Source organism: Sinorhizobium numidicum (assembly GCF_029892045.1).
Taxonomy (GTDB): domain Bacteria; phylum Pseudomonadota; class Alphaproteobacteria; order Rhizobiales; family Rhizobiaceae; genus Sinorhizobium; species Sinorhizobium numidicum.
This window is the reverse complement of record NZ_CP120367.1, coordinates 628109-685109: the sequence shown is the minus strand read 5'-3', so window position 1 is coordinate 685109 and position 57001 is coordinate 628109. Positions and strand designations below refer to the sequence as shown.

Genomic DNA, 57001 nt, shown 5'->3' with positions numbered 1-57001 from the left:
CGAGGCGCAGGAATTCGCCCAAATGAGGAGGTTTCAAAAGCCATGACCACATCAGTTGAGAACGGACGGAAAGGCGGACAGCCTGCCATGCACACCCCACCGATCGTGCCAGCTGAAGAGTGGGAGGCGGCCCGCAAGCAGCTGCTCGTGAAGGAAAAGGCCCAAACTCGCGCTCGTGACGCCCTGGCCGCCGAGCGCCGGCGAATGCCGTGGATGGCTGTGACGAAGGACTACATGTTCGAAGGGCCGGCGGGCAAAGTGAGCCTGCTCGGCCTGTTCGACGGCCGGCGTCAGCTGATCGTCTACCGCGCCTTCTTCGAGCCGGGGGTGTTCGGTTGGCCCGACCACGCCTGCCGAGGCTGCTCCATGGTGGCCGATCAGGTCGCCCACCTCGCCCATCTGAACGCTCGAGACACCACCCTCGTCTTCGTCTCGCGTGCGCCTCAGGCGGATATCGCGCGGCTGAAGGCGCGGATGGGCTGGGAGATGCCGTGGTTCACCATCACGGACAGTTTTGACGCCGACTTCGGGGTGGACGAGTGGCACGGCACGAATGTGTTCTACCGCGACGGCGACCGCGTGTTCCGCACCTACTTCATCAACAATCGCGGCGACGAGCAGATGGGGAGCACCTGGAACTACCTCGACATCACGCCGCTGGGGCGGCAGGAGGTCTGGGAGGACTCGCCCGAGGGCTATCCTCAGACCCCGACCTACAAGTGGTGGAACTGGCACGACAGCTACGTCGCAGAGGCAGCGCCCGACAAAAAGTGGGTCGAGGTGTCGGACGCCGGAGAGGCGGCGATGCGGAACCAGGGCGCGAGCACGAAGCCATGAGCTAGGCCTGTCGCGCCGATAGCGTTCTTCGGCGGATTTTGGCCGACGCAGGGCTTCTCGGTAGCCACAGCCTAGTCAAGGAACGGAGGTGGATACCATCAAAGGATCCTCGCTGACTGCGTCGGCGAGGAAGTCGAGGACCGTTCTGACGCGCAGCGGCATATTCCGCCGGGATGCATAGACGACGCTGATCGGCAGGCGGGTCGGCGGAAAATCCGGCATCACGTTCACCAGTCTGCCCGCCTCAATGTCGGGGCAAGCGAGGATATGGGAGAGCACCGCAAGACCGCTCCCGGCCAGCGCCGCGCGATGGACGGCCACTGCATTGTCGGCGATCAGGCGAGGCGCAATCCGTACGGCAACCTCGTCCGCCCCGTTGGAAAATGACCACGACCGACCGTTGCCAGCACGGCGGTAACAGATGCATTCATGGCCACTGAGATCGTTCGGCGTTTCCGGTGCAATTCGCCCTTCCAGGTAGGATGGCGCCGCGACGAGAAAGGCAGTCGTCCAGCCGATCCGACGACATATCAGGCTGCTGTCTGCAACCGGCCCAAGCCGCACCTCGAGATCAATTCCTTCTCCGACCACATCTGACGGTTCTTCGCGGAAGATCAATTCGACATGAAGCCCCGGATGGCGTTCGAGCAGCCCCGTGAGGCGGTCGCTCATGTAAAGCCCGAGCGGCGCGGGCAGCGTGAGCCGTACTTTCCCCGAAGCCATTGCTCCCTCGGCACAGGTGGTCTCGCCGAGAGCGTCAACCGCTTCGACGACCCTGAGCGCCATCGGAATGATCCGCTCGCCTTCGGCCGTCAATGCCAGTGCGGTTGTCGTGCGATGCAGAAGCCGCGTGTTCAGATGCGCTTCCAGTGCCGACACCTGCCGGGACACGGCCGGCTGGGTCAAGTTGAGGTCGGCCGCCGCTGCGGAAAACGAACCGGTCTCAGCCACCCTCAGGAAGGTTCGCAGTGCAGATACGATGTCCATCGTCACTCCCAATACTTTTTGGCATAAGCCTTATGTCGGCAGCTTAGGCAGGAAGGGCTTTACTGCCCCGATATTACGGATATCATTTGTCCATAATGATATCAAATATTGAGGAGAAAAGAATGACACAGCGCCTGAACTACGCCCAGCAATCGCCCGAGCTCTTCAAGAAGCTCTCAGACCTCAGCATGACCGTGAAAGACAGCGTCATCGAACAGAAGATCCACGATCTCGTTCAGATCCGGGCATCGCAGATAAACGGCTGCGGCTTTTGCCTCGATATGCATGTGAAGGAAGCCAAGATTCACGGTGAGAGCGAGTTGCGTCTCTACCACGTCGCCATCTGGCGGGAGTCGAACCTCTTCATCCCACGCGAACGCGCTGCACTTGCGTGGACCGAAGCGGTAACAAAGCTGCCCGAAGGCGGCATTCCCGACGAACTCTACGAACGCGTCCGTGGCCAGCTTTCGGAGAAGGAAATTTCCGACCTGACATTTTCGATCATGGTCATCAATGCCTGGAACCGCGTCAGCATCGCCTTCAAGACCGTGCCGGGTTCCGCTGACAAGCTTTATGGCCTCGACAAGGCCGGCCTGAACTAGGTCCTCACACCTTCGCTTGCCCATAAAACAGCGCAGCGCAAGCTGCCGTGAACGGAGAAGTGTCATGAAGATTGTCATCATTGGCGGAACCGGTCTCATCGGTTCCAAGACAGTCGACCGCCTGCGCAAGCAGGGTCATGAGGTGATCGCCGCCTCTCCAAACACCGGCGTCAATACCATCACCGGCGAAGGATTGACCGAAGCGCTCGGCGGCGCTGAGGTCGTAATCGACCTCGCCAACTCACCGTCTTTCGAGGACAAGGCAGTGTTGGAATTCTTCGAGACCTCGGGCCGCAATCTGCTTGCGGCGGAAAAGGTTGCTGGCGTCAAACACCATATAGCGCTCTCGGTCGTCGGCACCGAACGCCTGCAGGAAAGTGGTTACTTCCGTGCCAAGCTTGCTCAGGAAAGGCTGATCAAGGCCTCCGGCATTCCCTACACGATCGTTCACTCGACGCAGTTCATGGAGTTCCTCGGCGGTATCGCGCAATCCGGAACTGCCGGCAACACGGTGCGTCTGTCGCCCGCCTATGTACAGCCGATAGCCTCCGATGACGTCGCCGACATCATGGCCGACGTTGCACTTGCTCGGCCGCTCAACAGCACGATCGAGATTGCCGGCCCGGAACGCTCCCGGCTCAGCGATCTCGTCGGTCGCTACCTCAAAGCCATCGGCGACGACCGCAAGGTCGAACCCGATCCGGAGGCACGCTATTTCGGTGCCCGGCTGGAGGATGGCTCGCTCGTCTCCGACAACAATCCCCGCCTTGGCCGGATCACTTTCGAGCAGTGGTTCGCAAGCGCTGCACGGAAATGACCAAGCACCGGTGCACCGCAGCCTGCGGCGCACCGCCCAGCCATGAAAGGATTCCCGAAATGATCAAGTCAATCGTCTCCGCCCTCGCGGTCACGTCAGTATTGTTCGGCACAGCCAACGCCGACACTGCCGCCGGCGAGGCTTCCAAGGTCACGCTCGTCTATGAGCACGAACTGCCGAACGTTCCGGGCAAGAGCATCAAGGGCGTTCTGGTCGAATATGGCCCGGGTGGATTTTCCGAGGCCCATACCCATCCAGAATCCGCCTTCATCTATGCAACGGTTCTGGAAGGCTCCATCCGCAGCCAGGTCAATGAAGGCCCGGTGAAGGTTTATCATGCAGGAGAGAGTTTTTCTGAGATGCCCGGCGACCGTCATGGCGTCAGCGAAAACGACAGCAACACAAAACCTGCTAAACTGCTGGCGGTCTTCGTGGTCGATACCAATCAGAAGGGTCTGACCTTCCCGATCGAGAAGTAGGCCAGAGAGGGGCGGGATGCCGTCCGTCGCATCCGGCCCTGCCGCTGAATGCGCACATCATTGCGGGTGAGCCTTGCCATGTCCGATGATCATCTTTCGCTGCCGCTCGTGCTGATCAACCTTCTCGGGGTTGCAGGCATTGTCGTATGGCATCTACAGGGTCGTGATCGGCCGACTGCCCGATTGATCGTCCAGATCCTGTTCTTTACCGGCATGACGGCTGTCCTCGGCTTTAGTGGAATCCTGCCGCACCGGGTTGATGAAACGCATCTGAAAGGCATCGTTGCATTTCTTGCCACGTCTGCAAGGGTTCTCTGGTGGACGCACCTCGCATGGGCTGCCATTGGATTTGTGCGCATCTACATCGTTCTGGAGCGGAGGCCGCGGGAAGCGCGTCTGCTCCAGGATCTCATCGTTGCCGTCGTATATCTCGGCGTGGCGCTGTCGATCATGGGCTTCGTCTTCGATGCTCCCATCGGTACGCTCGTCGCCACCTCGGGCGTGGTCGCGATCATCTTCGGCCTTGCGCTGCAAAATACGCTCGGCGACGTGTTTTCGGGTATCGCGCTGACGCTCGGGCGGCCCTTCGTCATCGGCGACTGGATTCAGCTCAGCGACGGCACCGAAGGACGTGTCGTCGAAAACAACTGGCGCTCCACCTATCTGCTCACGGCCGCACACAATGTCGTTGTCCTGCCAAACAGCGCACTGGCCAAGGTTGGACTGACCAACCTCAGTCGTCCTGACGAGACGCATCAGATCACCTTGACCGTACGTATCGCGGCAACGCACATGCCGCACTTCGTTGAGGACGTCATGCGAGCTGCGCTGCGAGGCTGCGAGCAGATCGTCAAGGAACCACCGCCGGTCGTCGCCCTCAAAGCCATCGACGCCGTGGCAATCGAGGCAGAGCTCCAGTTTCGCGTGGCTGGTCCGGCCAACCGCACGCCGGCGAGAAATGAAGTGATCGATCTGGTCCATCGCCATTGCAAGGAGAGTGGCCTTTCTCTCGCAATGCCGCCCCAGAGTTATCTCTATGCCATCCCTGCTCCCAGCGAGGAGCCGCGTTCACGTTTATCCGGCACGTTCTAAAACCCATTCGAAGCTGCTTTTCCAAAGCTCCGCCGGAATCTCCTTCGACAAGGTCTCCGCGAGATCCGACAGCCTGACGCTGCGCAGCTTTTCGCGCCAGGCTTCGTCGGCTTCCCACATTATGCGCGCCACGGCGCAAGGACTACTCTCGCAATAGCCTTGCGGGCGACAGGGATTGTTGGCGCGGATATTGTTGCAGACAAAAGTGCGTGCCCTGCCTTCTACCGCCTCAACGATATCGAGGAAGGTCAGCTCGGCTGGTGTCCTAGCCAGGCGGTAGCCGCCCGACGGGCCAAGCGTCGTGTGGACAAGGCCCGCCTGGGACAGGCTCTGCAGCGCCTTGGACAGGTATTCCTTGGGAAGACCGTGAAACTCGGCAAGCGCTTTGGTCGACAGATAGCGGCCCTCGGGCAGGCCGGCGAGAATGGCGCAGCAATGCAGTGCCCATTCCACTTGGCTTTTCAGGATCATCTATTAATTCCGGGGTCGATGCTGATCGACAGCCATTACGGATAACGAATATCCCTATTTCTTCGATGTGTAAACAATACAGTTGTCGGTTCGTATGAAGCGGAGATCGTGGCAGAGCACCAGACGCCTTCTCGCGGTAGACGCGGACGGGTCATCGCTCTTCATGACCATTACGCGACGTCCGTTTCTCTGCGCTTCCGCTCTTCGGGAGAATTCAGTAGCCTGTTGAGGATGAGAGGCAGGATACCTTCAGGCTTCTGATTTCGACATTCGTCTCTATCGCCGCCGTGGTTTCGACGTTGAAGCTGTTGCCGTTTGTCCTTCGGATCGTCACCGCCGTGATGACAAGCCGCGGGTCGGATGTGTTGGTACAGCTCGTGATCGCAGCGATCGCCACCGCGCCGTGCTCCGGTTTCAGTATTTGCTGACAAATGACGTCAGCGTTGCATCTCCGCCGATCAGCCGCTGATCAGTGGGACATCAGCACCGGCATCGCAACGTTACTCAGCAGATCCTTGGTAGCTCCACCGAAGACAGCTTCGGAACGGGGCGAGTGGCTGTAGGCGCCGCACACGATGAGGTCCGCATCTTCGCGGTCAAGGCCTGCAAACAAAGCACTGATCATGTCCGTTTCGCCATGGTCGCGCCAGCCCGCCAAAGCGACCGTGACGCCGTGATGTTCAAGGTGTGCTTTGATGTCCTGAACGTCCTTGTTTTGATCACTGTAGTTGGAAGCGAAGATGAAGAGGAAGACCTTGTGCGCCAATTCCAGGACTGGCATGGCGTCGTGAACAGCGCGGGTTGCCTCGCGACTAAAATTCCAAGCGACAACAACGTTGTTCCCGATTGAGTTTTCACCTGTCCAACCGGAGGGAAGCACCAGCATTGGGACACCGGCATTCAGAAGAACGTCCTCTGGAACAGCCGAATTGGAGAGATGCCGGTCGTCGGCGCTCGTTTGTGTGGCGATCAGGAGATCGGCGCAATGAGAAAACAGCTGCTGCGCTGTCCGCGCATCCGGCGAGGCCAATCGATACTCGAAATCGATATCCATTCCCCGCAGTTTTGTCAGGAACTCCTGTTCAATGGCGGGTGCAGCATCGTGGTTCTCTGCTGCCATATTCGTGCTGATGTCGACGCCGATGAGCCTCGCCTGGTATTTTGTGGCGAGATCGACCGCAGTACGGACGCGGCCGGCGGTGTCCACACCCCCATCCAAATACACAACAATGTCTCGAAAGGCCATGATCTTCTCCCCTTGGAGACTTGGGTGCCGAAATGTAAGTCCAGAGATTATCGGCCCAAAGACGGTCAACGCTGAACCCCATCACGACTTTGAGTGTCAACGCTGGTCAGCCGTTGACGGTTCCCGAGCTATAACGGCGGGATCTCCGCTTGCAAATGCTATCTACGTGATCCCGCCTGGCAACGGGCGAGCCGCCCGGGCTCCCATCCCTTCGCGTTCGGGTAAAAGGCAGGCGACTTATGCGATCGATCTTCGCGCCAATCACGACCTCCCCGGGCTGAAGGTCCGCGATCAGGCGCAGCAGCTTGGGTCGATCGGCTCGAGCGCCGGATGCCTTTTCGCGGTAGAACGCCAGCGTGTAGTAGCCGGCTTCCTTGCTTGAGTGATGATCGACTCTTGTCGATCGAGGCCCTGCCCTTGCTTACGGACCCGAAGATAGACACGCACAACGCGCATTACGCCCCTGATTGGCCAAATAGGATTATACCGTAGGGAGCCCTAGTTCTGTCAGGCCGGCGACGACCATTCACTTGCGCAGCATTTCGCGCGACACCCACAGCCCATGCTGCCGTGAGGGCGGAAACGGCTACGCATGTTCGAGATGAGCCTGCGCGAGAAGCAATGCCCCTGACGCTCACCCGCCGACGCTCCGTAGTGTTGTCTCGCAGCATGGAGCGCCGCCCGTTTAACTCGGGTGCCCAAGCTTCCTTCTGCCAGTTCCCCGCAGCACGAGGTATCCTGCTAGGCCGGCGATCATGGAACCAGCCAAGACGCCGATCTTCGCGTGATCCTGCATGGCCGGATCATCAAAGGCAAGAACGCCAATGAACAGACTCATCGTGAAGCCTATGCCGCAGAGCAACGACACACCTAACAGTTGATCCCACCCGACATCAGACGGCAGATCGGCAAAACCCAGCTTGACTATCAGAGCAACTGCTCCGAAGACACCAATGAGTTTGCCGATGATAAGGCCACTTCCCACACCAAGCATAAGCGGTTCGATTAGCGCCGATGGCGTGACGCCAGCAAGCGGGACACCTGCATTGGCAAATCCAAAGATCGGCACGATCAAAAAGGCGACCGGCTTTTGAAGCACGTGCTCCAGTTTGTGCAGGAGTGAGGCATTGGGGGACGCCTCCGGGTTCCCCGGAGTGAGGCGGATGGGGATGGCAAGGGAAAGGATGACGCCAGCCAGCGTGGTATGGACACCTGACTTCAGCACAAGAGCCCAGAGGATCACCCCGAAAATCAGATACGGCCAAAGACGCATTCCGCCGAGCCTATTGAAGGCGACCAGACTGGCGAAAACGAAGGCAGCCCCTCCAAGCGCCAACAAGTTCAGATCGGCTGTATAGAACAAGGCGATGACAATGACCGCGCCAAGGTCATCAATGATTGCCAGAGCAGTGAGAAAAACTTTCAGGGACACTGGCACGCGTGGCCCGAGCAGTGACAACACACCCAGAGCAAACGCGATATCTGTAGCTGTGGGGATCGCCCAACCCTGAAGCGCCGCCGGGTTGCTGTGATTAAAGGCAACATAGATCAGAGCGGGCACCAGCATACCGCCAGCCGCAGCCGCTCCCGGCAGAATTCGACTGCTCCAGCTCGACAATTGCCCATCCAGCATTTCTCGTTTGATCTCCAGACCCACAAGCAGGAAAAAGACAGCCATCAAGGCGTCGTTGATCCAATGCTGAATGCTCAAAGGTCCCACGTAAATCTGCAGCAAGGCGAAGTAGCTGCTCGCAACGGGCGAATTGGCCGCTATCAATGCCAGCAGGGCGACTGCCATGAGAACAAGTCCGCCGGATGCTTCATTGTCGAGAAACTGGCGGACGGTGGAATCGACACGTCCTTTTGCCGCATGTTCATGAAACTGGTGCTGGGACATGGGTGCCCTGCTCCAAACAAGGTTGCCAAATGTTCTCCGTAAGTTTGGGGAAGCCCAGGCGCACGCAGCACACGCCATGCAGTCTATATAGTCCTTAGTAATGGCGGGACTAGATATGTTGGGAAACTTGACGGGAAAGCAGGCGTTACAGGCCTTGGGCGAAGCTCCGTGCCGTTTTCCTCATTCTCGCGTAGGGGTGGGAATAGCTTAGTTTCTCCGGCGCGCTAGCAATATGGCTCGATTGTTGACCATGGCGCAGACCGCAGCAGAACCTCGCTGCCATGGGTGGCTCGAACTGAGAGAAGGGAGAAGGCAAGACGGAGAAAGGGCCAGCGCACGAAGGAACAGCGCTTCGGCGGATAGTGACGTCAGCGCCGCCAGAACCATGGCTGCAAAACAATGAAGAAATTTACAAGCTCGAGCCTGCCGAGGATCATCGCGAGCACGATCAGCCATTTGGCTGCGTCCGGGATCGACGAGAAATTTGTCGCCGGGCCGACGATCGGACCCAAGCCGGGGCCGGCATTGGCCATGCCTTGTGCCACGGAAGAGATGGCCGAGAGAAAATCGAGCCCTGTCGCCATCACCATGAGAGACAAGAGCAACAAGGTGATGATGTAGAGAAAGAAGAAGTTTCGCACATTGCTTATGACTGCGTCGTCGACGGATTTGCCCTGAAACCGCACCGGCACAATGGCGTTCGGGTAGAGCATGAGTTGCAAAACCCTGCCGACCCCCGCAAACAGAAGCTGCCAGCGGAAAATCTTGATTGCCCCGGCCGTGGACCCTGCGCACCCTCCGACGAGGTAAAGCATGAAAAACAGTCCGACCGCAAAACTGCCCCAGGTCGAGAAGTCTGCGGTTGCAAAACCCGTGTCCGTCATGATCGACGTGACGTTGAAGGCGGACAGGCGCAGCGCCGTTGGCGGGGCCGTGCCCTGGGAAATATTCCAAACCGTGCACGTCAGAATCGCGGCCGCCAGGATAAGCAGAAAAGGCCTGATCTGTCCTTCGACGAGGCGGCGCTTACCGCGGGTCAACAGGAAGACGGCATAAAAGGCCAGCGGCAGCGCGCCGGAGATCATGAAGACTTGCGTCACCACCTCGATCGGCACCGAGTTGTAGTAGCCGATTGAGGCATCCTTTGTGGAGAGACCACCTGTCGCGATTGTCGTCATCGCATGATTGACGGCATCAAAAGTAGGCATTCCGGCAATAGCGAGCGACACGGCGCACGCCAAGGTGAGTGTAGAATAAACGATCAGGATATTTCGAGCGATTTGACGTACTTTGGGAAAAGGCTTCTCGGAAACGTCAGAGGACTCGGATCGGAAAAGCTGCATTCCGCCGACGCGAAGCCCCGGAAGCACGCTTAGCGCCATGACGATTATGCCTATCCCGCCCAGCCATTGTAGCAGCGAACGCCAGATCAGCAGCCCTTCGGGCATTTGATCCAGCCCGACGAGAATGGTCGAGCCGGTTGTGGTCAAGGCCGACGCCGCCTCGAAGACCGCGTCCGTCCAACTGAGGCCCAAGGAGGATGCATAGAGCGGAACGGCGCCAACGATAGAGACCGATAGCCATGCGCTGACGGTAATAAGAAAGCCGGTCCTGCGGTCGGTGAGATTGACCTCGCCTTGGCGAAACGCCGCCATCAATAACACTCCGAACCCGCCTGCGACTGCCGAACAGGTGACAAAATTCGCTGCCTCCTGCGGATTGTCGAACGAGACATCGACAATCGCCGGAAGCAGCATCGCGAGTGCCACGGCCAGAATAAATACGCCGTTCAGGAAAAGGACAAAGCGAAGACGATCGGCTGTCATGGCAGGCTAGGCAACGCGGTTTCTGCGGTTCTCAAGAAGGCCGCCACTCTTCTAAGGCCATCGTCCTGCCGTTCGCTCATATGCCGGGACCTCGAGAGCGAGCGCTCGCAAGCGCTGCCCAATTTCGAAAGCTATGTGGCGATCCTCGCTCGCGCCGGCATCAAATTTCTATTCGTAAGATCGAGAGCGGTTATAAGGAAACTATAAAAACATGCTGCAATGGAAGTCGGAGTAGCGCCTGGTGCGGTCACCGTTCTCAGGGCATCCACATTGGCCGTTCTAAAACACGATCTCCTGCCCGCGGCCACAGCGGAAGAAATAGCAACAATCGGCGCTTGGTGGCAGGCGACGATAGATATTGCCCGAGAGAAAGAATGTTCTAGAGCGACACCATGGTCGGTCTCTGAGGTTTGCACCGGTGGCATGAGGAGCGGCCTCGACTAGAAGGGCTTTGCGCATCCTGGATGGGTTACCCAAATGTTTGCGGGAAAAACTCCAAAACGTCAGATCATTGAATCACCCAGCAGATTGGTATGGGACGCCGCACCTGTTCTCAGATTGGATTGAGAGCTCAAAGGGCAAGACGCTCGATGCTCGCGACGGCAGCGTGACGCAGTTGCCGAAAACAGTCCAATTGCGAGGAACTGGCCCTGCGGCATAGCGTTGAAGTATGATAGGCGTTGAACGGGCTGATACAGGCGGTGGTGGCGGCAAATCCGATTGCCCGCAGTTTGGAGCCTAACTCATGGTAAGCCGAAGCATACCCTTTTGAATATTTTATCTTGGACAATGTTCAGTTTGACGGCGCGGTCATTGGTTGTATTGCCGGCCAAGCAATTCGAGAGGCTGTGGTCGACGTTGAGGGCCGTCGGTATCGATTTGTCGGCCTTGCGCGTCGAGACTCTAGTGGCCGCCTTGACGTCGAAGCACTACTTGCGGGTGAGTGGATCGTACAATGCGCACTTGTGTACGTCAGAGATGACGGGCCCTCCACTAATTTAAGGGAAAATAACACCACTTCGATGTTAGAACGGGTGTCAAGTCTATGCCGCCGGCTCTTGGCGAGGAAGCGGCACGACCTCACCCGATGGCAATCGCCACTCCTTGGATGAATCGTGACCGAATGCTTTCCCGTGATGCCCTCATAGTCTTGCATATAGACCCGCGACATCCGTTCGATAAGGCTGCGTCCTGCACGATGAGCTGCACAGGCTACAGGGTTCCCGCACCGTATATATAAAACGCTAGATTCCGGGAGGCTTCTCGAGATGGTATTAAAATAGCCGGATTTTCACCCTCGGAGTGCGTTAGGTGTTCACAGTCGCGGGCGTTGAAACCTCTGAAAATATCGGCACTGGTCTCCCATTGCTATCACTTGATCAGAGTCTAGATCTGGAAAATACAGCTGCCAACAGGCTGTATTCGCAACACCTCAACAAATACATGCTTCAAATATTCGATATCCTCGGTCTGAAGGACATGGATATCAAGGGAGCCCAAGGGCTCGAGATCTGGCTGAGTGATGGCCGCACTCTGTTGGATTTTTCCGCTGGGCTTGGGGTGGTGGGGCTTGGCCATAACCACCCACGCATCATAGAAGCCGAGCGAAAGTGTCATGAGCGCAAGGTCATCGACTGTATCAAGATCGCTCCGCACAAACTGCAGGGCGCGCTTGCCTACAATCTGTCGCTGTTCCTGCCACCGCCGCTGACGGTCTCATTTCTCGCAGTCTCCGGAGCGGAAGCGAACGAGGCGGCGATGAAACTCAGCGAGCGCGTGCAGACACCGAAAGGCAAGAACAAGTTCCTATGTATGCGGGGCGCATTTCACGGCAAGACGCACGGGCCATTGTCCCTGACCACGGCCACGGATGTCCAGTCCGGCTTCTTGCTGGGGGTGCCGAAGGAAAACGTAGTCTACGTTTCCTACGGTGATATCGAAACGATGCGGCAGGCAATCAATGCGGAAACCGACAGCAGCGGCCGAAACTCGATCATTGCCGCCATCGTCGAGACTATCCATGGCACGACGTGCGAACTCCCGCCAGCGGGATACCTCAGCCAATTCGCAGAGCTCTGCAGGAAGAACGATATTCTCTCCATTTTCGACGAAGTGAAGGTCGGAATGGGACGCAGCGGCAGGTTCTGTGCCTTTCAATACGAGGATGCCACCCCCGATATCGTCACGCTCGCCAAGACTTTGGGCGGTGGCAAACGCGAAGTCGCGGTGATGGTCACGTCGCAAGCCTTGTTCGATCGGGCCTACGGCAACAAACAGGACTGCAACCTTCATAGTTCTAGCTTCAGCGGCCTCGGCGAAAGCTGCGCCGTGGCAATCGAGACGCTCAACATCATTCAAGACGAAGGATTGATCGAGAACGCCGAAAAAAATGGTCAATACCTCTCGAAGCGCCTCCACGAGCTGAAATCAAAGTATCCGAAGCAGATCCTCGATGTACGCGGACGCGGGCTGTTTCAAGCGATCCGCCTCAATTTTCACCAGGAGCTGGTATCGAAACTCGTTGACATTTCAAAGAACCCTTTGTTTCAGACCTATCAGACCGTGTTAATTGGTGCAGTCACCCGGCAACTATTTGAGCGGCACAATATACTTGTGCACTTCCAGCCCGGCGCGCGCGACATACTGCACTTCATGCCGCCTTTTGTCGCGCAGCAGCACCATATCGATAAACTCATCGCCGCGCTGGATGACACATTGTCAAGCGGAATAGCGGACGCGACGCTTCGTTTTGTGACGCAGAATATCGCACGGGTCTTCCGCGACATGACGTAATTATTTTATGTATTATCGGGTCATGCGGATCGAATCATGTACTATGATGCTTCTGTAAATTCCGATGGACGATCGAATCGAGTAGGTTTTGATCGCCAATACTTGATCTTTGCGACTTTGGCGTCTCTGTTGTCCGTCGCCCTCTTCTTATTCAATACAAGGCACGGAATTGGTATTTACCCCGACACTGCCCGATATATGGGGATCACGGAACAGCCTTACGACGCGCCGCTCTACGCGTGGCTGCTGCAGTTTCCAGCATCGCTTGGCTTTGAGATGGCGAAGGCGGCAAAGGCCTTTGGCTTGTCCGTCGCCTGCGCAAACACGCTGCTGATCTGGCATCTGTTGACTAGCGCTACTCGCAAGCAACATTATGCTGTCTTCGGCACTACCGTTATTATCCTCGCGCCTCAGTTCGTCACACAGCATTCCCTCGCCATGTCGGAACCGCTGTTCCTGTTTTTGCTTCTGCTCGTATTGCTGTGCGTACTGCGCTATTTCCGTAACGCCAGACGGGTGTGGCTGATTGCGAGTGCAGTCGCCTTGGGATCTGCTGCTCTCACGCGATTTACAGCGCCCCCGATGGGTGCGGCGATTGTAGCGTCCATTCTTCTCAACCCACGGCACGGCGTGGCGCGGAGAATTACGGATGCCGCCATTTATGGAATTGTGAGTGCAAGCATCTTTCTGACTTGGTCGGTCATCAGTCATCTTCAGAAAGGCCATTCCATCGGCCGGGAGCTCTGGTTCTACGGTAATATGGGAACCAGTGAATGGCTGAGCAGCCTGGGAGCCCTGGCGGCATGGTTGCTACCGGACGATTTCCCTTTCGCCGTTCGTGTGCTCGCCCTATGTGCCTTCGCCATCGCTTCGACGGGCCTAATTCTTGTCCATGCATATCGAACGCTCCATAGCGCCCGCACGATGAACGTCGCCTACGGTTTTCTTCCGATAATCCTTGGCCTGTTTTTCCTCTTTTACATGGGATTCATGGTCCTGGCGACGTCGATCGAGGCGAATCTATCCTTGAACGGGAGATATGCCTTCCCAGCCTACGTCATGACAGTCATTGCGATCACGATTACTCTGGCCGAGTTCAGGGACTCCGGAGGTCTTCTTAAAACCGCGCATCATGGCCTCGTGGTTCTGGCGGTTGTCGTATTGTGCAGCCATACCGTGCGCACAGTCGTGAGATCCGCCGACGCCTATCGCTCCGGAATTGGCTATGCCAGCCTCGAATGGACCAACTCTCCGACGATGGCGGCAGTGAACGATCTTCCCGCAAATGCCTTGATCTACAGCAATGGCCCGGATGCAATTGCCTACGTGCTGAGACGCCCTGCCCGGTACATTCCAGAGCACTTCAAACTGCGGACCGGCAACGAAGACCCGTCAAATCCATTCGAGAAACAGATAGGCGACCTGCTGCGCGCGTCTACCGGGCAACCCGCATACCTCGTCATGTTCGACAGGATCACATGGCGCTTCTATCGCGCGTCGGAAGCCGAACTAAAGCAGCTTCTTTCTCTCGCTACCGTAGCAACGGCGCCTGACGGCCGCGTCTACCGCATACTGCCGACATCGAGCCCGGGTTGATCCTGTGTCTGAACATCCAAAAGAGCTGGAAGGGGAACACATGGAAAGCGGTGCATTACCGATCGCCCCCATTGTGAACCCAAATAGGGCGTCGTTCAGACATTATCTTGCGCTCGCCAGGCTTGACCACGCCACGAAGCATGTCTTCATCATACCGGGCATTATTCTCGCCTATGCCCTGCGCGAGCCCTCACTGGACAATGCCGTAGCATCGATGATCGTCGGGTTTTTGAGCGCAATTGCCATTGCGTCGGCGAACTACGTCATCAATGAATGGCTTGATCGCGAGTTCGACGCATATCATCCGCTGAAGCAGGCCCGCGCGGCTGTTCAGCGGGGGCTTTCGCCATCCCTTGTCTACATGGAATATGTGACCTTTGCCGCAGTCGGTCTGTTGCTCGCGTTACAGGTCGGGACGTTGTTCTTCTTGACCTCAGCCCTGTTTCTGGTCTCTGGCCTTGTTTACAACGTCCGACCGATCCGATCAAAAGACCTGCCCTATATCGATGTCATCTCCGAATCGATAAATAATCCAATCCGACTGACACTCGGTTGGACGATGATCGACGCAGCGACCCTGCCGCCCAGCAGTCTTCTCCTGGCGTATTGGACCGCAGGGGCGTTTCTTATGGGAGCCAAGAGGTTGTCCGAGTACAGAGACATCTGCTCCGCCTCGGATCGTGATCTGCTTCAGCGTTACCGCCGGTCTTTTCGCTTTTACACCGCCGAGAGCTTGACCGTTTCGTGCTTTCTTTACGCCATGGTCTCGGCATTCTTCATTGCAGCCTTCCTGGTCAAATATCGGTTGGAATACATCGTGGCGATGCCGTTTATCGCTGTGCTGTTTTCATCTTATCTCTGGCTGTCATTGTTGAGGAACTCGATCGCTCAACGACCGGAGAGGTTGTTTCGGTCGCGCCGTCTGGTCGCTGCGCTCTGCCTTGCGGTTTTCGCTTTGCTCGTCACTTCATTCGTCGACATACCCTCTTTCTACGATCTTTCGAAAGAGGACTTTACTCCGGTTGATAGATTGAAATGAAACTTTTCGCCCGAACGATATGGGATAGCCGCGATCTCGTGGTTTTTGATCTTGATGGAACGCTCTATGACCAAGCGCGCCTTAGAATTCGCATTGCCCTCAGCTTGCTCTCTGAAGCGGTGCGTTCGCGTACTTTCGACACGGTGAGGGTGTTACAGCAATTTCGCCACTGCAGGGAGATTTTGGCGCGCACGTCTCCGGATGACTTCATCGAACGCCAGTTCACAGACACGGCGGCACTCTGCCGCTGTTCAAGGGGGGATGTCGAAAAGGTAGTCCGCGAATGGATCGATCGACGACCGCTCACCTTCCTTGCCGCCTGCCGTTACCAAGGCGTCGAGGAACTCTTCGACGGACTGCGGCAATCGGGGCGGATCATCGCCGTCCTTTCCGACTATCCTGCCCGTGAGAAGCTTGATGCCTTGGGGTTAAAGGCGGATTTGGTCGTCAGCGCGACTGACGATGACCTGCAAAGGCTGAAGCCGGACCCAACCGGGCTTATCAAGATACTCTGCACGACCGGCGTCCCAGCCGACAGAGCGCTGATGATAGGCGACCGCTTCGATCGTGATTGGGCGGTTGCAGACAGCGTTGGCATGGATGCGATCATCCGCTGCGGCCGTCGAGATCTGCGATGCACCACATTTCGGTCCTATCGGGATCCGCTGTTCGAGCCGATACTTCAGCGACGGCGGATCGCCGCCGCGGGATTAACACCATGAGGTTGGCGTCGATCCACTTATTTCCAAGTGTCGAAAAATGCGTCGAGGCACTTGCGGATACGCTGGTCAGCCTTGAACGGCCGGACTCGGACGAGCAGGAAAATCTTGAGGCGATTGCAGCCTTCCTCCAGACAATTCTAACGAAAATGCCAGACCACCTTGGTATCCCTTTCCGTATTCTGACACTGATTTTTGACGCCTGGCCCTTGGCGGCAACTGGAAAACCGTTTCATGCCCTCGATCTGGCGCGTCGTATCGATCAGGTGGATCGTTGGGAGCATTCGCGGCTTGCCTTTCGGCGGACACTAATCGCCTTCTATCGGCCATTCACCATCTTCGCTTTCTATTCAGAACTCTGCAAACAGGACGTTCTAGTTGGCGCACACACGAAACAGAACTGAGGGCGTCACCCGGCAAATGGCAGCCGAGGTGGTGGTGATAGGGTCCGGCCCCGGAGGCGCCGTCACCGCGATGCTTTGCGCCGAGGCGGGTAAGTCCGTGCTGCTCGTCGAAGAAGGAAAAAATTTACCGCTCCAATGGCCGGCACATTTTTCGAGTGACGAGATCCTGCACAAATACCGGAATGCCGGCGTGAGTATTGCCGTTGGCTCTCCACACATTGCTTATGTCGAGGGTCGCTGCGTCGGCGGTGGTAGCGAGATAAACCGCGGGCTCTATCACCGTACACCTGCGTACGTTCTTGACCAATGGCGCACCGAGTTCAATGTGCGGGATCTATCGCTTGACATTCTGGTGCCCCATTTCACCGCGTGCGAGGAAATCGCTCGCGTCGAGTATCTTCCGGGCGAGGCATCGCTTCTGTCAATGCGTTTGTATGAGGGGGCGAGCAATCTTGGCTGGCGTGTTGTCGAGGCTCCGCGTCTCTACCGTTACGCTGGTGGAGGCAGCAAGCAGTCCATGTCCGAGACTTTCGTCCCGCGATTTCTCGAAGCAGGAGGACGGCTGATCGCTGACACCTCCGTGAGGCGGCTTTCACGAACTGGTGGTAAGTGGCGGATGGAAGCGAAGCATGCGTCGCCGGAGGCCAGTTCCCAGGCTATCGAGATTTTCGCCGACAAGGTTTTCTTAGCCTGCGGAGCGGTTCAGACGCCCGCCCTCCTGCGGAGAAGTGGGCTGCGCAAGAACATAGGCAATTCCCTGCGTTTCCACCCGATGTTGAAAGTCGTCGCAGAATTCGACGACGACATCAATGTTCCCGGCGATTTCGATCCCGTCCACCAGGTCAAGGAGTTCGAGCCTCATTTCGGTATGGGATGTTCCATAAGTAACCGTCCCATGCTCGCCTTGGCCATGGCCACCCGCGCCGACTCTTTTGCTTTGGTTGAGCATCGGTGGCGCCGCATGGGCATATACTACGTTCAGACGACTGGCGGCTGCGCGTTGGTACGCAATGCTGCTCCTTTTCGCGATCCCTTTGTGCGCGTCTGGCACAGTGATTATCAGCTGCGGGAATACGCTGACGGGATGAAGCGGCTTGCGGAGGTGCTTCTCGCCGCCGGCGCCACTGCAATCTATCCCACAGCACCGGGCTATCCGGTCCTTCGCTCCATGGCTGATGTTCGCAAGCTCCCAGAGACCTTGCCAAGGGGGTCCGGCAATCTGACGTCGGTTCATATCTTTTCGTCGTGCCCGATGGGCGAGAACGAAGCTTTGTGCGCGACCGACTCCTTCGGACGCGTGCATGGGGCAGATGGACTCTATATTTCCGACGCGTCCCTGCTTTGCGGCCCGACGGCGGTGAATCCCCAGGGCACGGTGATGGCGATTGCGCACCGCAATGCGACCAGAGCTATCGAAAATGGCTTCCACTGAGCGTTATTTATTTCCGGTACAGGGATAAAAATGAGGCATCTGATCACCGGTGGTTCCGGCTTCATCGGCCACCTTCTCGCCCGCCGCCTGCGCGAACGCGGAGACTCCGTGCGCCTCCTTGACGTCTGGTCAGACCCGGCACGGCCTACGGATATCGAGTTTATCGAGTGTAGTATCCTCAACCGCGAGGGTGTTGCTGCCGCTATGCGGCATGTTGACATCGTTCATCACTGTGCTGCGCTCGTCGCGCAGACAGGTGCTGGTCGTCGTCATTGGGACGTGAACCTCGACGGAACGCGCATCGTTGCCGAGGAGGCGGAGAAGTCTGATGTGAAGGCGATATTCCACCTCAGCACGACCGCAGTATATGGCATCCCTCCCGCGGGAGCGATCGACGCGTCGACGCCGCTGCGGCCGGTGGAGGCCTACGGTCGATCAAAACTGGCCGGTGAACTGCTGATGAAGGAAATCTGCGGACGCAGCGGTATTCCGCTGACGACAATACGTCCGCGTGTAGCGCTCGGCCCTGGCCGCCTAGGTATCTTTCAGGTGCTGTTTGAATGGATTCGAGAAGGCAGAAATGTTTATGTCATCGGAACTGGCGACAATCGCGTTCAGTTCGTACACGCCGAGGATCTCATAGACTTCTATGTGCTGGCGCTGGATACAGGTCGGCCGGGCACCTATAACGTCGGTACGGATCGCTTCCAAACCCTTCGGGAAGACCTCGAGCGCCTGATCGTCCATGCGAATAGTGCCTCGAAAGTGCGCCTTCTGCCTGAGTTCCTCGCGATCAACACGCTTCGACTGCTTTACTGCGCGCGCCTATCTCCGCTCGTTCCCTGGCATTATCTTACCTATCACAGGGACTGCCATTTCGATGTTGCGCCTCTACTGAGGATGGGATGGCGGCCCAGATATTCAAACGCGGAGATGTTGCACGAGACATATGATTGGTACCGTGCGAACCGCATTACCAGTGTTGCTCCAACGTCGCCGCACCGCTCGCCGCTCCGCCAGGGAGCACTGAAGCTTTTGAAACGGCTGTCTTGATGCGTGTTCTTAGGTCGGGCGCTGAACCCTCTCATAAGCGCCGAAGAGCAGCCAGCTGATACCAAAAATGGCGGTCGGAGCCCAAAGGATCACATGAGCCAGCAGGACGACCGCCACAGCCATTTGTGCATCGACGCCAACAAGCGCGAAGGCCTGAACTCCGAAAAACTCGAAAGCGCCGAAGTGGCCGGGAAGACTCGGCACCAGAGTTCCAAGTGTGCTGAAGGCGAATGCCACGAACGGTTGGAGCAGGTGGTCGGGGGAGCCGCCCAGGCTCAGCCACGCTCCGATAAGAACGAGGCTTTCTAGAATCCACAATGCCAGCGAAATCACCGTGAGCACAGCGATCCGGCGCCACGACCCGACCTGAAGCACGGCTGCGGAAGTGGCTTTCAAAGCCGAGAGCAGGCTTGAAGCTATTGAAAGCTCGACTCCGCGGAACAGTCTTTCAAACAATCGGCTGAGAAGGGCTGGCACAAACAGCATTCCCAGTCCTCCAGCTAGGGCGACAACAAGAACGAGCTGAAAATTCCGCATGAGCGCCGCCGGGGCTGACACTTCCGCCAGCATTAGAGCCCCGGCGCCGAGGATGACGATCGTCACGAGATCGAGAATTCGCTCAACGATCATCGTTCCGAGCACAGTGCCAGCGGAGATTCCAAAGCGGCGGCTGAACCACAGTACCCGAAAACCGTCACCAAGGCGCAATGGCAGCACGTCGCTCATGCCAAAACTGGCGATAAAGGGGCCAATGGTCGGCCCCAATGGCAAGCTGCGACCGGTTGTCTGCCCAAGCATGATCCAGAACCGGACGGCCCGAAGCAGGAAATCCGCCACGAACGCCAGGACGGCAAGAAATAGGGGTGCAAGAGTGGCGCGTTGCAGCAAATCGCTGACTTCCGCCAGATTCACGTCCCGCAGGACGAGAACGACGAAAGCTGCTCCTGCGATGAGGCCCAAGCCAACGCGCAACGTGGTGTTGAAGCGGCCGCGCAATAATTGGTCGCCGTCAACCATTGTGGCCGGCCATATACTGTACATGAAGGGCCGCCAGCGTCGCGCGATTGGTGATCTCCAGCTTTCGGTAGATGTTATGGAGATGAATTCCGATCGTTCCCTCGGATGCACCGAGTCTCTCGGCAATCGTTCGGTTCGAAAGCCCTCCGCATATCAGTGCCGCGATCTCCCTCTCGCGTGCGGTCAGCAATCCGAATTTTTTAAAGATAGCGACTTGCGGCATAGCGGTCGCCTTCGCCACCAAATCATCCGGTAGCCACTTCTCTCCTTTTCCGACCTGGCGCATACAATCGAGCAGGGCTTCCGGGGCATATTCTTTCAGTAGGATTCCGCATACCCCCAAAGCCATGGCCTCGGCAATTTGCGGGCCGCTCATTGTTGCCGTTAGAAAAATGGACTTCAGCCGCAACCGCTGGCTTTGCAATGCGCGCAGAACGTCGAGGCCTCCCATTCTCGGCATCGCTACGTCGAGCACGGCGATGTCCGGCTGAAGGTCCCTAATGAGCGAGACTGCGTCTGCTCCGCTCACTGCCACACCCACGACGTTGAAATCCGCCGCTGTACTCAAGATGTCTTGAAGCCCGCGAAGGAGTAACGGATGGTCGTCGGCGAGAACAACTGAATGCATCAGCGGCTCTCCGGCATTATCGGTAGTTTGATGTGGATCCCAAATCCGGGAGTGGTTCGGCAGATTGCCAGGTCGCCGCCGAGCTTTGCGACCCGAGCTGAAAGCGATAACGGTGTTTGAAGCTTCGCGTTCGGTGCAATGCCCGCTCCGTTATCGATGAGTTTCATTTCCAGCCCGTTGCCATTGTCTATGACAGATATGCTTAGCCCGGTGGCCCGACCGTGGCGCACTGCGTTGGCCACCGCCTCGGATATGAGCTGCATGATTTCATGCACCACTCGTGTTGGAACGGCCAAATCGGGTGGGCTGAATGAGATCTCGATTCGGCAGTTCCACTGCTCTCTCAGGAGTTCCAGAAAGTCCGACAGAGACTGGTCCAGTCGAGTATGAGCTGGCTCGTCACTAGTCCGATTGTCCTCAACAAATTGCCGGACGCGCTGCTGTTGCTCTAAAATCAGCAATCCTACTTCACTGATTTGGAGCTTGGCATCGTCCTTGACGGTTCCGCTGAGCAGCTTGAGTTTCAATCGTGCGGCGGTGAGGTTTTGCAGGACGCCGTCATGCAGGTCGCGCGCCAACCGCATTCGTTCTTCCGACCGTGCCGCCTCGGTGGTCTGTTGAATGAGTGAATGCCGCTCAAGTTCGGAGCCGAAGCGCGTTGCAATGATCTCTGTCAAGGCATCCCCTTCATCAGGACGGAATGCCGAATTGATAACGAAGACACGTCCACGATACCCAACACTGGAAAAAGCCGCTGAGGAAAGATGCCGCACGGGCTGATCCGCGCTCACCGTAATCTCGGGCAAGTCGGCCATCAGCGCGGCGAGTTGCTCTTCGCTTTTCCTGATGAAATTGTGATCGCCGCGACGATGTGATGGCTGCAGATCATGCCGAGCCCAGAAGTCTGTGTTTCGGATGTCGATTAACTGTAGCTCGCCATCCATCCAGTGCGCGACGCAACCCGCGTCTTCCTCCTGATCCCGCCACACGACGATCAAGCGGGAATCGCCGAGGACCCTCGATGCGTGCTTAAACAATAGGTCCAACCATGCGACGCGACTGCCGCTTATGGCATCAAAAGGAAAGCCCGCGAGCTGGGTCAGACGCTGGCGACTGCGTTCGCGATAGGCACCGAAATAGCCGAGTGTTACCGCAGCAAGCACGAAATACGTCGACCGCATGATGAAGATGTCCAATTCGGATTCCCCATCCAACAAATCGGGGAGCCCCACGATCAACTGGACAAAGAGGGCGATAAGTGCTCCGAGCGTTGCCCCCTTCAAGCCCCAGCGCATCGTCATCGCCAGGATTACGAACGGAAGAACTGTAAAGAAAGGACTCGCCAGCTCGTTGGTTAGAAAGGTTAGCCAGCCGACCACACCAGCATCAACTACATGAGTGATGAGGTGCACGGGGTGGTCGAGCGGCTTGCGCAACGGGCGGAGAACCAGCACGAGCGAGAGGAAAAGATACAAACCCAGAACCACTCGCGATTCATGAAGAAGCGAATTGGGTCTCGTCGGATCAAGGTAAATCGCCAACATGGCGAAGACCGCGGTCACCAGCCGCCCAATGCATATTAGCCGCTCAGGATCCGTGCTCAGGAGCCGGTCGCGCGCCAGGCCCATAATTCCCTTCCGGTTCCAAGGGGAGTGCGTCGGCCAGGTATTCCGGCTTGGGCTCACCATGCGCAACTCCGTCTGGAGGCACCCGCTGTGAAAAGTCATTTTAGTATGTCCAAATCTTTGGGCTAACGCCGGTAAATGTCAACGATGGTGAATTCCGAACTACCTCTCAGGCATGAAGTTCGCATCCGTTGTTCGTATCCGGGCTTTGACGCTTTCGCGTCAGGAAGAATGAATTATGTCACTGGTCCATGCTCCCTTGGGAAGTATCCAAACTCGACTCGGGCACGAGATGGCATGAACCGATCCCGCCGATGGAAGTCATCGAGAACGGCCGAACCACCAAGAACGTCTGCAGTGTTTGACAGAAAAACACACGCGCAGCGATGGTACTTCAATTCGAGATTATCACGCAGATTGAATTCACACCAAAGACGATAAAGTGCTTGGCGTATTGTTCGTTAGGGCCTTTTATGACGCCCTCGATTCGAACGAGCAAGTAAACATTAGGAGGGTGGAATGCCTATCGACGAATTCGCGGAGTTGATAAACTTGCGGCTCGATGACCATCTCGAATGACACGATAGGACCAAGCTTGCGCAACTCGAAAGAATATCCAGGCTTATTAGACCGCCCAGGCACTTCGGAGGGTTTTCAACTTGCGGTGATCGGCTGCGGAGCCTGGGGCAAGAACCTGGTCCGCTGCTTTGCTGAATTGGGCTGTCTCGGCGCTGTCGCCGATCACCACTCCGCGACAGTCGCGGCCGTTCTTAGCCGTTACGGCAGCCGAGCCCTTTCCTTTGAGCAGGTAATTGCCGAGCCTTCGATCCAGGCGGTGGCGATCTCCACGCAACCGTCAACCCATTACGACCTTGCCAAGCGCGCCCTTCTTGCCGGCAAGCATCTCTTCGTCGAAAAGCCGCTCGCGCTTGAGCTCAAGCATGCCGAGGAGTTGACCGATCTGGCACGGCGCTTGGATCGACGACTCATGGTCGGGCATATACTACAGTATCATCCCGCGTTTTCCCGGCTCCAGAGCCTCATCGCGACCGGTGCTATCGGCCGTGTCCTGCGGATTCAGGCCAACCGCATGAATCTGGGGGTGATCCGGTCCGAGGAGGATGTGCTCTGGTGTCTAGGCCCTCATGATGTCTCTATTATCTTGGCTCTTGTGGGCGCAGAACCAAGCGAGGTTTACGGCATCGGCGGCTACCACCTGCGGAAATCGATAGCCGACGCCGTCACCCTTCACCTGGCCTTCCCGGCCGGGGAGCAGGCCCAAGTCAATCTGTCCTGGTTGCATCCCGTCAAGGAACACCGGCTCACGGTAATCGGGTCAGAAGCTATGATCGTGCTCGACGATGGAGCGCCATGGGAGCGCAAACTGCTCTTATATCCGCACATCGTGAATGTGGCAGAGGATGCAACGGCAACAATCCGAGCCGAACCACTTCCAGTCGCGGTAGAGGAGAATGAACCGCTAAAACTCGAATGTCAGCATTTTGTCGACTGCATCGCCCAGGGGCGTGATCCGGTAACAAATGGTGACGAAGGGTTACGCGTGATGCGAGTCTTGTCCCAGGCCAGCATGATGATGAACCCCAGCCATGGCTGCCAGGCCAATTCTGGACGCACGGACGCTGTCCACCGCCCTTTGAACGTCTAGAGGCGAGCATGTCAGACCGGATCCCTTTTAACGATCTTGGTGCGCAGCGCCGGTATCTTGGAAAGGCCGTTGACGAGGCGATCCGCAGCGTCCTCGATCACGGCATTTACGTCATGGGCCCGGAGGTTGCGCAACTCGAGCAAGATCTCTCCACTTTTTGCGGTGCCAAGCACGCGATTTCCTGCGGCAGTGGAACCGATGCCTTGGCCCTTGTATTGATGGCCAAGAACGTGAAGGCTGGCGACGCGGTGTTCTGTCCGTCCTTTACGTTTGCGGCCACCGCAGAAGCCATAGCCGGACTTGGCGCGACGCCGGTGTTCGTCGACATCTGCGAGGATACCTTCAACCTCGATGTCAGGAGTCTTCGTTCCTCCATAACAATGGCTAAGGACAAGGGTCCTAAGCCAGTCGGCATTGTTGCGGTCGATCTGTTTGGCCAGCCAGCCGACTACTACGACATCGAGGCAATTGCAGCCCGCGAGGGCCTGTGGCTGGTCTGTGATGCAGCTCAAGCCTTCGGCGCAAGCTACAAGGGGCGGCAAGTCGGTACAATTGGGCTTGCCACCACAACAAGCTTCTTCCCGACCAAACCCTTGGGCTGCTATGGCGATGGCGGCGCGGTATTCACAAGCAATGCCGAGGTGGCTGACACCATCCTCTCGCTCCGTATTCATGGCCAGGGGAAGGATAAGTATGACAATGTTCGGATCGGCATGAACAGCCGTCTCGATACGGTACAGGCGGCCGTTCTGATAGAGAAGCTAAAGATATTTCCGGGTGAAATCACCGCCCGCAACCGCATCGCGAACCGCTACAATAAGCAACTGCGCGACATTGCCACCGTCCCGAACATCCTGGCGGGCGCGACCTCGGTTTGGGCGCAGTATACGCTGCGCCTGCCAAGGTGCGACCGCGGAGTGTTCCAGAGCTTCCTAGCAGCGGCGGGCGTTCCGACAGCCGTCTACTATCCAAGGCCCATGCACCGCCAAGCTGCGTACTGGCACTTCCCGACTGCCCCGAATGGCCTGCCCGTCTCTGATCGCCTTGCTGCCGAGGTCGTCAGTCTGCCGATGCATCCCTATCTGACCGAGGAGGTGCAGGATCAGATCACGGCTGCGGTGCGGGGAGCATTGGCGACTCAGGCTTGACTTCAGCCTCACATGGGAGAGCCGATACCACTACGTGTGGACTCCTGCCCAGCTTGCGACATGCCGTTCGCGCGCGGATCAAGGCGGTCCATCGGGGGGATCGCTGCGCACGGTGCCCGGCGAGTTCTCGCGCCTTGTAACCGAGGCGTATGATCGAATGTCTCGTGGACAGCGGAAAAAGGGCGGCCCAGTTTCCCGTCAGCATCATCGTCATCGCCTCGACAAGGTCGATCAGCGCCGTCAGACCGCCGCCGGTGCACTCGGTGGTGATACCACGCCTTGGCCTAAGCCGACGCAAGGCGTTGACGAGATGAAGCACGAGGCGGTTTCCGCTCGTGCCGAGCGGATGCCGGAGGCTGATCGCCCCTCCATCCACAGCGTAGCTCCCGAAACGGCTAGGCCCTCACACCGAAAGCGGAGGCCTCTGCGATCCGGAAATCATGTCCTTTATCTTCCGGAGCAACCAGCGGTCATGACCCAAACCAGCCATTCCTGAGCCGTCTTGCTTCTCCGAGGCACTCAGTTACACGGCACGCGTCGGCAAAACTGTGATGGTGATGTAATCTGACGCACTAGCTGATTGTGCAATGCCACCATGCCTGCAAGCGTCGAAGCGATTTCCGGGCGCATTGACCTGGCTTTAAAAGGGCGAAGCAGTGGTCGAACTGTATGGTCGGGTGCTGACGAGGCGTGAAGTTGCCGCGCATTCGGGGGCGCTGTCGCAATTCGCCGGCGTACGGCTGATGACGCTTGGAGACGGGCTCGAGCGGGGAATAAGAATGCTGGAGTTCCGCTCCGGTACGGGCCTCAGATTCACGGTTCTCGTCGACCGAGCCCTGGACATCGCGGAGTGCGAGTACAAAGGACTCCCGATCGGCTGGCATTCGCCGGCAGGATTTCGCAATCCGGGGCTGCTGGATTATGAGGGTGAAGGCGGCCTCGGGTGGCTGCGCTCCTTTTCGGGCCTCCTTGTCACCTGCGGCCTTGATCACATCCTCTTCATGGACGAGGCGCCGGCCGTTCACTATCGCTATCCGCACCGCAAATCGGTCAAGGCCTCCATCCACGGACGAGTCAGCGGCATCCCGGCCCGGCTCGGCGGCTATGGCGAGCGATGGGAAGGAGATCGGTGCTTCCTCTGGTGCGAAGGCACAGTGACTCAGGCGACGGTGTTTGGCGAAGACCTGCATCTGACCCGGCGAATCGAGATCGAGGTCGGCACCAACGTCGTCCATTTGCATGACGAAGTCGCCAATCGCGGGTTCTACCGCACCCCGCACATGTACATGTACCACATCAATGTCGGGCATCCGCTCATTGATGAAGGATCGCGCTATATCGCGCCGATCGCCGATGTCGTCTGGGCCAGTCACGCAGGGCAAGATTATCAGGGCCAGGGCGTCGGCTACTGGCGCTTCCCTGCTCCTCAACTCGATTTTCTGGAACAGGTCTGGCAACACCAGTTGGCAAGCGATCCCCAAGGCCGCACGCCGGTCATGGTGGCGAACGACCGGCTCGGCATCGGCTTTAAGGTGATTACGCGCACGGACCAGTTTCCCTGCATGCTGGAGTGGCAGAATTTTCAGGCCGGCAACTATGCGCTTGGCATCGAGCCCTCGACCAATCATGTCCACGGGGCTGCTTTCGCGCGTGACCGGGAGGAACTGATCTGGCTGGACCCGGGTGCGGCGCGGCACTATGAGACAAGCCTTTGCATTCTCGACGGCGCTTGCGAGATCGCTCGCGCCGAAGCGGAAACGAGAGCGCTAGGCCGGCAGCCGGACGAGGATTATCCCCAGCCGTCTTTCAACTATACTCCGCTGGGCGAACGTTGACCGGCGCGGCAATTCTTGCGCTTTCAATCGCCGCCTCGCACAGGCGCAGCGAAACCAAGTTCCCACGCGCCGAATTGTTCGGCGGATTGCCGCTTTCTATGGCGACAAGCAGGGCTCCCATCGCGCCAGCGAATCCATCGTTGAACCACTGGCCGGCAAGCTCCGGCCGCGCGACGCCATCGGCAGTATGCAGACTGACTGTTTGATGACCGAGGTCGGGTCCGGTGCTGCGCAGTGTCCCGAGTGTGCCGACGACAACGGTTGAATCCTGCGCTCCGAAGCGTGTCATACCGTCGAAGACGAGCGAGGCCTGTCCCCCCGGATAGGCGACCAGTGCTTGGGCGAGAAGCTGCGACGCTACCTTCTGGCCATGCGCGCGGCTGCCCGTCGCATAGACCGTTTCCGCCGTGTCACCTATGATGCTGGCCAGGAAATCGAACCAGTGGATGGCAAAGTCGTCCAGCACGATCTGGTCGATTTTTTCGAAGGGCGTCCCGGCGATCCACGAATGATCCCATTGGATGGAAACGTGAACCGCCGTCACCTCCCCGATCAGTCCGGCGGACACGGCTTCCCGGATGTAGCACAGATGCGGTGCCCAGCGGCCGTTCTGGTTTACGGCTAGTAGCACTCCGTTTCGGTCGGCTAGTTCAACCAATTCACGGCCGACATCAAGATCTCGCACAAACGGCTTTTGCGACAGGACGTGCTGTCCGGCCATGATCGCCCTTCGTATCAGCGGCAAGCGATCCTCGGGGTGCAGCGTAATGTCCAGCACGGATATGTGTGAGTTTCTGATCAAATCGTCGATTTTGTCGGTGGCAAGGGCGTTGGGAAAAAATTGATCGCGCCTGCGCTCCGCCCGATCCAAGTGCCTGTCGCAAATCGCGACTACATTCAGTCCATAGGTCCGGTAGGCATCCAGATGGGCAAAGCTGATGCCGCCGGCGCCGATCAGCCCGATGCCCAGTGATTTGTCACTGGGCATGGGAGGAGCGTAATCAAGGACCGGCCCCTCGACCGGCGTGGCATCCCTCGCGACCAGCGCGTAGGAGTCGCGCGCCGACAAATCCGGCAATTCCTTATCCGATTTCGCCATGGCGACAGGTTCCAAGATTTTGGCGCTTCCTGGCCCATTCGGAGCCGCCAAGCTTTCCGGGAGGATCAAGCGCACCACCTTATGGAAATATACATGGCGAGGAAGATCTGCGCTGGAAAATATCACCCAAACTGATGCAATCTGATTGGACGTTTGATGGCGCGCTGCGGCGCGCCGATTACCACTGACAGCAGGAGGCTTGCAATCCGTCGAAAAAGAGGATGCCATCGCCGAGGGGACGTGGGCTAGACGAGGACGCTGCCCGGCCCCTGGCGCCCGACGGGCATCTTGGAAGGTAGTCATGTCAAAAATGGGAGGAAAGCAGATGGTGACGAAGCTACGATTACTTTTGTGCGGCTTGTTGCTGGCGATGGCCATTCCAGCGGCGGCCCAGGCGAAGACCTTCTATTGGATTTCGCATGGCGGCCCGGCCGATCCGGTCTGGACCTACTTCCTCGCCGGCGCGAAGCAGTGGGCTGCGGACACGGGCAACACGGTCAACACCTCGTTCCACAATGGCGACGTGGCATCCCAGCAGGAAGCCGTTCGTGCCGCGATTGCGGCCAAGGCCGACGGTATTGCTACCACCAGCCCGGATCCCGGCAGCTTGGTCGAAATCGCCAAGGAAGCGAACGCCGCGACGATTCCGATCATTAACTTCAACACACCCGATCCGACGGCGAGCTTCGACGCCTATGTCGGCGGCGACAACGTCGTCTTCGGCAGGAACTGGGCGCAATACTTGGTCGACAAGGGCCTTGTGAAGAAGGGCGACTTTGTCTGGATGCCGGTCGAAGTCCCTGGCGCCACCTACGGCGTCCAGGAAGAGGAAGGAATCAAGAGCGTTTTCGAGCCGCTCGGCATCACCTACGAAGTCACCGAAGCCACCCTCGACCAAGCCGAGGTGATCAGCCGGATGGCCGACTATCTCACCGCCAATCGCGCCAAGATCAAGGCCATCATCGGTCTCGGCGACCTGGTGACTGGGTCGATCAAGCGCGTTTTCGACCAGGTTGGCGTCAAGCCGGGCGAAATCCCTGTCGTCGGCTGGGGCAACTCGCTCGACACGACCCAGGAAGTCCTGACCGGCTACGTGAACGCCGCCCAGTGGCAAGACCCACAGGCGACGAGTTATGTGGCGCTTTCGCTTGCAAACATGGCCGCCAGTGGCATCCCGCCCGGCTTCGACGTCATCACCGGTGCGCTCTACGAGAAAGATACCGCGCAGGTCTACGACGATATCCTGTCGGGTAAGTAAGCTCGATATGAGAGACATTCGCGGCCAGCGCCGTCGCGAATGCCTCTATCATTCCGTCGAGCCGCGAAACCGTCGAATGCGGCGCGCGGGGTCTTTGCCAATCTAACCGTGTCGCGGGTCCCCAACGTGGAAAATCGTTCTATAGCCGTCGTCCAACGCCTGATCGCGAGGCCCGAATTCGGACCTTTCGTGCTCCTCGTTGCCGAGATTTTCGTCTTTTGGGGGATCAATCACGAGTTCCTGTCGCCGCAGAACATCAGCAACACACTGGCCTTCACGGTCGAACTTGGCCTGATCGCGCTCGCAATGACGCTTCTGATGACGTCGGGCGAGTTCGATCTGTCCGTCGGATCGGTCTTTGGCTTCTCGCCGGTCCTGATGTGGACGCTGTTCAATAGCGGCGTCACCTCGCTCGAGGTTGGTTTCATCACGGCGCTGGTCGTCGCCGCGCTGATCGGGCTGGTCAATGGCTGGTTCGTGACCCAGCTGAAGATTCCGTCCTTCCTGGTGACGCTCGGCATGCTGCTTGTCGTGCGTGGCACCGCCCTGTTCATCACCAGCGGGTTTCCGCAGCGGACCTGGAGTGCTGAAGGAACTTTCCTGGCTGAGGCTCTCGTCGGCGATTTCTATATCGGCCCGTTCCGCATCTACATGTCGCTCTTCTGGTTCATCGCCGCCGCCGTGGCGCTCGGTTATGTGCTCACGCAAAGCCGGACGGGTAACTGGATCCAGGCGGCCGGTGGCAATCCCAGCGCCGCAAGAGCGCGTGGCGTCAATGTCAGTAGAGTGAAGATCGGCCTGTTCATGCTTTCGGCGATCCTAGCCTCGCTTGCTGGCGTCATCAGTTCGCTGCGCACGTCGGCGGCCAACCCAAACAGCGGCACCGGCTACGAGTTGGAAGTCATCGCCATGGTGGTGATCGGCGGCACGGCGTTGACCGGCGGCCGCGGCACGATCATCGGAACCGTGCTCGGTATTTTGATCCTACGCGTCATGCGCAACGGCATCGTACTGATCGGCGTGCCGGGCCTTGCCTATAACATCTTCATCGGCGCGATCATCCTCGGGATGATGGCGCTCCACTCGTGGCTGGAACGCCGGCATCAGGCGGGGACTTGAGGCGATGGCTGAACCGTTGATCCGCATGGAGAACATCCGCAAATCCTATGGCCGCGTCCAGGCGCTCATTGACGCGAGGCTCCACGTCAACGAACGGGAGATCGTCGGCCTGCTCGGCGATAACGGCGCGGGCAAGTCGACGCTGATCAAGGTGCTTTCCGGCGCCGTTCCCCTGACGAGCGGCGACATTTTCGTCCGTGGTGAGAAGGTGCACTTCCGCACCACAAGCGACGCCATCGCGCATGGCATTGAGACGATCTACCAGGATTCCGCGCTGGTCACGCAATTGTCGATCGCCCGCAACCTGTTCCTCGGGCGTGAGCCGATCAAAGCGCCGCGCTTTTTGAACCGGATGGATCAGGAAACCATGAACACGGTCGCCCGCGACCTGCTCAAGCAGGTCGGCATCTCGAAGAACATCCCGCCGACCACACCGGTCGGTTCGCTCTCCGGCGGCGAGCGCCAGGCGGTGGCGATTGCCCGCGCCATGTATTTTGACAGCGATCTTATCATCCTCGACGAACCGACCAACAATCTGGGCGTTGCCGAGACCCAAGGGGTGCTGAGCTTTGTTCGTAGGGCCCGCGATTCTGGCCACTCCTGCATCTTCATCGCCCATAACATCCATCACGTCTTCCAGGTGGTTGATCGCATCGTCGTCATGCGCCGCGGCAAGGTCGTCGCCGACGATATCGACCCGAAGAAATCCAGCGTCGAGGAGGTTGAGCGGGTCATTACGGGCATGTCCGATGAGGAAATTCGGGCCGCGTTACTTGAGGGCGGACAGCGGCTGGGTTGAGCGGGCTAAGGGAACGCCTGCCCGGGCTAGTTCAGCCAGCCGACGCCCAGTTGTGATGGAAACCAATCATCCGCTCCATCAGATTGTATCAAACGTCTGGCTTGCGATCGCATCAGGCCCTATGACTCCGAAGATGAAAGCCACTGTTGCGGACATTGCAAAGGCTTGTGGGCTATCCACCGCGACGGTGGATCGCGTACTTAACAATCGTGCCGGCGCGAGCGCCGCTAACCGGCAGCGCGTGATGGAGGCTGCCAAGCAGCTCGGTTATCTGCCCGTAGCCGATTCGGTGACGCTTCCCTCCAAGCCCGCCCATCTCGAATTTTTTCTGCCGATCGGCAGCAACGCCTTCATGAACGACCTTGCCAGGCACATCGAGGACTATGCCGGGCGTTTGCCTTTAGTAGCCTCCTGCAGAATTCATAGTCTGAATGGCATCTCGCCGAATGCCTTGCAGCACGCCGTCGAAAAACTTTCGCTGCGTGCGAACGGCGTCGGCGTTATAGCGGTCGATCATCCGAGAACACGCAACATATTGCGTGAGGTCGTGGAGGCAGGTGTACGCCTGGTCACGTTGGTCTCGGACGTTCCGGCTGCGCCGCGCTCAGCCTATGTCGGGATCGACAACAGGGTGGCCGGTCGAACGGCAGCTTTGTTGATGGGCCGTTTTCTCCGCGGGCGTTCCGGGCATTTGGCTTTGGTCGTCGGTTCACGTTCATACCGCGGGCACGAAGAACGTGAGATGGGCTTTCGCTCCGTGCTCAGCGAGGAGTTCCCCAATCTCACCGTCACAATTGCGGTGGAAATCAATGACGAGCCGGAAGTCAGCTACACCGCAACCATGAGGGCGCTTGACAACGAGCCACAACTCCTTGGGATCTATTGCGTCGGAGCGGGGCGTTCAGGAATCGCAAAGGCACTCAGAGAAACCAAGCCTCGGGACAAGCCGGTATTCATCTGCCATGACCTTACAAGAGAAACCCGAGGCTATCTTGTGGACGATCTGCTTGACGTGGTTATTGACCAAAACGCGAGGTTGATTGCCGAGCAGTCGGTCATTCGTCTGCTCGGTTCGATCGCTTCGTCCGCGCCTTACCTCACGAAAAAGTTCATCGAACCCCGCCTGATACTCAAGGAGAACATTCCGGTGCAGTAATTGTGTCGTCCTTGTCGGAACTTTCCGGGAACGATCTTCAAACCCCCTTGGCCGAGCACGAACCCTCAGAGCCAAAGGTCCGCATCTGTCCGATATCCGGGAAGCCCTGTCCTCTGGACCGATCGGGCAGGTGACCGGGTTTATGTTTCAAGGGACCACTGCCGGATGACCCGCAGCACCGGGTCAACTCCCGGCGACAGAGAGACTGCCAGTCTCTCTGTACCGTCCAGGCGTCGTGCTGCCTAAGCTTTCGGGCCGATGGTTCAGCGGTTGGATTTGCCGGTGCGAGGGGCGCCGTGCTTGCCTTCGTGTGGGCCGGCAAGCCAAAGAAAGAGGCGGTCGATATACCAGCATTTTTGGTTACTACCGCAGATGCTGCGTCCGCTTGGCCCGCAGGTTGAAATACCTGCCGCCGCTGTGCGGACATGATGTCCAAAGTTACATTATTCCAGGCGAACGAGTGATTGGATTTGATGGAGGCGCTTCTTGAACGGCAGCCGGTCGGCCATAATGTCAACCTTGCGAAAGGGCAGCGTAGCAAGACTGATCGTAACAAAGCAGGGACAGAGGAATGGTCACGGCCCCAACACGACGCGACTACAGCCTGATCGGCCTCGATGCGGAAGCTGCGTTGGCGAGTGGGCTTGCGTCCGCGGAATGGTACAAGACCGACATCCCGCGAAAGCGCATGAAGGAGCTGATGCAGCGCTCTGACGGCCCGCCGATCCGCGACACGATCATCTGGCTTCTCTCGTTTGTCGTCTTCGGTGTCGGTGGCTACGTCTTCTGGGGCAGTTGGTGGGCGGTGCCGTTCTTCATCTGCTACGGCGTGCTCTACGGCTCATCGACCGATTCACGCTGGCATGAGTGCGGCCACGGCACCGCGTTCAGGACGCGATCGCTGAATGACGCCGTCTATCACCTTGCCTGCTTCATGATCATGCGCGAGCCGACGATCTGGCGGTGGAGCCACACGCGGCACCACACCGACACGCTCATCGTCGGCCGCGATCCCGAGATCGCGGCGATGCGCCCGCCCGCGGTGCTGCGCATCCTCAGCAACATCTTTGCGGTCTCGAACACGTGGAGTACGGTGAGGCAAATGATCCTTCATGCCGCCGGCCGCCTCGATGTGGAGGAGCGGACCTTCGTGCCGGAATTGGAATGGGGGAAAGTGTTCCTGGTCGCTCGCATCTGGCTCGCCATTCACCTGTCGGTGATTGCCTTGGCATTGTTGCTCGGCTCATGGCTACCGCTCATTTATGTGGGCGTGTTGCCGACCATGTATGGGGGCTGGATGACTATTTTCTTCGGCTTGACGCAGCACGCCGGGCTCGCCGAAAACGTACTCGACCACCGGCTCAATTCGCGCACCGTCTATATGAATCCGATCTTCCGGTTCCTGTACTGGAATATGAACTACCACGTCGAGCATCACATGTTCCCTATGGTGCCGTACCATCGTCTGCCCGAGCTTCATGAGGTGATGAAGGCTGACATGCCGAAGCCCTACGCCAGCACCATCGAGGCCTATCGCGAGATCATCCCGGCGCTGCTGCGGCAGATCAAAGACCCGGAGTACTATGTAAAACGCGAACTGCCGGCCTCGGCAAAAGCATTTCGGCCCGAGCTCCACGCGAGCGAAATTGCGGCACCAGCGGAATAACGTTCCTGCGGAGTGCGGCGGGCGGCGTCAAAGCAGCGGCGTTGTCCGCCTCACCAAATCGGAAAGAATCGAAGGTGAGAGAGAAATTTTCTGTGAGCAACGGCTGGATAGAAGCATGCGCGGCCGACGATATCGAGGAGGAGGACGTGCTGCGGTTTGACCATGGAGAGCAATCCTTCGCAATCTATCGCAGCCCGGACGACGCGTTTTTCGCGACAGACGGCTTCTGCACCCATGAGCGTGCGCATCTCGCCGATGGTCTCGTCATGGGCGACATCATCGAGTGCCCGAAGCACAATGGCAGGTTCAACTATCGGACCGGCGAGGCGAAGGGCGCGCCCGTGTGCGTCAACCTCAAAACCTTTCCGGTGAAGGTCGTCGACGGCAAAGTTCTGATCAAAATCGGCTGATCGATTCATCACGCCGCGGCTGGCGCCCGCACAGGCGGGACCACACGCTGAGATGATCATGCAATTGAGGAAACCATGACCAGGGGAATGGTGGTCATAGCGGCATGCGAGTGCGACGGGCTGGCGGCGCTCGCCTTGTGCGACACCGGATATCGGGGACCGGTGACGTTGATCGGCGAGGAACCCATCATCCTTGCGAACGGTCGCCGCTGTCGAAGGACATGCTTACCGCCGATCAGGTTCAGGAACCGCGATTGGTCAGCCCAGTCGGCGCGTTCGCTTACCGCGGCATTACCGTTCGAACTGCTATTGGCGCGACGGCGATCGACTGTTCCGCGCGGAAGGTCACGCTGGCCGACGGGTTGGGGGCTTCCTTATGACAGACTGCTTCTGGCGACGGGGGCCGAACCGGCCGGTGAACGTATCGACTATCTGCGAACCCTCGCCGACGCGCTCAATATCCGCGAACAACTTCGTGCCGGAAGGTCGAAAGCGTTCAGTTTCAACGACTTGCCGAATGGAATTGCCACACTATAGCGAAATAATTCTCTTTGAAAATCAAAGGCGGCTGCCACACCCTGCCACACCAAGGACGGTCCCCGGGAGCGCCGCATAAAATATCCAACACGCTATTTGGTAGCGGAAGGTCCGTTCTGGTCTCTATCACCGACTCGATAGCCCTGAGCTGGTAGACCTAGGAACGTGGCAAGTGGCCTTAGTGCGCGTGATCCGCCAATGCATTGATAATAAAAAGAAATATGTCTTGCCACTGTCACAATCAGCGCTTACATTAGGATCAGAACGTCCCTCGTGCCGTTGACCACGGATGTACTGGCAGCGGCATGAGGTGACGCCGAGAAGGTCGGGTTAGCCCGGCCTTTTTTGTTGGGTAAGGGTCGGCGACTGTAGTTCGAGCGGAAGACCTTGGATTGCGTAGCGCGGCAGCGAAAATGAGCACGGCTGTCTGCTTGCCGGTCTTGCCCAATTGGCGGCCGACCAGTACTGCCGCCGCCTAATTGTTCGCGACCGTCCGCCGCTCGCGCTCGCCATAGGTGTAGAACATGCACCGCCGATGGTCCTCGGACCCCGACTTGTATATCGACGGTGGGAGATGAACGGACGCCAATGACTGATACTGCCCCCCGCCTGATCGGCCGCAAGGAGTCGGCAGCCTACCTCGGCATTGCGGAAAGCACCTTTTCTTGTTGGCTATCAACTCACAAGATGCCGCCGCCAATTCCTGGCACAAGGAAATGGGACAAGCGCGCGATCGACGCAAAGCTTGGCGATATCAGCGGTCTTGATGCCGCGAAAACTGAAGGCGCCCCAGAGAAATGGATGCGTCACTATAGGGAGAAGCGGCGGCCCGTGACAGGATTCGGCGGGTCTCGCGCTTAACCGTTCCGGCCTGAGGCGCTGCGCTGTCGCCTGCGGGCGCGCATAGATCGGGTTCGCCATCCTGCGCTCTTCCCTTTCCAGAACTCAGTCATATCTACGCCTTCAATGCCGAAAGGCTTTTTGCTCAAAGGGCTTGGGGCATACCCGTGGTAATCAGCATCCTGGTCACAGTCCTTTTCGTCGTCGTTTTGCTCTATCTCGTGCAGAAACTGCCAATTGACTCTACGATGAAGCAGATGGCTCAGATCGTCGTTCTGATTGTTGGCATGGTTTCGTTGCTCAGCTCGCTGGGCGTATTCTGATCGATATCCGGGCACGATATCTGCGGCTGCACCACCGTGGCGCCCGGCCAGCACGGGACGAGAACTGGCCAGGGCAGCCCCTCGATCGTGGTCACGACCGGCGTTGCGAGCGCGACAATGTCCTCGATATCCGTTGAAGTAGAGGTTGAATACTGTCCTATCTTCTCACGTGTCACGGTCGACGTGCCGGTGACGACTGGCGACAGGCTGCCCGGGTTCGTCAGTTCGAGGAAAGCCGCCTCATACGAGGCATTGATGACGTGGTTGATCCGGATATCCTTCTGAATGGCGTCGTAATTCTCGCCCTCGGGCGTGGTGCCCGGCTCCCATGCCAGATCGCAGGTGTAGCCGGCGGAAAGCTCCCGCTTGCCCTCGTCGATCGCCTTGATTGCGGCGGCATCCATGACGATGGGCGGGATGCCGACAAATTCACCGTCTCGGGCGACCTCATCGCCGATCTGCCCGACCGAAACGGCTTTCCAGTTATCTGGGGTCACCGCCTCGTCCGGGTGATCATTCGTCACCGGCTTGTGCGCGTAGCTGCCGAGGCTGGCCTTGTCGAAGACCTGATCCTCGGGCCGATAGACCTTCACGATCTGCACTTCCGGCTTGCCGAGTTCATGGCCTGCGTAAGCTGGATGCCGATGCGCGCGGTACGCACGTCGGCAACAACGTAGCCGTCGGCGGTCCGTCGCGTGCCCGCCATCCGCGCAGTGTCGAGGAACTTCATGGCTGATCCCTATGTCAAACGTGGGTTTCGCATCGTGATCACGCAAACATGGCGGCGGTGATGCGAAGACTGGCGCTTGAGTCACCAATATCAGACCATAGTCCGATACCAAGCTTTCACCGCTGCGGTAGGGTTTGCGTCCCGTGTAACGGTCGTGGAGTTTTGTTGTGACTAACGTTTTGGCGATGGCGATGGCGCTGGTAATGGTTGGCTTTTGGGGTTCTGTCGGCCTTCTAATTTACTCTCTGCTAATTTAAATAGTAGCCGAACCTCCAGCAGTCCTGTACAGTTCCTGCCTGGCAATGATGGTTGCCTGAGGAGGATTATATGAGCGACACCGCTTTTGGGTTTCTGCTAGCGGCTGAACTGTCAGCCTTGCTCTGGGCCGCACTGCTCATGGTGGCCTTCTCGGCTTTCTGATCATCCTTTCAGTTTCATCACTGCTCAATGGCCCTTGCGACCGCCGTGGCCGAAAGTTCCTCCTCGGACGTCTCCTGCTCTGACATCTTCTCGTATCCCTCGATCGCGGCATCGAGGCCAGGCAATGAGCCATCCTCGACGAGCGCATTGACCAGAGCATCCGATACCGCATCCCGCGGGATGATCTCCTGACCGGGTGTCGTGCCGACCCTATGGCGAGCTGCATCAGCCTTCGTCTTGAAAACGTCTGCCTTCTCCTTCTCCGACGTGCCCCAGAGCGGCGCCCACTCGTAGTGATGTCCTGGTCACGCGAGCCCATGACACTGCGAATGATGCACTCGCCGAGCCCATCATCGCTGCCGTCATCTCGACGGTCTGCATCGCCTGCAGGCGGTCGTAGTAGTTGCGCAGGTCGCTTTCCGCGATGGCGTTCATGCCTGCCGGATTTGCCGAGAAGTAGCCGGAATGTCGGCAGCAACCTGAGACGATCTGAAGGAAGGACATCAGGACCTCGGGCAGCGTGGCAAAGCTGGCTGTCTTCTGCGCGTATTCCTCTTCCTTGTCGAGGAGGAGGTCGCCGTTGAAACCCTTTGCGTTGGCGGCAAGCGTGTAACGCTCGAGGATCTTTGCCCGGTACTCGGCGTTGCCGAGGTTCGCATGAAATCTGGGAGACGGATGACGTTGACCTTCGCCTCGAAAACGGGGCTAGCAATGTTCGCCGCGGTAGCGTCGGCCTGCTTGATCGCGTCGACGACAGACAACAGAACGCTGTCGCCCGAGCCGGCATAGGTCGTCGAGCCGAACTCGTCATCCGGCGGAGCGTTGCCGTTGAAGATGACCAGGCGCGACGGGTGGATGTTAACGCGTGCACGCGACCGGCCGACTTGAGCAACTCGTCCTCTTTCGCCTTCCATTCGTCGACGCAGGTCGCGAGGAAGCATGCGTTGCCACCGCAGCGTTCTTGTCGTCGCCACTGTCGGTGACATCGAAGCCGATGCGTTTCGCTCCTGCTGGCTGGATGCCCAGCTTCTTGTGAGCATCGATCGTCGCCCTGATCCACGACCGCTTGATAATGACGGCGTCATCATCTTTCCAACGGCTCGCCGAGGTAGATGTGACGGTATTCGTCCTCATCCTCTTTCCGCTTCGCCTCGATGACCTTGAGGATGGTCGACGAGAGGAACGGGTTTTCGTAGTAGTTGATCTGCCGCTTGATCGTGTCGGGCGGCGTGTTGGTCACGAACCGGCGATAGACGAGGTCCGTCGTCAGTTGGGGTTGAAGATGATCCAGAACTGAGATCCTTCCCAAAAATCACGGAGCGCGGGGTTTAGAGTGGGCCTATTTTTCCTCGCCGTAGAAGTCGGCGAGCGTCCGGCCGCCGATTGGTTCGTCCAGGTTGGCATCGAGGTTATGCGCCTGCCTTTCGAGCGGGATCAAACGTGCGGTGATGCGCGGTCGCTTTTCGAGCAGGTCGCCCGGACTTTCCTTGGTCGCCGACGCAAGGCCCATCCGGTGCGACGCCTTGCAGGTAAGTCGAAAGGCGTTCTGCCAGTACCCGCTTCAAACCGTGAAGCTGCTGGAGGTCCTTGCGGTGTGAGGTGATGACGTTGAGGCCGCGAATAGCAGCCCCTTCGATGATCTCGCTATCCGACGCGCGTTGAGCGTGCGTACCATCCTGCGTGCCTTCATCGGCGTCGCTGCGTACCAGCTTCTCGCGCACTGCCTGCCGTACCTCGTCGGCGAGCACTCTTTGCCAGCCTTCAGACTTTGCCTTCTTGCGGATGGCACCTCCGGTGATGCCGTGGGCTGACGCGATGGCACGATGGGATATCTGGCCGGCGCGGTATTCACGCTCAATCGCCTCCCAGTCGGCGCGGCCTTTCTCATCCTTGCCGGTCATAATGCTTCCTTTGGATTAGCGGAACAACCCAGACGGGGTATTGCGCCTCAGAGCCACTTATCGTTTCCTGCTATGCAACTAAGAGAGGAAACCATGGCTTGGTACGTTATCTCTTATGACATCAAGAAAACCACACAGGACCCCCACTCCGAGTTCCTCAATCAAGCCGACAGTGTTGGTTGGAAAGTGTGGGTCTACTCGGGTACCGTGAAGAAATGGTACCGCCTTCCAAACACCACTCTGGTTGGCGCTTTTGCCAATAGGGATGCAGCACTGAAGGCATTTAAGAATGCGATCGCAAGCACCTCAAAGGCACTTGGCATTGCGGTGACAGTCGAAAAATTCTTCCTTTCAGCGTGCGCCAGCACTCTTTTCAACTCAGACGTAATCGTCGACGACTAATCTTAAAATTCGCTGCTCAAGGACAATGCGTCGCGTGAGGGCACAAATTGAGGCATCGGCAAACCCGGATGCGGTTCGACGGCGCTTCCGGCAGATTTCAATCACCGCATTCACTGAGCTAGCATCGTCGTCGGAGTTCGATGAAGCGGACCGCGACGGGCGTCTGGCTGATTGCGACCACACCGAGGCGGTCAGCGGAGAAACTACTTCGAAGCGCGATCGGCGCCGGCATGTCCCGCGTTTCGCAGGTCAGCCCCGCCTTGTCGATGTCGGCAAGGACACTGATGGTCATGCAGGACCGCGGCATTGATGCCAGAGTCGATGGGCACGGCTGCCGCGACGGGCGCCATCGACATGGTGCACACAATCAGTGCGAGACCGGCGAAGGTCCGGGTCATGCTCTTTCCCTTTCGTTGGTTGACAAACTTGTAGGACTCCGGTCGACTCTGGCGGCAGCCATTAGACCCAGGAGGTCCAGATGGAAGACAACCGGGCCACAGTCACCGCGGAGTTCATGGACAACGACATAGACGTCGTTTCGAACGATCCACTCATCGGGACGCTTGAGCTCATCTCTGAGCAAGACGAGGTGATCGAGGTATCGCTAGACCGTGAACGCGCGGAAGCGCTGCTGTCAGCTCTCTTGCAGTTCCTCGCACAGGGTGAAGGTGACGATACGCCGAGGATAACTGCTTCGACGCTCCAGTGAGCTTATCAATCTGAGGATTGGTTGCGGAGGCAGGATTCGACCCGCGACCTCCAGCTTACGAGGCTGGCGAGCTACCGGACTGCTCTACTCCGACGCGGAAGCTGGAACTTACCTTGCTCGGGCGCCGTTTATTTCCGGCTACCAAGGGAGGAATCGTATGCCAGACAACAAGAAATCCGTCGGCCGCGATCGCGGGCGCGCTGCAGCGGGCCAAGCTTACGAGCTCAGCTACCTCAAGCGGAAGCACAAGCTCACAGAAGAACAACCTCGCAAGATCATCAGGGAAGCGGGCAGCTCGCGCGAGAAGGCGAATGCGTTGGCGGAGAAGGTGAAGAAGGCCTAGCTGGGCTTCAGGCAAAATTAACCAAGACAGGGATCGATCAGGTTCTCCCCTGATGGCTGCCCCGTTTTGCTCACATTCACCTCACCAAGATACAGGATGGATACAGCGGGAACAGCCTTTCTGGCGCTCATATGCATCCTCGTCGCGATCGTGATGAGCATTTTGGCGTTCGATCCAGCTACTGAAGCGCCACCCACCAGACCGTCAATCGTCCCGGTCAACTACTAGGCTCTTCGGCAGGCGTCGACTTTCCCAGATTGGGCTAGGCCAAAATCCAGCAAGAGCTCGAATGGATGAGGAACAACCGGTTCTCGTTTGTGCAGAGAAAAAGGCGCATTTCCCCTATGCGCCAAGTGTGAACTTTCGGCAGCGGTCCGGCGAGTGTTCCCTCAGTGAGGTCCGCAACTGTACAACCGCAAATCACTGCAGAAAATCTATACCGCTCGCCTGAGATTTATCCACATCACTCGTCAGGGTGTTTAATTCACTGACAATTTTCTGCACGCGCTCTTTGATCTGCGGACTCAGCAAATCTATAGCCGTCTCCGCCTGATCGACCGTAGAGACGCGCGCTTTCCTACCCTTCGGTAAAATCTTGCGCAGCAGCCCGCTGCAGATGGTGGACGCGCCAAGCCGCTCGTTCTCTTTTCGCCAATGCTGCTTGTAAAGGAAAGCCTGCCGGCGCTCGTGCGGGCCATAGCCGATACCACCGCGCAGCAAACAGACAACGCCGTCGACGCGGCGCAGATCTTCGAAATTCAGCCTGGGTGGGTTAATGAAGGCGTACCCAACCAGAAAGGGGAAGCGCAGCTACCAATTGCCTTTCGAGGTCAGTGAGGAGGCTGTGGAGCACGGCACTCTGCGGTGCTTTCGAAGCAAGTGCCGCTTGGGATAAGAGCACTCGTCGGGTCGCACCAACGAGAGAGCAGGTCACGGACCTTCGCGTCAGGTCCCTACCTAAGGCAATACCGCGGATCGCGATGTCGCGATCGCTAAGCATTCCGACCAACCGGTCGCCGTCGCCCACAGGCATGACGCCGGCGTCGAGACTGGCCATGATCTGCGCGGCCTCACAAATAGTATGCTCGATCTGGGCATCTATTGTCATGCAGTTGCTAACTTTCATGGCAACCTCCCTTCAGTTGCCGAGCCCCGATCACAGATACTAGCTGAGGGAACGGATGCCCATTGGAAACGTTTTCTTCGAATCTGCCCCTCGAATGCCTTGCCTTCGATCGGCCGTGGAAGGAATGCTGCCGTATAAGTTCGGCAGCCAGCAAGGACTCGCGGAACCAGAAACCCTCATCGCGCCGAGCGGATCAAGCGCCTGATGCGGGTATTCCGACGCGGAGAACGCGACCGACGACGCGTCGCCAGGTCAGGAGGGCCTTAGAAAGCACGATGACTAACCAATCTGGTCGAACTGATTTTGCCGACGAGAACATTGTGACGGTGTTCGGCGGAACGGGCTTCCTTGGACGGCGGATCGTGAGCGGGCTTCTGGACAAGGCTGGCGATGTACGTGCGGTCTCGCGTCATCCGCACAAGAATAAGTTGGACAACGCGTCCGGTGAGAGGCCAACTCAGCGGATCGCGGCGGACATACTGGATCCATCCTCGATCGCCGCTGCCGTAGGTGGATCTCGCGCGGTTGTGAATGCGGTCAGCCTTTATGTCGAGCGCGGTGAGCAGACCTTCGAGCGTGTCCATGTAGAAGCGGCAGCCGATCTGGCGACCGCTTCGCGGGATGCAGGCGTCGAGAGGTTCATCCAGATTTCGGGCATTGGATCGGATCCGAAGTCCCGTTCGAATTACATCCGCGCCCGCGGCCGCGGCGAGGAGGTGGTGAAGGCGGCGTTTCCAGGCGCGGTGATCGTCCGTCCCGCTGTCATGGCGGGACCCGACGACGCGTTCATCACCACGATCGCGAGGCTGGTACGCCTCCTCCCGATCTATCCGCTGTTCGGCAACGGCGGCACTCGGCTGCAACCGGTCTATGTCGAGGACGTGGCGGAAGCCGTGAGCCGCTTGGCCTCGGGGCAGAATTCCACGGATGCTTCGATCTTCGAGTGCGCCGGTCCGCGCATTTATTCGTATCGGGAACTCGTCCGGGAGATCGCCACGCAACTCAAAGTGCGAATCAGGCTGGTGCCCATGCCATTCGCGGCATGGAGCATATTGGCGACTGCTGCGGAGTTTCTTCCCGCCGTGTCCTTGACGCGCAACCAAGTCGATCTCATGCGTCGTGACAATGTCGCGGCAAACGATCTGCCGGGCCTGGAAGAACTGGGCATCCAATCCCGCAGCATCGAGGAAGTCGTCCGCATGATCGAGCGCGAGACTTGAGCCGGAACCTTGCGCTGCTTGCGAGGTTGGTGGGACTGAACAGGAGGAATACAACCATGGCCAGATGCGACCAGTGCGGCAACGACTATGATAAGGCTTTCCGGGTGAATTTGGGGGATGCAACCTACACTTTCGATAGTTTCGAGTGCGCGATCCAGAAACTTGCTCCGACATGCCCGCATTGCGGCGTCCGGATCATCGGGCATGGTGTCGAGCAGGGCGACATCATTTACTGCTGTGCGCATTGCGCCGAACAGGAGGGAGCCGACGCGCTTACCGATCGCGCGCCTTGAGGCCGTCACCGTCCTCCGACCTATTCCGGAGCTATTCGGGAACGCTCTCCGGAGAACTATCGAGGGGCTGAAGGCCGCCCGCGGTCGCAAAGGTGGACGAAAACCCGAGCTCACTCAGATCATAAGAGAGTGGCAAAAACCATGCTCGCGACCGGGACATCTCAGTAGCTGATATCGCCCGCCGCTTGGGAGTCAGTCGCGTCACCTCACCAATACTTCCTTCAGGCAAAGACCCGTTCTAAGGAGCTAACGAAGTAGGCGGATTGCATGCCATCTGCGGAAATTCTCGCAACCGTGCAGCTTGGCTTTTCCGCCTATCCGCGGCGAGCGAAGTCTACCCAGTTGCGAAGGAGCCGAAATATCTCCCGTAAATCGATAGGTGTACGGTCGGCATGCTGCCCAATCGCATTGGTTCATTCTCCGGCGACGGCGATCGATATCCCCCAACCTCCTTACGCACCACCAACCTCCAACAGGGTTGATCCGGGCCCGGTGCTGCGGCATGCTTGCTGTGAGATCGGAATGGCGTTCGCTTCAAAGGGCCGCCGTCTTATTCTCGACGTCGTGGGCCAGGAGAGCTTCATGATTGCTCTAGCCCAGTACCGAGCGTTGCTGGCCGCGTCTCTCGCGAGCGTCGCCGTCTTCGTTTCGACATCTTCGCCCGCCCAGGACCGCGCAGCCGAGCGTGCCGCCATGATCGAGACGATCAAGGAGCACGCCCACTCCGGGGGACAGAGTATCGATCCGGCGGTGCTCAGGACGATGGGCACGGTGCCGCGCCACCGTTTCGTACCCGAGGCGCAGCGCGACGCGGCCTATCATGACCGGCCCGTGCCGATCGGGCACGGTCAGACGATTTCGCAGCCCTTTATCGTCGCGCTTATGACCGACCTGATCAATGTCGGGTCTGGTGACACCGTCCTCGAAATCGGCACGGGATCGGGCTACCAGGCAGCCGTCCTGTCGCCGCTCGCCGAGAAGGTTTACTCGATCGAAATTATCCCGGAACTGGGCAAGAGGGCAGCGGCACGACTCGCTGTGCTCCGCTTCGACAACGTCGAGGTGAAGGTGGACGACGGCTACTACGGCTGGCCTGAACACGCGCCCTTCGACGGCATCGTGGTGACCGCGGCTGCCAGCCATATCCCGCCGCCGCTTGTCGAGCAGCTCGCTCGAGGAGGGCGGATGGTCATCCCCGTGGGAGGCCCCTTTGCAACCCAGTTTCTCATGCTCGTCGAGAAGCGACCAGACGGAGGCGTCACGACCCGGCAGCTGCTGCCGGTGAGCTTCGTTCCGCTACGGGGAGGTCCCTCCCGGTGAGAGCGGGTCGCATGCTACCAGTCGGTCTCATTTCGGCAGCGGTTCTCGCCTACGAGGTGCTGCTGATGCGATTGTTTTCGATCGTTCAATGGCACCATTTTGCCTACATGATCATCAGCATCGCGCTCTTGGGCTTCGGCGCGAGCGGTACGTTCATTGCGCTTGCCCAGCGCTGGCTAGTGGAGCGGTACCCGGCTGCTTTCGCGACATCGGCAGCGCTGTTCGGCATCACCGCGGTCGTCAGCTTCGCCATCGCCGAACGCCTGCCGTTCAACGCACTCGAGATCATCTGGGATCCGCGACAGCTCGGTTGGCTCGCGGCCAGCTATGCGCTTCTGATTCTGCCTTTCTTCTTTGGCGCGACCTGCGTCGGCCTTGCTTTCTGCCGTCATCCCGGACAGATCGGACGCGTCTATGCCTTCGATCTGGCCGGCGCGGGGATCGGTGCGCTGGGCATCGTCGGACTCCTGTTCCTCGTCATTCCATCTACGGCGCTGTATTTCGTCGCAGCACTGGGATTCGCGGCGGCTACCTTCGCCGCGATGGGCATCGTCCGCCATCGGTGGCTCGCAGCGGGCGGCCTCGGGGTGGCGGCCGCGTTCGTTGCTGTATCGCTACCGCCGTCCTGGGTGGCCCCCGAGCCCCATATGTCGCAGTATAAGGGCCTCCGCATGGCCCTCGAGGTTCCGAACGCGCGGGTGATCGAGGAGCGGTCGAGCCCGCTCGGGTTGCTGACGGTTGTCGAGAGTGCGACCGTCCCCTTCCGTTATGCGCCTGGCCTCAGCCTTGCCAACACCCAGGAGCCGCCCGCGCAACTCGCCGTCTTCACCGACGGTGACAGTATTGCGGCTATCACCGCCTATGAAGGCGATCCGGCGAAGGTAGCCTATCTCGACCGGACAACGACGGCTCTGCCGTACCGCATCCTCGAGCGGCCGCGGGTGCTAATCCTCGGCGCCGGGGGCGGCGAGCAGGTGCTGCTCGCGCTGCGCGCCGGCGCCGAAACCGTGGATGCGGTAGAGGTCAACCCGCAAATGATCGACTTAGCCCGGAATCGATTCGCCGACTTCGCTGGCGGTATCTTCAGCCGACCGAACGTGCACTTGCATTTGGCCGAGGCGCGCGCCTTCGCTGCGACTGCTGGTGAACGCTACGACCTGATCCAGATGCCGCTCCTCGATTCCTTCAGCGCGGCCTCGGCCGGCGTGCAGAGCTTGCATGAAAACTACACCTATACCGTGGAGGCAATGCGGGATTACCTCGCGATGCTCGGACCAGATGGTGTCGTCGCTATCACACGATGGCTGCGGGTGCCGCCGCGTGACAGCCTCAAACTGTTCGCCACCGCCTTGGCAGCGCTCGAGGCGGATGGCGTGGCCGAGCCTGGCCGGCACCTGGCGCTGATACGGAACTGGAATACCGCAACTTTGCTCGTCGCCAGATCGCCCTTGAAAGGTGGAGACATCGCGGCCATTCGCAGCTTCGCGGCCGAGAACTTCTTCGACATCTCTTGGGTGCCAGGCATCTCCGCGAGCGACGTGAACCACTTCAACCAGCTCGATCAGGAATATTTTTACGAGGGAGCCCTCGCCCTTCTCAGTCCTGAGCGCGCCGACTTCATCGAGCGCTACAAGTTCGCCATCGCACCGGCCACGGACAATCGGCCCTATTTCTTCGACTTCTTCCGCTGGCGCGCCCTGCCCGAACTGCTGGCGCTGCGCACCCAGGGCGGGGCAGCGATGCTCGACTGGAGCTACCTGATCCTCGTGGCGACTCTGGTCCAGGCTGCCATCCTGAGCGCCGTCTTGATCCTGCTGCCGCTATGGATTCGCAGACACGCGCTTGGGCAATCATTGCACCGCCTGCGCTTCGGCCTCTACTTTCTTCTGTTGGGGCTGGCCTTCCTCTTCATCGAGATCGCCTTCATCCAGCGCTTTGTGCTGTTCCTCGGTCATCCGTTCTACGCTGTCGCTGTCGTGCTTGCGGGCTTTCTCGCCTTCGCCGGTCTCGGTAGCGCCGTAGCTGCGCGCTGGGCCGCGGCGGTCGGGCGCGGGTCGGCGGTACGCGGCATCGCGCTTGCTGTCGGGGTTATTGCAGTCCTGGCTGCCACGTACCTTCTCGCGCTGCCCTCAGTTTTCGAGAGGCTGCTGGCGCTCCCGGAGGCCGTGAAGATCGCGATCACGCTGCTCCTCATAGCGCCGCTCGCTCTCTTTATGGGCATGCCTTTTCCCCTCGGCCTCGGGCACGTCGGCGCAAGTTCGGAGACATTCATCCCCTGGGCGTGGGGAATCAACGGCTGTGCGTCCGTGCTAAGCGCGATTCTCGCCACGCTGCTTGCAATGCATATCGGGTTCTCCGGCGTCGTGATGATCGCAATTGTCCTTTATCTTGTCGCTCCAGCCTTGCTTGCAAATCGGCTCGCGATCGAACCATGATCCTTTCCGGTGGTGAAGCTCTTAACGCCTAATAGGGCGCCAAGGGCCAGATCATCTCCGCACTTGACCCCGAATTGGTTGCCGAGGTGTTCGCTTAGTCCCGAGAACTTGCCGCGGACGACATGACGCCCTTGATGGTGACCCATGCAACGTGTTTCGCCAGCCGAGTTGTCTCATACATGAAGGCCGTCAACGAGCTCGGGCCGCCCGGCAGATCTTCGCCAGCCCTAACGCGCGGAGCACCGCGTATAGGCACTCCCCTCTTGGCTCAGTAGCGTATACCTCAACGCACCCTAGCTTCGATCATGCTGCGGTGATTGGCCTATTAGGCCAGTCAACAGCAGTTCGCGACCGCACCTTCTCGCCAACTGCGGAAGTTCGCGGCCGCCTTTGTCCATGTCGGCTGTCGGCCCACTACACACGACCGAGCACGGCGACCTCAAGCGCCGGCGGTCGATAAGGTAAGACGCAGCAAGCACTGCGGCGATTGATTCACGCTTTCCCCTTCATCGCATCGATCAAAGCACGGAAACCCGCAGATAAATGGCGGCGACTGGGGTAATAGAGGTAAAGCGGCTGCTCCGGCTGACACCAGTCGCCCAGCACTTGCACGAGCTCACCATTTGCAATGTGCTTTTGAACACGGTTTTCCCAGACATAGGCAAGCGCCACACCGCTGAGCGCGGCCTCGACCATCAACTCGTGATCGTCAAGCGACAGCGGCCCGGTGGGCTGAAACGTCACCGACTGCCCGCCCTTCTCGAAATCCCAGGCATACCTGGCCCCGGAGGGGAACATGTTCTGAATACAGAGATGCCATTTGAGGTCGTGCGGTGTGATCGGCTTCGGCCGCCGCTCGAGATAGGCGGGCGAGCCGACGACGACGAGGCGCAGCCGGGGCTTGATGCGGAGTGCAATCATCCCCTCGCTCACCCGCTCGCCAAACCTTATTCCGGCATCGAAACCCTCTTTGACGATATCAACCAACCGATCGGTGGCGCTGATTTCAAGCTCCAGGTTGGGATTCTTCTCGAGCAATGGGCCGATGATGTGACCGATCACAAAGGGCGCGATCGAGTTCGGCACATTGATCCTGACCCGGCCAAAGGGCGTGTCGCGAAATCTGTTCAGCGCATCGAGCGCGGATGTGATCTCGCCGAAAGCGGGATCGAGATACGACTGCAAGAGGTCGCCTGCTTCCGTCAGCGAGACACTGCGCGTCGTGCGGTTCAAGAGCCGAACACCGATCCGGTTCTCGAGATTGAGGATCGCGTGGCTTATTGCCGAAGCTGTGACGCCCCTCTCCTCGCCCGCCTTTCGAAAGCTCTTGTGACGGGCGACGGCCGCAAAGGCTGCAAGTTCGGAGAGCTCGGATGCGCGCATTACTGAGTATCACTCATCATAGTTTCGAAAATAACAAATCTTATGCATCAGAAGGATTTGGGTCAAATTCAGCCCGTCAGCACAGAGATGCGGACGCGAACAACCACATCGGCTTTGAAAGGCCGAATCGACTCTTAAGGAACGTGTCATGAAGGTCTGGTTCATCACTGGTGCATCCCGTGGCTTCGGCGCGCTGATGACCAAGGAAGCACTCGCAGCCGGCGACGCCGTGGTCGCTACCGCCCGCAATTCGAGCACCGTCGTCGAGCAATTTGGCGACAACCCCAATCTTCTCGCCGTCGCACTCGACGTCACGAACGAAGCCCAAGCGAAGGAAGCAGCCGCAAAGGCGGTCGAACGCTTCGGCCGCGTAGACATCCTCGTCAACAACGCCGGTTATGGATTGCTGGGTGCGGTCGAAGAAGCGACGGCAGAGGAGATTGAGAAGCTTTATGCCACCAACGTCTTCGGGCTGCTGAAGGTGACGCGCGCGATGCTGCCATATATGCGCCGCCAGCGTTCGGGCCACATCCTGAATTTCTCGTCTGTCGGCGGATATTTCGGCTATCCCGGCTGGGGCGTTTACGGTTCGACGAAATTCGCTGTCGAAGGGCTCTCGGAGTCGCTTGCGGCGGAACTCAAGCCATTCGGCATCAAGGTCACGATCGTCGAGCCGGGCTTCTTCCGCACCGATTTTCTGGCCGACAACTCGCTGTCGGTCAGTGCGGCGGCAATCCCCGAATATATCGGCACGCCGGCCGGCAACATGCGCGATATTGCAGCCGATGCGAACCACGCTCAGCCCGGAAATCCGGCAAAGCTAGCCGCTGGAATTGTCACTCTGGTCAACTCGGCTAACCCGCCGCTCCGCATGCCTTTCGGAAGCGATACGGTGGCCGTCATCGAGGAGCAAAATGCCAGTGTCGCCAGGGAGCTTGCCGAATGGCGCGAACTTGCGCTCTCCACGGATTTCCCGAAGGGCGAGGTAGTCAGTTAATCATCGCCGATGCTCTGGCTCCGTTCGCATTCAGGCGAACGGAGCCAAGGTTCTTAGGCGGTCTCGCCATCACCTAAGTGATCGCGATCTACAATCCTGCGTAGACGCGAAATATGTGGTTCTGGGAACAATATTCTCGAATAGCACAAGAAATGCTAAGCGTTGCAGAAGGCATAGCGGCCCTGCATTTCGACGAGGGAAGTCATCCATGGGCGGAAATGCGCTTGCGGACACGACAGTTCATATTCGCCGTTTGCAACGAGGCCTGTCGCCAGCCGTGATTCCAGAGGCGTTTTCGGGCGATACACGGCTGGTCGGCCGATGGCGGAACAAGCCATTCGAATACGATTTACCGCCACTTAAGGAGTCTCGCTTCGCGCTAATGCATTCGACGCCCGAGAATAGATGGGCGGCAGAGTTGGCTCCGATAGGAGAAATCCCTGCACATGTGTTGCTCCGGCGGTCTTTGCTGCTTCGAGCTGCCCGTATGTTTCGATACCTTCGACCACTACGGTCGACGCGGCGCAGGACGCAAGACCGACCATATGACAGAGTATTGGCGCGGCCTCACCCCGACGGTGTTGCGCGAAAGATGCGTCGATTTTCACAATGTCGACGGGGATGAACATGAGCGAGTCGGCGGTTGAGTAGCCGGTTCCGAACTCATCTAACGCAATTCTATAGCCCAGGACGCGAGCGCTCTGAAGCAAGTCCACGGCGACCGAAAGCATTGTCCGCGGCAGATTTTCCCTAACTTCGAGAATCATGCGCGTGGCCACTGCGCTGTGGCTCGAAAGTAGGTCGTATAAAACCGTGCAGGCTTGTTCGTCGGCGACATTCTCAGCCGATATGTTGCAGCCCAGCACAGCCGACGGATGACGAGCCAGCCAGTCAAATGCGAGGCCGAGGAGGTATCGGTCGAAGGCTGGAGCAATCCCCGATTCTTCCGGGATCGCCAAAAACTCTCCGCTGGTTCTGACCATGCCGTCAGGCTCCACGAGCCTTCCCAGGCACTCCGAGTAGAGGATCTTGCTTGAATCGTCGACGGCGTTGATCTGTTGCAGAGAAAAACCGATCCGTCCGTGCTGCATCGCGCGTATTGCACCGCCGATTGCATTGTCAAGTTTCTCCAACTTCATGGATCGCGCTGTCCTATTCGGATTTCTGGAGGGTTGCCGACCGCTGTCGATACCGTCCACGCTAAGATTCAGTTCGCGATCTCCAGTTCGGAATCCGTAGTTTCAGACGATGTCTTCGGAAGCGTCTCGCGTATCTGGTCGATCTTGCCGGCTGCTGATCCGACGCCAAGTATCTCCTTTGCCTCAGCAAGTGCGTCGTCGGTCACAACGCCTTCTTTTGTGAAACTTGTAAGTGCTCCACGGAGCGCTTCGTCGCTTAAGGCTGGATCGGTCGGAATGGCCCCAGGGCCGTTCGCGGCTTCGAACTGCGCGTATGCCATCGCATAGGCAGAGATTGCCGCCATGCGCCGGTCGTTGGAGTTGATATAGGCGTGATAATTCCTGTTCAGCGAATTCAGCCCGGCGTAGTCGGCGTTGAGGCTCTTTGGCCTGGTCGCGGCGACGTTTGCGGTTTTGGCGACCTTCCCTGCCTTGATAGTCTTGTTGGCCTTGGTGCCACGCGTGAAGAGCGACTTCAGGATGTCGCCGGCACCGCGATCGCTCTTGCTTGCCCGGGCCTTGTCCTGCATACCAGTGGCGGAATGCGCGTTGCGGTGGCCTCCTCCGTTGCCGCTTTTACCACTGCCGCCGGAATTGCCGCCGCCGCTACCGCTTTTGGCAAAAGCCATCCCTGAAGCACCGACCGTGACGCTTGCCACCGGGGCAATGGCTATGGCCAGTGCGACGACACTCCGTCCGAATGTTTTGGAAATAGCCATGGGCGGCCCTCTTTGGAATATTCGCCCTTGGGCGTTGACACTTCTGAACCAATGCAACGGTAGCTTGCGCCACGCCAAGGCACCACAGCCATAAGACTATTGCGTCACTGCGTAGGACCTAGGTCTGACCGACCGGCCAAAAAACGTCCGATCGACCGCCGCAAAGAACGACGCGCCATTGACCCGTCTACCGGAGGCGGTAGTTTACGGCTTCAACCCAACCGATGTGCCGCCAGCAAGTCGAGCGGACGATCCCGAGATTTGTCGTGCGCGCCAAAGACCTTATTCTACGATGGAACGCGCTCCCGTTAGCGAGGCAGTTCCTGCTGGCCGGTGGCATCGTCGCGACGTCGGCGATGCTGGTGGTCGGCGCATTCGTCACCAGCCTCATAGAGGAGGCCGTCACCCGAAACTCGGCAGCGACGACTGCGCTATATGTGGACAGCGTGATCGCGCCACTCCTGCCTGACATGCAGACGACCGAAGTTCTTGACGATACAGTCGCGCGCGCGCTCGATGAAACGCTTGGACAGGGCGCGCTCGGTACCCGGTTGCTGGCATTCCGCCTCTGGCGTGCAGACGGCACTGTTCTCTACTCGAACGAAAGGAACATGGCCGGAAGGAAGTTTGAGCTCAGTCGCGAGCTGAGAATGGCGTTTGATGGTAAAATGGTGGCCCAGTTAACGCCGCATGACGACCTTCAAGATGAGACCGGCCGTTCGGCTAGCAAGCAGCCGCTCCTCAAAATCTACAACCCCGTGCTGCAGCCGTGGTCGGGACAGGTCGTGGCCGTTTCGGAGTTCCATGAAATTGGCCATGACTTCCAGCTTAGCTTGCGCCGGGCGGGAATTCTGACTTGGCTGGCTGTTGCGACGTTTACGTTCGCCTTCTTCGTTGTGCTCTCGGCGATCGTCATGCGGGGCAGCAGAACCATCGAGAAGCAGCGCCTCGCGCTCGAGCAGCGCGTCGAGGAACTGTCTTCCCTGCTGTCGCAGAACGAGACCCTGCGTACACGCTTGCAGCAAGCATCAGAACGGGCAACGACTCTCAATGAAAAGATGCTGCGGCGCATCGGTGCGGATTTGCATGATGGCCCAGCACAGCTCCTAGCGTTTGCCTCGTTGAGGTTGGACAGCGATGCGCTGTGGAATGCCTCGAGTTCGACAGAAAAACGCAAACGCGAGATTACCGCTATCAGGGCAAGTCTCGACGAGGCTATGCATGAGATCAGAACCATATGCAGCGGTCTGGTCCTGCCGCAGATCGAAACTGCCAGCTTATCTGAGATACTCGAGCGCTGCGTTCAGGCGCACAAGCAAAGGACGCGATCGGCTGTGGATTTGTCGTTATCCCACCCACCCGATCACCTTTCTTCATCGGCGAAGATTTGCATATACCGCTTTGTGCAAGAGGCGCTTAACAATGCTTACCGACACGGGGGCGGTGTTGGGCAGCGTGTCGTGCAGAGCATCGACGGCGACAGAGTGCGAATCGAGGTGGCGGATGGCGGGCCTGGCTTCAATCCGAACCAGGTAAGTCCCACGAGCCTTGGGCTTGCCGGCCTGAGAGAACGGATAGAAAGTCTAGCGGGAACATTTGAACTGAACGCCGCTGCACCCGGCACGGTTGTTCGGATATCGCTTGGCATCGAGGAGATTGGGCAAGTATGACGGCTGCGATACGCGTTGCGGTGATCGACGATCACCCTCTGTTCAGAGAGGGCGTGACAAGAAGCCTGTCAGAGATCGACGGCTTTGAAATCATAGCCGAAGGGAGCTCACGCGACGACGCGCTGAAAATTGCCAAGAACCTGGGCCCTGACGTTATGCTGCTCGATATTTCGATGCCCGGCGGCGGAATGGGCGCGGTTCCGCTTATCCTTGAAATGGTGCCGTCACAAAAGATCGTCATGCTCACCGTTTCAGAGGCTGGCGATGACGTCACGGCAGCTTTGCAGGGCGGTGCCAAAGGCTATGTCCTTAAGGGGATCGGATCGAGAGCTCTGGCGGATGTCATTCGGACCGTGGCATTGGGCGAGAGCTACGTGGCTCCGACACTCTCGGCCAAGCTACTGTCCAGCCGTGCCCCGGCCTCGGCAAGCAAGCTCGACTTGATCCGGGATTTGACCACACGAGAGCGGGAGGTTCTCAATCTTGTGGCGTCAGGCATGAGCAACAAGCAGATCGCACGAAAGCTCAACCTGCACGAGAAGACCGTTAAGCACCACATGACGCAGATAATGGCAAAGCTCGACGTCGCCAATCGAACCGAGGCTGCGATGGTGCTGCGGGACGCGCTTGACCGCCCGCTCATTCACTGAGGGAAAGCAGCCGTTTCTCATCGTCCGGAGTCGCGCGTCGGTTGACAATCGTACGCCCACGGGAGTCCTTCATGATGTAGCGGCCGTCCTTGATCTGCTCGCTTATTCCTTTGGCGTGGCGGACTCTCAAGTCCGAGCTGCTATCTCGGACGGTCGTGCCTTTTCCGCTCGCCCCGGTCGAATTGCTGTTCGAATTGCTGTCGTTTGAATTGCCGCTTCCCCTCCCATTGCCGTTTCCACCACCATTGCCGTTTCCGCCGCCATTCCCGTTTCCGCCGCCATTCCCGTTTCCGCCGCCATTTCCGTTCCCGCTGTTGCCGTTCTTGGCCAGCGCGGTCTGAGCAGCGACAAAGCTGATTGACGCAGTGCACAGTGCCGACATGAATTTCCGTCGCGTGATCTTCATAAGAAACGTCATTGGCGCACCATTCGCCCGCTAGTGGCTACCGAAACACGTCGACGAGCAATGGCGGGCGGATGTCGAGCTCAGCGCGAAAGCGGCGAGAACCCAGCAACTCCGTATGTTGCGTCATCTTCGGGATACCTTGTTCATGGCTCAAACCGGTCGTCAATCCGCAGTTTTCCGCGGCCAGCGACTTCAGACCTTTCTCTCAGCGCTGTCGGACGTTCGCTCACTCTGCCCAGGACCAAGGTCTTACACCCCTCCCGTTCCCACCACCTGGAAAGCCGGTAGAAGCAATCCGGCCGGGCGACCTCCAGGGCGGGACATTATGCGATCTCTTGAGGAAGAACGAGTACCGCTTAGCTACTGATCACCTCCGCTTTGCAACTGCGCGACCTCGCTCTCCTGACGGTCGGCCTGTCGAGCATCGACATGTAGATGATGCCGATCCTGATCTTCTTGACGCTTCTGCCTGCACCGAGCGCATCACCTCGGCCGAGGGATCGATATCGCTCAGGATCCTGAGCCGGCCGACGGGGAGGACGCTTCGGCAAATTTGCGGGGAAGACGTCGGAGCTATTCAGCCACATACTCGCTGCCTGCATTCCTTGGTGGGATGTCGCTGTTCATGCAGGAACCATCATCTCTTGCGGTCGTTGTTCTCACGGATAAGGAGAACACCATGCCGAAGAGAGATCCCATCCCTGCCCCTGTCAAGGCTCCGCGAAAACCGCGGGGGACTTCCGACATGCCGGACCGAGACCAGCAGAAACCCGGCAAGCCGCCGAAGAGCAAGCCGGAGGACACGAAGAACCCGACTGATCCAGCACTTCTACCGATCGGCGACCCGGCTGGAATGGCTTAGCCGCCAGCGCTGCGACTTGACAGTGCGTTTTTCCACTCACGGTGGCGAACCGCCGGCAATAGAACGCGAGCAATTCGTCGCATATGTGCGGAGAATGCCCGATACGATTCGCGCATCCGCTTCCTGGCAGCATCGTGCGCTTCTAGGGCGGTCGCTTTCTAGACGAAGTCCTGCGAAGTCCCGATTGCTTCATCGTTCTTTTTTCGCATATGATCTGAACCTCACCCAGTGCTTCGTCTTTGGTTCGTTGTGTGCGGCAGTGCGGCCCCTATCGCCGCACCTGCAGCAAAAGCAAGCGCGCCGCCGACCAGGTACTGATTAGTCGTCCGGAGCGGCGCAATTCTCGCAGGAGATATGCAGGACACTGACATGCGGAAGTTTCCAATCCCGGAAAACGTTTTTGCCCAGACGGTGACGGCAGTGAAGCATTACACCGATCGGGTGTTCCATTTCCGAATCACGCGGCCTGCCAGCTTCCGCTTCCGCTCCGGCGAGTTCGTGATGATCGGCTTGCCGAACGCGGAAAAGCCGGTCTTCCGCGCATATTCGGTGGCTAGCCCCTCTTGGGAGGAAGAGATGGAATTTCTTTCGATCAAGGTGCAGGGCGGCCCGCTCACTGAACACCTACAGAAGGTCACCCCCGGGAACACGGTGCTGATGCGCAAAAAGCCGACCGGCACGCTGGTGCTTGATGCCCTGCTGCCGGGCGAGCGGCTCTACCTCTTTTCGACGGGAACCGGCGTCGCGCCATTCGCGAGTCTTATCCGCGATCCGGAAACCTATGAGAAGTTCGAAGAAGTGATCCTCGTCCAGACCTGCCGCGAAGTCGCCGAACTCATTTACATCACCGAACTGGTGGACGGATTGAAGCACGATCCGCTGATTGGCGAACAGGCAACCTCGAAACTGCGCCTCCACACGACGACGACGCGCGAAGCCTTCCCCCGCATGGGCCGCATCACCGATCTCATCCGCAGCGGAGCTTTCTTTTGCGAAACCGGCCTGCCGCTCTTCGATCCGGCGCAGGACCGCGCAATGATCTGCGGCTCGATGGAGATGCTGAAGGACAGCAAGACGGTTCTTGAATCCTTCGGTCTCGTCGAAGGCGCCAACAATGCGCCGGCCACTTATGTCGTCGAACGGGCATTCGTCGGTTGATGCGCAGGTCGCCCGCCGGCCCGCCGATGCGTTCTGGGTCTTTTATAGACGGGCGGGAAACAGGTATACGACACAGCTCTCGTGGCGAGGCTAAACTACCGCTTTGGTGGTAAGCGGTCGCTCGCCAAGTTAGCTCGCCATGGCTCTCTTGCGCCATTAGCAGTCGTCCAACATCTAAGCAGCAAGAATTAATCTCCGATAATCAAAACTGATTTCCACGTTATTGAAGTAACATCTAGTGGGATTGCCAGTGTCTTGGGTTATCCTTTCGGCTGAATGGACATCCGCCGAACCTATGATACTGTCCAATGGTGCGGTGTTACTGCCATTGAAGTTGGAGAGTGCCATGAGATTGAAGGGCACATTGCGCCGCCGTTTCTTCGACCCATTACTGCGAGAAAGCTTGCCTTCATTCGCGTCACAGACTCAGCACTTTGCTGCGGTTTTTCCCCACAACGACCGCGATCCGACTTACACGCTTCCGGCCTATCCGGGCACAGCACAAAAACACCATAGCTCTTCCCTCCCCATTCCTCCAGAGCCGCTATGGGCCAATTACTGTACGAGCGTTGAGACATATCTGCAAAGCGGTGCTGATGATACGTCAACTATTCGCCGACTTCTGCAACACAGTGGCGCACCGATTGAGCGTCTTGGCCGAAT

At 58.5% G+C, this 57001-nt stretch carries 53 protein-coding genes, 1 tRNA gene and 4 pseudogenes; 34 read left to right on the top strand and 24 right to left on the bottom strand.

What is annotated here, in order from left to right:
* The first annotated feature begins 42 nt into the window (after positions 1-42).
* The gene (locus PYH37_RS03335; RefSeq protein WP_280732012.1) at positions 43-837 is read left to right on the top strand and encodes a DUF899 domain-containing protein; all 795 of its coding nucleotides are present in this window, start codon (positions 43-45) and stop codon (positions 835-837) included.
* A gap of 75 nt (positions 838-912) precedes the next feature.
* Here the strand turns inward: PYH37_RS03335 and PYH37_RS03330 are convergent, their stop codons facing one another.
* Positions 913-1824, bottom strand: coding sequence for a LysR family transcriptional regulator (locus PYH37_RS03330; RefSeq protein WP_280732011.1), 912 nt, complete (start codon positions 1822-1824; stop codon positions 913-915).
* Positions 1825-1946: 122 nt separating this feature from the next.
* Here PYH37_RS03330 and PYH37_RS03325 point away from each other — a divergent pair, with 122 nt between their 5' ends.
* The 4 genes from PYH37_RS03325 to PYH37_RS03310 all read left to right on the top strand — a co-directional run bounded on the left by PYH37_RS03325 (position 1947) and on the right by PYH37_RS03310 (position 4814).
* On the top strand, positions 1947-2426 hold the full coding sequence (locus tag PYH37_RS03325) for a carboxymuconolactone decarboxylase family protein (protein WP_280732010.1): 480 nt from the start codon (positions 1947-1949) through the stop codon (positions 2424-2426).
* A 64-nt stretch (positions 2427-2490) separates the two neighbouring features.
* Positions 2491-3243 carry an SDR family oxidoreductase gene (locus PYH37_RS03320; protein ID WP_280732009.1) on the top strand — a complete coding sequence of 251 codons (753 nt, stop codon included), beginning with the start codon at positions 2491-2493 and terminating at the stop codon, positions 3241-3243.
* Positions 3244-3302: 59 nt separating this feature from the next.
* A complete protein-coding gene (locus PYH37_RS03315; protein ID WP_280732512.1) occupies positions 3303-3722 on the top strand; it encodes a cupin domain-containing protein in 420 nt (139 codons plus the stop codon).
* Positions 3723-3800: 78 nt separating this feature from the next.
* Positions 3801-4814: a mechanosensitive ion channel family protein gene (locus PYH37_RS03310; protein ID WP_280732008.1), complete on the top strand. Its 1014-nt coding sequence runs from the start codon at positions 3801-3803 to the stop codon at positions 4812-4814.
* Here the strand turns inward: PYH37_RS03310 and PYH37_RS03305 are convergent.
* The 6 genes from PYH37_RS03305 to PYH37_RS03280 all read right to left on the bottom strand — a co-directional run bounded on the left by PYH37_RS03305 (position 4797) and on the right by PYH37_RS03280 (position 10254).
* A complete protein-coding gene (locus tag PYH37_RS03305; RefSeq protein ID WP_280732007.1) occupies positions 4797-5285 on the bottom strand; it encodes an RrF2 family transcriptional regulator in 489 nt (162 codons plus the stop codon). The two genes, PYH37_RS03310 and PYH37_RS03305, sit on opposite strands and share 18 nt — an antisense overlap.
* A gap of 214 nt (positions 5286-5499) precedes the next feature.
* The gene (locus PYH37_RS03300; protein ID WP_425336074.1) at positions 5500-5682 is read right to left on the bottom strand and encodes a hypothetical protein; all 183 of its coding nucleotides are present in this window, start codon (positions 5680-5682) and stop codon (positions 5500-5502) included.
* A 72-nt stretch (positions 5683-5754) separates the two neighbouring features.
* Positions 5755-6531, bottom strand: a complete 777-nt coding sequence (locus PYH37_RS03295) for a universal stress protein (protein ID WP_280732006.1) — start codon at positions 6529-6531, stop codon at positions 5755-5757.
* A gap of 106 nt (positions 6532-6637) precedes the next feature.
* A complete protein-coding gene (locus PYH37_RS32380; protein WP_425336088.1) occupies positions 6638-6886 on the bottom strand; it encodes a recombinase family protein in 249 nt (82 codons plus the stop codon).
* A gap of 330 nt (positions 6887-7216) precedes the next feature.
* Positions 7217-8428: a Na+/H+ antiporter NhaA gene (gene nhaA, locus PYH37_RS03285; RefSeq protein ID WP_280732005.1), complete on the bottom strand. Its 1212-nt coding sequence runs from the start codon at positions 8426-8428 to the stop codon at positions 7217-7219.
* Positions 8429-8796: 368 nt separating this feature from the next.
* Positions 8797-10254, bottom strand: coding sequence for a TrkH family potassium uptake protein (locus PYH37_RS03280; RefSeq protein WP_280732004.1), 1458 nt, complete (start codon positions 10252-10254; stop codon positions 8797-8799).
* Positions 10255-11565: 1311 nt separating this feature from the next.
* On the opposite strand from PYH37_RS03280, the gene PYH37_RS03275 reads away from it, so the two are divergent.
* From PYH37_RS03275 to PYH37_RS03245, 7 genes are read left to right on the top strand one after another with little or no spacing between them, the layout of a single operon-like run.
* Complete coding sequence (locus tag PYH37_RS03275; protein WP_280732003.1) at positions 11566-13047, top strand: aspartate aminotransferase family protein; 1482 nt, start codon at positions 11566-11568, stop codon at positions 13045-13047.
* Positions 13048-13083: 36 nt separating this feature from the next.
* A complete protein-coding gene (locus tag PYH37_RS03270) occupies positions 13084-14643 on the top strand; it encodes a glycosyltransferase family 39 protein (protein WP_280732002.1) in 1560 nt (519 codons plus the stop codon).
* Between the two features lie 40 nt (positions 14644-14683).
* Positions 14684-15682, top strand: a complete 999-nt coding sequence (locus PYH37_RS03265) for a UbiA family prenyltransferase (RefSeq protein WP_280732001.1) — start codon at positions 14684-14686, stop codon at positions 15680-15682.
* Entirely contained in the window at positions 15679-16404 is a 726-nt protein-coding gene (locus tag PYH37_RS03260) for an HAD family hydrolase (RefSeq protein WP_280732000.1), read from the top strand. The genes PYH37_RS03265 and PYH37_RS03260 overlap by 4 nt, the downstream gene beginning before the upstream one ends.
* Entirely contained in the window at positions 16401-16805 is a 405-nt protein-coding gene (locus tag PYH37_RS03255) for a hypothetical protein (protein WP_280731999.1), read from the top strand. The genes PYH37_RS03260 and PYH37_RS03255 overlap by 4 nt, the downstream gene beginning before the upstream one ends.
* Before the next feature lie 16 nt (positions 16806-16821).
* Positions 16822-18237: a GMC family oxidoreductase N-terminal domain-containing protein gene (locus PYH37_RS03250; RefSeq protein ID WP_280731998.1), complete on the top strand. Its 1416-nt coding sequence runs from the start codon at positions 16822-16824 to the stop codon at positions 18235-18237.
* A 30-nt stretch (positions 18238-18267) separates the two neighbouring features.
* Entirely contained in the window at positions 18268-19290 is a 1023-nt protein-coding gene (locus PYH37_RS03245; RefSeq protein WP_280731997.1) for an NAD-dependent epimerase/dehydratase family protein, read from the top strand.
* A 9-nt stretch (positions 19291-19299) separates the two neighbouring features.
* On the opposite strand, the gene PYH37_RS03240 is transcribed toward PYH37_RS03245, so the two are convergent.
* The 3 genes from PYH37_RS03240 to PYH37_RS03230 are packed head-to-tail and all read right to left on the bottom strand — an operon-like array spanning position 19300 to position 22563.
* On the bottom strand, positions 19300-20307 hold the full coding sequence (locus PYH37_RS03240) for a lysylphosphatidylglycerol synthase transmembrane domain-containing protein (RefSeq protein WP_280731996.1): 1008 nt from the start codon (positions 20305-20307) through the stop codon (positions 19300-19302).
* The gene (locus PYH37_RS03235) at positions 20300-20935 is read right to left on the bottom strand and encodes a response regulator (RefSeq protein WP_280731995.1); all 636 of its coding nucleotides are present in this window, start codon (positions 20933-20935) and stop codon (positions 20300-20302) included. The genes PYH37_RS03240 and PYH37_RS03235 overlap by 8 nt, the downstream gene beginning before the upstream one ends.
* Positions 20935-22563: a sensor histidine kinase gene (locus tag PYH37_RS03230; RefSeq protein ID WP_280731994.1), complete on the bottom strand. Its 1629-nt coding sequence runs from the start codon at positions 22561-22563 to the stop codon at positions 20935-20937. Before PYH37_RS03230 ends, PYH37_RS03235 begins: the two co-directional genes overlap by 1 nt.
* A gap of 559 nt (positions 22564-23122) precedes the next feature.
* On the opposite strand from PYH37_RS03230, the gene PYH37_RS03225 reads away from it, so the two are divergent.
* Together PYH37_RS03225 and PYH37_RS03220 are read left to right on the top strand one after the other, a co-directional pair.
* Positions 23123-24226, top strand: coding sequence for a Gfo/Idh/MocA family protein (locus PYH37_RS03225; RefSeq protein ID WP_280731993.1), 1104 nt, complete (start codon positions 23123-23125; stop codon positions 24224-24226).
* An 8-nt stretch (positions 24227-24234) separates the two neighbouring features.
* A complete protein-coding gene (locus PYH37_RS03220; RefSeq protein ID WP_280731992.1) occupies positions 24235-25374 on the top strand; it encodes a DegT/DnrJ/EryC1/StrS family aminotransferase in 1140 nt (379 codons plus the stop codon).
* A 241-nt stretch (positions 25375-25615) separates the two neighbouring features.
* On the opposite strand, the pseudogene PYH37_RS03215 reads toward PYH37_RS03220, so the two are convergent.
* Positions 25616-25750, bottom strand: a pseudogene (locus PYH37_RS03215) (acetyl-CoA C-acyltransferase); the annotation flags it as partial.
* 280 nt (positions 25751-26030) lie between these two features.
* Here PYH37_RS03215 and PYH37_RS03210 point away from each other — a divergent pair.
* Entirely contained in the window at positions 26031-27209 is a 1179-nt protein-coding gene (locus tag PYH37_RS03210; RefSeq protein ID WP_280731991.1) for an aldose 1-epimerase family protein, read from the top strand.
* On the opposite strand, the gene PYH37_RS03205 is transcribed toward PYH37_RS03210, so the two are convergent.
* The gene (locus PYH37_RS03205; RefSeq protein WP_280731990.1) at positions 27181-28686 is read right to left on the bottom strand and encodes a Gfo/Idh/MocA family protein; all 1506 of its coding nucleotides are present in this window, start codon (positions 28684-28686) and stop codon (positions 27181-27183) included. The genes PYH37_RS03210 and PYH37_RS03205 overlap by 29 nt on opposite strands.
* Here PYH37_RS03205 and PYH37_RS03200 point away from each other — a divergent pair.
* The 7 genes from PYH37_RS03200 (at position 28634) to PYH37_RS32190 (ending at position 36416) form a co-directional block, all read left to right on the top strand.
* Entirely contained in the window at positions 28634-29566 is a 933-nt protein-coding gene (locus PYH37_RS03200; protein ID WP_280731989.1) for a substrate-binding domain-containing protein, read from the top strand. The two genes, PYH37_RS03205 and PYH37_RS03200, sit on opposite strands and share 53 nt — an antisense overlap.
* A 126-nt stretch (positions 29567-29692) precedes the next feature.
* Positions 29693-30685, top strand: coding sequence for an ABC transporter permease (locus PYH37_RS03195; protein WP_280731987.1), 993 nt, complete (start codon positions 29693-29695; stop codon positions 30683-30685).
* Between the two features lie 4 nt (positions 30686-30689).
* Positions 30690-31484: an ATP-binding cassette domain-containing protein gene (locus tag PYH37_RS03190; RefSeq protein ID WP_280731986.1), complete on the top strand. Its 795-nt coding sequence runs from the start codon at positions 30690-30692 to the stop codon at positions 31482-31484.
* Positions 31485-31617: 133 nt separating this feature from the next.
* A complete protein-coding gene (locus PYH37_RS03185; protein ID WP_342394653.1) occupies positions 31618-32640 on the top strand; it encodes a LacI family DNA-binding transcriptional regulator in 1023 nt (340 codons plus the stop codon).
* A 571-nt stretch (positions 32641-33211) separates the two neighbouring features.
* Positions 33212-34306, top strand: coding sequence for a fatty acid desaturase family protein (locus tag PYH37_RS03180; protein ID WP_280731984.1), 1095 nt, complete (start codon positions 33212-33214; stop codon positions 34304-34306).
* 74 nt (positions 34307-34380) lie between these two features.
* On the top strand, positions 34381-34716 hold the full coding sequence (locus PYH37_RS03175) for a MocE family 2Fe-2S type ferredoxin (RefSeq protein ID WP_280731983.1): 336 nt from the start codon (positions 34381-34383) through the stop codon (positions 34714-34716).
* A 1538-nt stretch (positions 34717-36254) separates the two neighbouring features.
* Positions 36255-36416: a Thivi_2564 family membrane protein gene (locus PYH37_RS32190; RefSeq protein WP_342394652.1), complete on the top strand. Its 162-nt coding sequence runs from the start codon at positions 36255-36257 to the stop codon at positions 36414-36416.
* Positions 36417-36673: 257 nt separating this feature from the next.
* On the opposite strand, the pseudogene PYH37_RS32185 reads toward PYH37_RS32190, so the two are convergent.
* From PYH37_RS32185 to PYH37_RS03150, 4 genes and pseudogenes are all read right to left on the bottom strand, one after another.
* Positions 36674-37146, bottom strand: a pseudogene (locus tag PYH37_RS32185) (DUF2213 domain-containing protein); the annotation flags it as partial.
* A 437-nt stretch (positions 37147-37583) separates the two neighbouring features.
* Positions 37584-38435, bottom strand: a pseudogene (locus PYH37_RS03160) (anti-CBASS protein Acb1 family protein); the annotation flags it as partial.
* Positions 38436-38650: 215 nt separating this feature from the next.
* The gene (locus PYH37_RS03155) at positions 38651-38875 is read right to left on the bottom strand and encodes a phage terminase large subunit (RefSeq protein ID WP_280731980.1); all 225 of its coding nucleotides are present in this window, start codon (positions 38873-38875) and stop codon (positions 38651-38653) included.
* Positions 38876-38975: 100 nt separating this feature from the next.
* A complete protein-coding gene (locus PYH37_RS03150) occupies positions 38976-39467 on the bottom strand; it encodes a hypothetical protein (RefSeq protein WP_280731979.1) in 492 nt (163 codons plus the stop codon).
* A 93-nt stretch (positions 39468-39560) separates the two neighbouring features.
* On the opposite strand from PYH37_RS03150, the gene PYH37_RS03145 reads away from it, so the two are divergent.
* A complete protein-coding gene (locus tag PYH37_RS03145) occupies positions 39561-39869 on the top strand; it encodes a hypothetical protein (protein ID WP_280731978.1) in 309 nt (102 codons plus the stop codon).
* Positions 39870-39987: 118 nt separating this feature from the next.
* On the opposite strand, the gene PYH37_RS03140 is transcribed toward PYH37_RS03145, so the two are convergent.
* The gene (locus PYH37_RS03140) at positions 39988-40161 is read right to left on the bottom strand and encodes a hypothetical protein (protein ID WP_280731977.1); all 174 of its coding nucleotides are present in this window, start codon (positions 40159-40161) and stop codon (positions 39988-39990) included.
* 186 nt (positions 40162-40347) lie between these two features.
* Here PYH37_RS03140 and PYH37_RS03135 point away from each other — a divergent pair, with 186 nt between their 5' ends.
* On the top strand, positions 40348-40578 hold the full coding sequence (locus PYH37_RS03135) for a hypothetical protein (RefSeq protein ID WP_280731976.1): 231 nt from the start codon (positions 40348-40350) through the stop codon (positions 40576-40578).
* Between the two features lie 18 nt (positions 40579-40596).
* On the opposite strand, the gene PYH37_RS03130 is transcribed toward PYH37_RS03135, so the two are convergent.
* A tRNA-Thr gene (locus tag PYH37_RS03130) sits at positions 40597-40673 on the bottom strand.
* Positions 40674-40735: 62 nt separating this feature from the next.
* On the opposite strand from PYH37_RS03130, the gene PYH37_RS03125 reads away from it, so the two are divergent.
* Positions 40736-40921 (top strand): DUF3606 domain-containing protein, encoded by a 186-nt coding sequence (locus PYH37_RS03125; protein WP_280731975.1) that lies wholly within the window; start codon positions 40736-40738, stop codon positions 40919-40921.
* 17 nt (positions 40922-40938) lie between these two features.
* Here PYH37_RS03125 and PYH37_RS03120 read toward each other — a convergent pair whose 3' ends face one another.
* Both PYH37_RS03120 and PYH37_RS03115 read right to left on the bottom strand, forming a co-directional pair.
* A complete protein-coding gene (locus tag PYH37_RS03120; protein WP_280732548.1) occupies positions 40939-41142 on the bottom strand; it encodes a hypothetical protein in 204 nt (67 codons plus the stop codon).
* Between the two features lie 199 nt (positions 41143-41341).
* Positions 41342-41728 (bottom strand): annotated as a pseudogene (locus PYH37_RS03115) (hypothetical protein); the annotation flags it as partial.
* Positions 41729-42322: 594 nt separating this feature from the next.
* Here PYH37_RS03115 and PYH37_RS03110 point away from each other — a divergent pair.
* From PYH37_RS03110 to PYH37_RS03095, 4 genes are all read left to right on the top strand, one after another.
* Complete coding sequence (locus PYH37_RS03110) at positions 42323-43267, top strand: complex I NDUFA9 subunit family protein (protein WP_280731974.1); 945 nt, start codon at positions 42323-42325, stop codon at positions 43265-43267.
* A 56-nt stretch (positions 43268-43323) separates the two neighbouring features.
* Positions 43324-43560 (top strand): hypothetical protein, encoded by a 237-nt coding sequence (locus PYH37_RS03105; RefSeq protein WP_280731973.1) that lies wholly within the window; start codon positions 43324-43326, stop codon positions 43558-43560.
* A 522-nt stretch (positions 43561-44082) separates the two neighbouring features.
* Positions 44083-44880, top strand: a complete 798-nt coding sequence (locus PYH37_RS03100) for a protein-L-isoaspartate(D-aspartate) O-methyltransferase (RefSeq protein WP_280731972.1) — start codon at positions 44083-44085, stop codon at positions 44878-44880.
* Between the two features lie 11 nt (positions 44881-44891).
* Positions 44892-47315 carry a spermine/spermidine synthase domain-containing protein gene (locus PYH37_RS03095; RefSeq protein WP_280731971.1) on the top strand — a complete coding sequence of 808 codons (2424 nt, stop codon included), beginning with the start codon at positions 44892-44894 and terminating at the stop codon, positions 47313-47315.
* Positions 47316-47807: 492 nt separating this feature from the next.
* On the opposite strand, the gene PYH37_RS03090 is transcribed toward PYH37_RS03095, so the two are convergent.
* Complete coding sequence (locus tag PYH37_RS03090) at positions 47808-48698, bottom strand: LysR family transcriptional regulator (RefSeq protein WP_280731970.1); 891 nt, start codon at positions 48696-48698, stop codon at positions 47808-47810.
* Between the two features lie 148 nt (positions 48699-48846).
* Here PYH37_RS03090 and PYH37_RS03085 point away from each other — a divergent pair, with 148 nt between their 5' ends.
* Positions 48847-49695: an oxidoreductase gene (locus tag PYH37_RS03085; RefSeq protein ID WP_280731969.1), complete on the top strand. Its 849-nt coding sequence runs from the start codon at positions 48847-48849 to the stop codon at positions 49693-49695.
* A 359-nt stretch (positions 49696-50054) separates the two neighbouring features.
* Here the strand turns inward: PYH37_RS03085 and PYH37_RS03080 are convergent, their stop codons facing one another.
* Together PYH37_RS03080 and PYH37_RS03075 are read right to left on the bottom strand one after the other, a co-directional pair.
* The gene (locus PYH37_RS03080) at positions 50055-50834 is read right to left on the bottom strand and encodes an EAL domain-containing protein (protein ID WP_280731968.1); all 780 of its coding nucleotides are present in this window, start codon (positions 50832-50834) and stop codon (positions 50055-50057) included.
* Between the two features lie 68 nt (positions 50835-50902).
* Entirely contained in the window at positions 50903-51592 is a 690-nt protein-coding gene (locus tag PYH37_RS03075) for a hypothetical protein (protein WP_280731967.1), read from the bottom strand.
* A gap of 224 nt (positions 51593-51816) precedes the next feature.
* On the opposite strand from PYH37_RS03075, the gene PYH37_RS03070 reads away from it, so the two are divergent.
* On the top strand, positions 51817-53262 hold the full coding sequence (locus tag PYH37_RS03070; protein ID WP_280731966.1) for a sensor histidine kinase: 1446 nt from the start codon (positions 51817-51819) through the stop codon (positions 53260-53262).
* A complete protein-coding gene (locus PYH37_RS03065; RefSeq protein WP_280731965.1) occupies positions 53259-53912 on the top strand; it encodes a LuxR C-terminal-related transcriptional regulator in 654 nt (217 codons plus the stop codon). Before PYH37_RS03070 ends, PYH37_RS03065 begins: the two co-directional genes overlap by 4 nt.
* On the opposite strand, the gene PYH37_RS03060 is transcribed toward PYH37_RS03065, so the two are convergent.
* On the bottom strand, positions 53902-54318 hold the full coding sequence (locus PYH37_RS03060) for a hypothetical protein (protein WP_280731964.1): 417 nt from the start codon (positions 54316-54318) through the stop codon (positions 53902-53904). The two genes, PYH37_RS03065 and PYH37_RS03060, sit on opposite strands and share 11 nt — an antisense overlap.
* Before the next feature lie 679 nt (positions 54319-54997).
* Here PYH37_RS03060 and PYH37_RS03055 point away from each other — a divergent pair.
* Positions 54998-55180: a hypothetical protein gene (locus PYH37_RS03055; protein WP_280731963.1), complete on the top strand. Its 183-nt coding sequence runs from the start codon at positions 54998-55000 to the stop codon at positions 55178-55180.
* Between the two features lie 369 nt (positions 55181-55549).
* Complete coding sequence (locus PYH37_RS03050) at positions 55550-56338, top strand: ferredoxin--NADP reductase (RefSeq protein ID WP_280731962.1); 789 nt, start codon at positions 55550-55552, stop codon at positions 56336-56338.
* Positions 56339-57001 lie beyond the last annotated feature (663 nt).

Bases quoted from the DNA above. Each gene is read 5' to 3' on its own strand.
- PYH37_RS03250 (WP_280731998.1), top strand. From the start codon at position 16,822: ATGGCAGCCGAGGTGGTGGTGATAGGGTCCGGCCCCGGAGGCGCCGTC.
- PYH37_RS03080 (WP_280731968.1), bottom strand. From the start codon at position 50,834: ATGAAGTTGGAGAAACTTGACAATGCAATCGGCGGTGCAATACGCGCG.
- PYH37_RS03100 (WP_280731972.1), top strand. From the start codon at position 44,083: ATGGCGTTCGCTTCAAAGGGCCGCCGTCTTATTCTCGACGTCGTGGGC.
- PYH37_RS03260 (WP_280732000.1), top strand. From the start codon at position 15,679: ATGAAACTTTTCGCCCGAACGATATGGGATAGCCGCGATCTCGTGGTT.
- PYH37_RS03200 (WP_280731989.1), top strand. From the start codon at position 28,634: ATGGTGACGAAGCTACGATTACTTTTGTGCGGCTTGTTGCTGGCGATG.
- PYH37_RS03105 (WP_280731973.1), top strand. From the start codon at position 43,324: ATGGCCAGATGCGACCAGTGCGGCAACGACTATGATAAGGCTTTCCGG.
- PYH37_RS03140 (WP_280731977.1), bottom strand. From the start codon at position 40,161: ATGACCATCAGTGTCCTTGCCGACATCGACAAGGCGGGGCTGACCTGC.
- PYH37_RS03145 (WP_280731978.1), top strand. From the start codon at position 39,561: ATGGCTTGGTACGTTATCTCTTATGACATCAAGAAAACCACACAGGAC.
- PYH37_RS03095 (WP_280731971.1), top strand. From the start codon at position 44,892: ATGCTACCAGTCGGTCTCATTTCGGCAGCGGTTCTCGCCTACGAGGTG.
- PYH37_RS03090 (WP_280731970.1), bottom strand. From the start codon at position 48,698: ATGCGCGCATCCGAGCTCTCCGAACTTGCAGCCTTTGCGGCCGTCGCC.
- PYH37_RS03185 (WP_342394653.1), top strand. From the start codon at position 31,618: ATGAAAGCCACTGTTGCGGACATTGCAAAGGCTTGTGGGCTATCCACC.
- PYH37_RS03150 (WP_280731979.1), bottom strand. From the start codon at position 39,467: ATGACCGGCAAGGATGAGAAAGGCCGCGCCGACTGGGAGGCGATTGAG.
- PYH37_RS03280 (WP_280732004.1), bottom strand. From the start codon at position 10,254: ATGACAGCCGATCGTCTTCGCTTTGTCCTTTTCCTGAACGGCGTATTT.
- PYH37_RS03135 (WP_280731976.1), top strand. From the start codon at position 40,348: ATGGAAGACAACCGGGCCACAGTCACCGCGGAGTTCATGGACAACGAC.
- PYH37_RS03110 (WP_280731974.1), top strand. From the start codon at position 42,323: ATGACTAACCAATCTGGTCGAACTGATTTTGCCGACGAGAACATTGTG.
- PYH37_RS03325 (WP_280732010.1), top strand. From the start codon at position 1,947: ATGACACAGCGCCTGAACTACGCCCAGCAATCGCCCGAGCTCTTCAAG.
- PYH37_RS03205 (WP_280731990.1), bottom strand. From the start codon at position 28,686: ATGGCCATCGCCAGCAACAAGCCGCACAAAAGTAATCGTAGCTTCGTC.
- PYH37_RS03315 (WP_280732512.1), top strand. From the start codon at position 3,303: ATGATCAAGTCAATCGTCTCCGCCCTCGCGGTCACGTCAGTATTGTTC.
- PYH37_RS03065 (WP_280731965.1), top strand. From the start codon at position 53,259: ATGACGGCTGCGATACGCGTTGCGGTGATCGACGATCACCCTCTGTTC.
- nhaA (WP_280732005.1), bottom strand. From the start codon at position 8,428: ATGTCCCAGCACCAGTTTCATGAACATGCGGCAAAAGGACGTGTCGAT.
- PYH37_RS03055 (WP_280731963.1), top strand. From the start codon at position 54,998: ATGCCGAAGAGAGATCCCATCCCTGCCCCTGTCAAGGCTCCGCGAAAA.
- PYH37_RS03255 (WP_280731999.1), top strand. From the start codon at position 16,401: ATGAGGTTGGCGTCGATCCACTTATTTCCAAGTGTCGAAAAATGCGTC.
- PYH37_RS03190 (WP_280731986.1), top strand. From the start codon at position 30,690: ATGGCTGAACCGTTGATCCGCATGGAGAACATCCGCAAATCCTATGGC.
- PYH37_RS03085 (WP_280731969.1), top strand. From the start codon at position 48,847: ATGAAGGTCTGGTTCATCACTGGTGCATCCCGTGGCTTCGGCGCGCTG.
- PYH37_RS03335 (WP_280732012.1), top strand. From the start codon at position 43: ATGACCACATCAGTTGAGAACGGACGGAAAGGCGGACAGCCTGCCATG.
- PYH37_RS03180 (WP_280731984.1), top strand. From the start codon at position 33,212: ATGGTCACGGCCCCAACACGACGCGACTACAGCCTGATCGGCCTCGAT.
- PYH37_RS03240 (WP_280731996.1), bottom strand. From the start codon at position 20,307: ATGGTTGACGGCGACCAATTATTGCGCGGCCGCTTCAACACCACGTTG.
- PYH37_RS03310 (WP_280732008.1), top strand. From the start codon at position 3,801: ATGTCCGATGATCATCTTTCGCTGCCGCTCGTGCTGATCAACCTTCTC.
- PYH37_RS03070 (WP_280731966.1), top strand. From the start codon at position 51,817: ATGTGCCGCCAGCAAGTCGAGCGGACGATCCCGAGATTTGTCGTGCGC.
- PYH37_RS03225 (WP_280731993.1), top strand. From the start codon at position 23,123: ATGACCATCTCGAATGACACGATAGGACCAAGCTTGCGCAACTCGAAA.
- PYH37_RS03320 (WP_280732009.1), top strand. From the start codon at position 2,491: ATGAAGATTGTCATCATTGGCGGAACCGGTCTCATCGGTTCCAAGACA.
- PYH37_RS03125 (WP_280731975.1), top strand. From the start codon at position 40,736: ATGCCAGACAACAAGAAATCCGTCGGCCGCGATCGCGGGCGCGCTGCA.
- PYH37_RS03305 (WP_280732007.1), bottom strand. From the start codon at position 5,285: ATGATCCTGAAAAGCCAAGTGGAATGGGCACTGCATTGCTGCGCCATT.
- PYH37_RS03330 (WP_280732011.1), bottom strand. From the start codon at position 1,824: ATGGACATCGTATCTGCACTGCGAACCTTCCTGAGGGTGGCTGAGACC.
- PYH37_RS03270 (WP_280732002.1), top strand. From the start codon at position 13,084: ATGTACTATGATGCTTCTGTAAATTCCGATGGACGATCGAATCGAGTA.
- PYH37_RS03050 (WP_280731962.1), top strand. From the start codon at position 55,550: ATGCGGAAGTTTCCAATCCCGGAAAACGTTTTTGCCCAGACGGTGACG.
- PYH37_RS03060 (WP_280731964.1), bottom strand. From the start codon at position 54,318: ATGAAGATCACGCGACGGAAATTCATGTCGGCACTGTGCACTGCGTCA.
- PYH37_RS03220 (WP_280731992.1), top strand. From the start codon at position 24,235: ATGTCAGACCGGATCCCTTTTAACGATCTTGGTGCGCAGCGCCGGTAT.
- PYH37_RS03265 (WP_280732001.1), top strand. From the start codon at position 14,684: ATGGAAAGCGGTGCATTACCGATCGCCCCCATTGTGAACCCAAATAGG.
- PYH37_RS03235 (WP_280731995.1), bottom strand. From the start codon at position 20,935: ATGCATTCAGTTGTTCTCGCCGACGACCATCCGTTACTCCTTCGCGGG.
- PYH37_RS03245 (WP_280731997.1), top strand. From the start codon at position 18,268: ATGAGGCATCTGATCACCGGTGGTTCCGGCTTCATCGGCCACCTTCTC.
- PYH37_RS03295 (WP_280732006.1), bottom strand. From the start codon at position 6,531: ATGGCCTTTCGAGACATTGTTGTGTATTTGGATGGGGGTGTGGACACC.
- PYH37_RS03230 (WP_280731994.1), bottom strand. From the start codon at position 22,563: ATGGGCCTGGCGCGCGACCGGCTCCTGAGCACGGATCCTGAGCGGCTA.
- PYH37_RS03075 (WP_280731967.1), bottom strand. From the start codon at position 51,592: ATGGCTATTTCCAAAACATTCGGACGGAGTGTCGTCGCACTGGCCATA.